Here is a 47,772-nt window from a genome sequence, read left to right as displayed (position 1 = left end):
GCCCGGTGTGCACAGGCTGCCCGGGCCGAACGAGATGGTGGTCTCCCCCGCCCTCGCCAGGCTGCTGAACGCCCCGGGCAGCGAACTGCTCAGGCAGCGGCTGCCCTACCGGATCATCGGCACCATCGGCCAGCAGGGCCTGAGCGCTCCCAGTGACCTCTCCTACTACGCGGGCACCAAGGCACTGTCCAGCACCCAGGACAGCTTCTACCGGATCAACCACTTCGGGATGAAGCGGGAGTCCAGTCCACTCGATCCGATCCTGATACTGCTGATCGTCATGGTCCTGGTGGTGCTGCTGATGCCGGTGATGGTGTTCATCGGCACCGCCGTACGGTTCGGCGGCGAGCGCCGGGACCGCAGGCTGGCCGCGCTGCGCCTGGTCGGCGCGGACGTGCCGATGGCACGGCGGATCGCGGCCGGTGAGGCGCTGTTCGGTTCACTGATCGGACTGGTCGTGGGGGCCGGGTTCTTCCTCGTGGTACGGCAGTTCATCGGCTCGTTCACCATGATGGGCATGGGCGTCTTCGCCTCGGACGTGACGCCGAGCGCCCCGCTGGTCGCGCTGATCGCGCTGGCGGTGCCAGCGGCGGCGGTCGCGGTGACGCTGTTCGCACTGCGCGGGGTGACCATCGAACCGCTGGGTGTGGTGCGCGCCGCGACACCGCGACCGCGGCGGCTGTGGTGGCGGCTGGTGCTGCCGGTGGTGGGGCTCGCCCTGCTGTTGCCGCTGATCGGCCGGGTCGGCATGAGCGGTTCGATCAACGAGTACCAGGTCGCCTCCGGTGTGGTGCTGCTGCTGGTGGGTCTGGCGCTGCTGCTGCCATGGCTGGTGGAGGCGGCGGTACGGCGGCTGCGCGGCGGGCCGCTGCCGTGGCAACTGGCCACCCGTAGGCTCCAGTTGAGCAGCGGCACGGCGGCCCGGATGGTCAGCGGGATCACCGTCGCGGTGGCCGGGGCGATCGCGTTGCAGACGCTGTTCGCCGGGGCCGAGCACTACTTCACCTCCCCCACCGGCCAGGACCCGGACCGGGCGCAGATCATGGCCCGGGTCCAGGTGCGCGACGGCGCGCAGGCCCAGCAGGTGGTCACCGCGTTCCGCGCCACGCGGGGGGTGCGGTCGGCGCTGGGCATCACGGAGGCGACGGCCGCGGGCGACAGCGCCAACGACCGCAGGGTTCCGGTCACCGTCGCCGACTGCACGACGCTGCGGGAGATCGCCCGGATCGACGGCTGCTCGCCGAACAGCGTGTTCGTGATCAAGGGGTCGGCCGACAACCCGTCCACCCCCTACGCCCTGCCCGGCAAGCGACTTGACCTCAACTCCCCCGAAGTCGACGCCCCTTCCGGCGCCCCGCGGCCGTGGACCATCCCGGCCGACGCCCGCATCGTGCAGCCGCGCGAGGACGCCGCGGGCATGACGCACTACGGCGTGCTGGCCGCCCCCGGCGCACTGAGCGTCAGCGAACTGACCGACCCGGTGGCCACCGTCGCCATGAAGCTGGACCCGAACGATCCGGACGCGGCGGACCGGGTGCGCAACACCGGCACCCGCCTTGACCCCTCGGACCCGACGATGACGCTGACCGCGACCATGCAGGACCGCACCTACGCCAGCATCCGGCGCGGCCTGCTGGTCGGCGCCACCGCGACGCTGCTGGTGATCGGGGCGAGCATGCTGGTCTCGACGCTGGAGCAACTGCGCGACCGCAAGCGGCTGTTGGCGGTGCTGGTGGCGTTCGGCACCCGGCGCGGCACGCTGGCGCTGTCGGTACTGTGGCAGGCCGCGGTGCCGGTGGCCATCGGCCTCGGGCTCGCTCTGGTGGGCGGGCTCGGGCTGGGCACGGTGCTGCTGAAGATGGTGAAGGCGCCGGTGCGCTTCGACTGGGCGGGCGTCGCGGGCATGACCGGCGCGGGTGCGGCGGTCGTGCTGCTGGTGACGGCGCTGAGCCTGCCCGCGTTGTGGCGCATGATGCGGCCGGAGGGGCTGCGCACGGAGTAACGTTACCGCCGGGCTTCCCCGACGATCCGGACCGGAAGCCCGCGCAGGGCACCGCGCAGCGCCGAGGCGAACTCCTCGAACTCCTCGGCGCGCGCGGTGCCGCCCCGCATGACGAGCGCGATCCGCCGCGCGGGGGCGGGCTCCCGGAAGTACCCGGTGGCCAGGTGCCCGCTGCGCCCGGTCTCCACCCGCACCGCGGTACGCGGCAGCAGCGTCACCCCCAGGCCGCCCGCCACCAGCTGCACCAGCGTGGACAGACCGGCCGCGCTGGTGGCCACCGGGACGCCCTCCGGTCGTCCCACCTCGCGGCAGATGTCCAGCGCCTGGTCCCGCAGGCAGTGCCCCTCCTCAAGGAGCAGCAGGTCGAGTTCGCGCAACACATCACGGGGGATGTCACCGCGCCCGGCGAGCGGATGCCCCTCCGGCGTGACCAGTACGAAGTCCTCGTCGAACAGCGGCAGTTCGGTGAACGACGGCACCCCGAGCGGCACGGCGAGCAGCAGCAGGTCCAGCCGCCCGGCGGCCAGTCCCTCGACCAGCGAGGCGGTCTGCTCCTCGTGGACCTGCAGGTCCAGGTCCGGATAGCGCTCGTGCACCAGCCGCAGCACGGTCGGCAGCAGATACGGTGCCACGGTCGGGATCACCCCGAACCGCAGCGTCCCGGTGAACGGCGCCCGGACCGCCTCGGCCTCCTCCATCAGCGCGCCGACCGCGTCCAGCACCGCTTGCGCCCGCACCGCCAGCCGCTCCCCGGCCGGGGTGAGCAGCACCTTGCGGGTGGTACGTTCCACCAACTGCACGCCGACCACTTCCTCCAGCGCGGCGACCGCACCGGACAGCGCGGGCTGGCTGCTCCCGATGGCAGCGGCGGCATCACGGAAGTGCAGATGCTCGGCAACCGCGGCGAACGCCCGCAACTGGGCGAGGGTCGGCTGACGCTGGCTATTGATAAGGGTCTCCGGTCGGGCTCAGGACGTGCGGCGGTTTCACTGATTAATGCACTCTATGCCGCTGTGTCCGGCTCCCGCGAAGCCGCAGGAGCCCGACCCCTCCTCCCAGAGGAGTTACCCACCACCGCCGACAGCGCCCAACTCGCCTACCGCATCACCGCCGACAGCCCCCGGCACCGCGCGCCGGGCAGCCTTGCCGCCCGGCCACAGCGCCTCGCACAGGCATTGGTTCGGCGGCTGCCGCCGGGGCGGCTAGAGAGGAGAAGACTGCCGCCAGAGCGGCAGTCCACACGGCCGTCTTACCTTGGGCGTCCTCCTGCATTGCGGTCATGCGAGGGCAAGAGGCGGTTTACCCACTACCGATTTGCGCCATCGCACTCAGGAGGCACCTTCACTCAGATAGCTCCCAATCAAGCACTCCCCTTAACCACCGCACGACGCGAACACCACTGGCGCCAACGGCTCGGCCGCTTCCCCCAAAGACCGGCCGTCAGCCATCACCTCGGGGCGGAGGCGCATCCGTAGGCTGCGGGACCTGGTTTGATCACTTGGTTTCCAAGGCGGCCCTGGGTGCGACGGGTGGTTGGCGGATCCACCTGAGGAAATGAGCGGCAGGCTCCCCCTTGTACGCGGTACGGTGCGCCGATGTCAGCGATCAAGAAGTTCCAAGTCACCTTTGACTGCGCAGAACCTGAACGCCTCGCTCGCTTCTGGTGCGAGGTGCTGGGGTACGTCATACCGCCGCCACCGGAGGGGTTCGCCACCTGGGACGATTTCAACCGCACTCTGCCTCCTGCGGAGCAGGGTTCATGGTTCGCCTGCAGTGATCCCTCAGGCGTGGGCCCGCGCCTGTACTTCCAACGCATCCCCGAAGGCAAGATCGTCAAGAACCGGGTGCATCTCGACGTCCGGGTCGGCACCGGGCTCGTGGGGGACGAGCGCCTCGCCACGCTCGAAGCCGAGTGCGCACGACTGGTCGCGCTCGGCGCCACCCACGTGCAAACGCTGTATGCCGATGAGGAAAACGAGTCGTGCATCCTCATGCTGGACATCGAGGGCAACGAGTTCGATCTCGACTGAGCATTCTCCGAGCCGGGGGATGCGGGGGAGCCGCCTCCCCGGGCCTCTCTGATCTCGTATGGGGCGGGGGTTACCCCGTGAGGGCGAGGTTGTGCAGCCGGGCGATACCGAGCATGGCGGTGTGAACGCCGTCGCCTTGCGGACGGCAGTCACGAAGGATCCTCCAAGCCTTCATCCGCGCGAAGACGCGCTCGACGCGGGTCCGGACCTTGCGGTGGGAAGTGTTGTGCTCCTCTTTCCAAGCGGGCAGTTCGGTCTGGCCGCGTTCACGGCAGTATGGAATGAGCAGGCCGGTGCCCCGATAGCCGCCGACCGCATGACCGTGGCCCGGCCGACGGCGGCCATCGCGCCGGAAAGTTCCCACGCCTTGCAATCATTGCGGTTGCCGGGCAGCGGCCGGCCGACAGCGACAACGAGTTGGGAGTGCCGACCCCGCCACTAGCGCCGACGGGTGCGGAAGCCGCCGGGGGTGTCGCCGGTCTCGCGGGTGAAGAACTTCCCGAAGTTGGCGGGTTCGGAGAATCCGAGCATCCGGCCGATCGCGGCGACGGGCAGGTCGGTGTGCACGAGCAGGCGCTGCGCCTCCAGCGCGGCGCGGGCGTCGATGAGTTCTTTGGCGGTGCGGCCGGTAGCGGCCTGGCAGGCCCGGGTCAGGGTGCGTGGTGAGTAGCCGAGTCGGGCGGCGTACTTCTGCACGGAGCGGGTGGCGGCGAAGGAGCGCTCCAGCTCGTACCGGAAGGCACGGAAGACCTCGCCGCCGACCATCGCCGAGGCGGCACGGTCCGGATGGGGCAGCCGGGCCAGGCGCAGCAGCACCGCGCCGAGGAGCTGGCGCAGCAGCGAGACGGTCAGGTCGGCGTCCGTCTTATCTCGGCGCTCCTCCAGGGTGTGGTACTCGGCCGCGATCTCGGCCAGGGCCCGGTCGAGAACCTGGTGGTCGCCCGGGGACAGCGTCCAACCGGCCGGGCCGAAGCCGTCGAGGAGGGACGCGAGCTGAGCCAGGCGCGGTGGGAAGGCGGCGGTGAACAGCACCAGCACGGCATCCAGTTCAGCCAGGCGGCCCTCAGCATCGACCGGGAACCGCTGGACCTGCCCGGGCCGCAGATGCAGCAGTCTGCCCGGTGCGCAGGGCTGGGGGACGAAATCGACCATCATGCTTGCCTCACCGCCTCGTACGAGGAGCAGTTGATGGAAGTCCGGTCGGCTCGCGGTGTGGGCGACCGCCCTTTTCATGCGGCGGCGCAGGACGTCGTACGTCAGGACCTCGATGCCCAGCCGCGGGCGGTCGGGATTGCGGTAGGCGATGTCGATGACGTCGCGTTGTCCAACTTTGACCATGGCGGGTCCCGACCCTACCTCGTCCCGGGAGCGCCTTGGCGGGGATCGTGGAGGCGTCGCCGCGTGCTGCCGGTCTGCGCCCCTGAACCCGGCGGCGCGCTCGTACATCCCTGCCCCGATGGGCACACACCAGGTAAGGACCCACCACTGTGAAGACTGCGATCACCGATCCCGCACTGCTGCCCGGCGCGTTCGAGGATGCCCTGAACGGCGGTGATGTCGAGGGCGTACTGGCCCTGTTCGCCCCTGGCGCCACCATGCGCACGCCGGCCGGCGAGGTCATCGCCGGTCACGAGGCGCTGCGCCGGGAGATCAGCGGGACCGTCGCCGCCCGTGGACGGCTCACCAACATCCCCCGGCACACCCTGGTCGGCGCCGAGGCCGCGCTGCTGGTCACCGACTGGACCCTGGAAGTCACCGGCCCCGATGGCGAGCGTGTCGCCCCGACCGGCACCACCGCCAACGTCGCGTGCCGGGGCGTTGACGGCTGCTGGCGGTTCGCCGTGCTCAATCCGCTCGGCACGGCCTGAGCGACGGCCCGAGCGCGAAATGCGCCGGGCTCCACCGGCCCGACGGTGGTCCGTCCCGCCCGGCAGCGGCCGGACGGACCACCGAGGCTCCGCGGCACCGCAGGGGTTGCCGGGTACCGCTGGCGTCACCACCGGGGTGGTGAAGCCCCGTGATGATTCACGGAACTGCGGTCAGAACCCCGTTTGTCGGCATGCCCCGGTCATGACTCGGGCGTCAACCGCCGATGTGAACCCCGCTCCCTCGTTCGTCCCAGCGCCAGACGGCATGCCCGTACCACTCCCCTTAGTCGCACACTCATGCCGCGCGCCGCCGAGGCGGTTAGCGGCGCGCAACTCGACAGCGAACGTATCCAGCAGGTAAGGAAGCAGACGAGGGGACGGGTGATCTGTGCACCGGGTCCAACGCCCCAGAGGTAGCAGAGCGTGAGCTTCCTCACGCATCGGCGCGGAATAGGCCCCGGCCAACGCACCCACCGCCTGCTTATCAATGCGACAGCCATTTGATCGCAGATCCCGATCAATCATCCAGCGAGTGGCAATTTTTCTGGATCAATGGCCCTGTGGCACCCTGGACAGAGTCCAACCCCTCATGATCGTGGAGGCATCTCAGATGCTCACCGTTGGTGACAAGTTCCCCGAGTACGACCTGACCGCCTGCGTCGACCTGGACGCCGACAAGGCGTTCGCCCAGATCAACCACAAGAGCTACGAGGGCAAGTGGCGTGTGGTCTTCTTCTGACAGAACACCACTGAGACACCTTCTTTCTTGCTAGCCTAGTTGACATGACGTCAACTGACTTGAGCTGCATAGACGTTGTTGCCCGAGCGTTAGCGCTAGAGCAGGGACGTACACCGGTCGGCATCTACGTCCGCCTGTCCGAGGACAAGGCGTTGCGCGCTGGCAACGAGGACCGCGAAGAGGGCGAGCAGGTAGCCGAACAGCGCCGCAGGCTCCACGAGGCAGCACCCCGCTTCGGATGCGTCGTCGTCCGCGAGTACAACGACAACAACACTCCCGCCTCAGACCCGTTCATCGTCCGCCGCGACTTTGAGCAGATGCTCAAGGACCTTGAGAGCGGCGAGATTCGCGGCTTCCTCTTCACACACTCAGACCGCGTGGCCCGGCTGGAGTACGACGCCGCACGCGTGAACCGCATCTTCGCGATGTTCCCCAGCTACGTCGGCCGCGCCCTGGACGGCGGCACCGATCTGAGCACCCAGGAAGGCCGCACCACGTTCATGGTGCAGGCCACCATGGGCGCCTACGAAGTCGCCAACACCAAGCGACGCGTCAGCGGCACGAACAAGGCCCGCGCCATGAGGGGCAAGAAGCACGGTGGCCCGCGTCCGTTCGGGTGGAACGACGACCGGGAGACCCTGCACGCCAAGGAGGCGGAAGACCTCCTGAAGGCGATACGAGCCATCCCCGGCGGCAAGTTGGTCGGCGAGGTCCGGAAGGAATGGATCGAAGCGGGCTACACCCCGAGGGCCAACAAGAAGTCCCGGGAGAGCGGGAACAACTGGACGCTTCAGCACTCCACGGTCGAGGCTCGTCTGGTCAACCCAAGGAACTGCGGGTACATGGTGTACATCCCGCAGCAGCTACACCGGGAGTCGTCACGCCTATGGCTCCCGGACCACGTCCTCTACAAGGACGGTAAGCCGGTCATCGGAGATTGGGAGCCCGCCTGCACTCCCGAGGAGTGGGCCGCGTGCGTTAGCGCCATCGAGGCACGTAAGGAAGCGAACCGAGAAGGGAATCCGGCCCACGACACGTCACCCGCCTATTTCCTTACTGGCATCGCGCGGTGCGGAGAGTGTTTCTTCCCGATGAGGGCCACCCTGTACACCAAGGGAACCGGGGCCTACGCCAAATACCGGTTCCGCTACCAGTGCAGGTCATCACTTGGCGGATGCGGCGGGGTATCGCGGGTAGGACCTCCCGTTGACGATCTCGTAGAGACCGCCTTCCTGGATGACCTACGAAAGCGGTTGAAGAAGGCTGAGGCAGCCAAGGCTGAGGTCATCGACACGGCCAAGAACGACGCCCGCCTGAAGGAAATCGACTGGGAAAAGAAGCAAGTCAAGAACCGACGTGACGCGAAGCGTATCTCTGTCATCGCGGCGATGGACATGATCGAAAGCCTCGAAAAAGAGGAAGCACGACTCGTCAAAGAGACCCGGCAGTTGCAGGCCGCCAAGGCCAAGACCGCCACTGATACGGATGAGGAAATCCTGAGGCGGTGGAAGGACTACACCACAAGCGAGAAGCGCGCCAGGCTGAGGCGATCCATTCGCGCCGTGCTCATCCATCAGGTTGGACGCGGAAAGCGATTCGATCCGGCCTTCATTGAGATCCTCTGGACCAAGGGCGAATAGGCGCTAACAACGCCTACAGAATGAATCCCCACTAGTTGTGCACCCCGCGCGTGCACGACGAGGCGGGCGTGCTGTGTGGTCCGGCAGTTGGCCGTCCGGGGTCATCCTCCATCCACCAGACGTTCTGTTCGGCAGCGAGCAAGCCAGACGAGTCCTCTGCGTCGAGCATGTCGTGAAGATGCAATACGCCGGAGACCGACTCATTCTGTTTTGAATCACACACGGAAGGGACAAAATGCCGACGCGATGCAACAACTCTCCACCTGAAAGCCGTGCGCCGCACGGCAAACATGCGACACACGGCTCAACTACTTGTTTCGATCAGTTTGCGTCGATCAGTCGGTAAAGTTTATCCACGAACTTCTGACAGACCAGGTGCACTCCACGCCACCCCAAGCGTTGGGAGCAGTGCCTTGCGAGAAGTACTTCCAGTACGACCACGAATCAGTCTCGTAGGCGCAGCTAGCGTAATTCTGGTAGTTACCGCTTACGGTGACGTACGGGTCGGTGCAGTGCCCGTCCGAGGATGTGTTCCCCCACCATGAGTAGCAGCCATTCGTGGTTCCGCTTGTGCTAGCAGATGCCATGGGTGCGACACCACCGATAGCAGCGGCTGCCAGGGCGCCGATCAAAGAGACCTTAGCCAGGCGCGAGCGCCCAACTCGCGAAATAGCCATACCGAAACCTCCTGGTTGACGTTTTCGGGGTGCACGCAGCCCGCACTCAGCCAGGCCCCCCGCGGTGATCAACTTTACGAGGCGGCCGGGTTGCCGGTCAATCAATCTTGAGACCCTGCACCATATGTCACTATTACTTTCAAATCAAACCACTAAAGCAACCTTTGTTATAGCCATTTAGGTCAAACTCCTCCCAAGCTAGATTTTTTGGACGGGCCTTGAGATTCACCTAACGCCTTGAATCTAGGAAGTAGGGCCACTATGCCCCAATTGCATAGGAGTCAACTCCGACGGCTGGCCAGAGTGCGCTCCGAGAGTGAAGGGCCAAAGTCGTGCGAACCGGCATACCTTGCTTCGAAGCGAGGCTGAGGGGCCCCGGAAGACGCCAGGGAGTGCAGCAACTGGTAGAAGAACGGGCTGTACCGGGTAGGCCTTAGCCAGCCCGGGAGCCCCTCGCGGGCTGACCTTCAGCAGTTGCAGGCAGTCGCCGAGGCCTGCGACAGCGGCGAGTTCGACGCGTTGGAGGACGAGTCGGCGGCGCAGGGCCAGACGTGGACGGCTGCTGCGCTGTGCGACTGGCTGGCCATCGAGCGCGGCGTGAGCGTCTCGGCGGCATGGCTGACCGAAGCGCTGCGCGAGGAGGGCTTCCGCTGGAACCGGGCCGGGACGCGCTGCGGCACAAGGCCGACTCGTCCTCCAGCAGGGTGACAAGGCCGAGTTGGAGGACCTACGGCTTTGCGGCTGAGCACGGACATCGATGTGTGAGCGATCTATACTTCCTCAACGGATTCGCGCCTACCATGCCCACCGGCTAAACCTGGTCGACCCGTCGGTGAACGGGCCGTAGTCCCGCGCGAGGACAACAAGGACCGCCGCGTCAACGTGCTCGCCGCGCTGGCGGTCGGACGGGATGCGGACCTGCTGAGGGAGAAGACCAGCAGCAAGATCGACGCCGGGATGCTGCTGGAATTCGTGTGCACCCCCTCGCTGGGCTGCCGCGCTGGCCGACCCACCGCCCGGCTGGCGCCGCACCCGCCCTGCACCGTCGGCGTGCGCCTGTTCTACCTGCCACGGGGCAGCCCCGAACTCAACGACATCAAACGCATCTAGCGGTCGGCACCATCGACGCCATCCGCGCAACCGTCGATCAGGCACTCACCACCCTCCAACGCGCACGCATCCAAGGTCCAGCAGCGAGCTTCGCCAAAGTCGCTTAGGGCTGTCCTGAGTGTGGCGGGCGAGTAGAGTTAGAGGTTGGTGGTGAAGGAATGGGCGTGTTGTGCACTTGTCCGCTCGTAGAGCACGCACCCATTACCGCCAGTCCAGTGAGCAGGCCGACTATTCCTGCCCCGTAGAGTGTCTTCTTACCGAAACGCTTACCGCTTGATACCACCAGCGTGTGTGTGATCTCCGGATGGGCCGTCAGATCGTGAGCTGTGTCGGTTGCGGAAGAATCAGTGTGTGGCCCGGCTACGGAAAGGCCGATCGGGGTAACGACAGGACCGGCGCCGGTAGACGGTGAACCCGTCTCAGCTGCGGCGATCTCCGCGGGGGGCCCCAACCGTTCGAGGACTGCACGCACGGTGTCTTCATCCCATGTAGCAGCTTCCTTCAAGGCCGCGCTGATGTGGTCCCGAATCTCCTCCCGAAGCTCGGCTCGCCGATGGCGAGTGAGGAACGCAGAGGCATTGTCGAGGCGGTGCAGATAGTCCTCGATGAGCTGGTTCGGCATGGAGGTCATAGGTGGTTCTCCTCGAGGTCCAGCAGGTGATCAACGGCAGTTCGGAACGATACCCAGTCGGCTGTGAACTGCCTCAACGCACGAGAGCCAGCTGTCGTCAACGTGTAGTAACGGCGGGGAGGCCCGGACTCAGATTCCCGCCAGAAGGAGTTCACCAGCCCCTTGTTGCGGAGCCGGGCCAGTAGCGGATAAATCGTTCCCTCGCTTGCCACGAGCCCCTGAGCATCACGAAGCTCTCTCACTAGCTCAAAACCATACTTTTCGCCGTCACGCAGAAGAGTCATGACGCAGAACTGCAGGACACCGCGCCGTAGTTGGGCAAGCTCGGACCGTCCACCGGAAGGATCCATGCGGCGCATGGTACCGCGTGGGAGCGAGGGACTGCGACAGCCCGCTCCCCGGAGCGTGCTTCGGCCAGCCGCCGGTGTTAATTGCTGCGGAATTAGGACATAACTGCCCTTAATTCCTAAATTCAAGGCGGATAGGCCCTCTAGGTGTGTCCCAAACACATGACCTTGAGCCAGTTTGACCCAACTCGCCCTGATGGTTGATAGTTTAGCAGCCTTATTTAAAAGTAATAGTGACATATGGTGCAGGGTCTCAAGATTGATTGACCGGCAACCCGGCCGCCTCGTAAAGTTGATCACCGCGGGGGGCCTGGCTGAGTGCGGGCTGCGTGCACCCCGAAAACGTCAACCAGGAGGTTTCGGTATGGCTATTTCGCGAGTTGGGCGCTCGCGCCTGGCTAAGGTCTCTTTGATCGGCGCCCTGGCAGCCGGTGCTATCGGTGGTGTCGCACCCATGGCATCTGCTAGTACCAGTCCCACCACGAATGGCTGCTACTCATGGTGGGGGAACACGTCTTCGGACGGGCACTGCACCGACCCGTACGTCACCGTAAGCGGTAACTACCAGAATTACGCAGATTGCTACGCTGAAACCAATTCATATTCTTCCTGGGGTTGGTTCGGTAGAGGTTCAACCGTCAACGCCTGGGGTACGGTGGAGTGCACTTGGTCCGTAAACAGTTCGTGGATCAACTTCTCCGGTTGATCAACGCATACTGATCGGATTGAGTAATTGAGCCGTGTGCCGCAGGTTGAGCGTTGCGGCACACGGCTTTTAGGTGAAGAGGTCGCACATGGACACGGTAGTTCGCGTTTCGGGCCTGACCCAAGGTTACGGAAAAAGCGCTGTCATTTCAGGCTTGGACCTTGATATCGGCCACGGCGTATTCGGTCTCCTTGGTCCGAACGGCGCAGGAAAGACGACCTTGCTACGCACCTTCGCGACGATCACGCCACCGCTTTCTGGGACTATTGAGATTGTCGGCCAAGAGGTCACGTCGGAGAGAGCCGCTCGCCTCGTTCGCCGCCAAATTGGATATCTGCCCCAGGATTTCGGCTACCATCCGGGGTTCTCTGTTTACGAATTCGTAAGGTATTGCGCGTGGCTGCGCGAGGTACCATCAGCGCGTGTTCATGAGGCCGCGGTTCGTGTGATCGATCAGGTCGGGCTCAGTGACCGTATGAAAGCGAAGATGAAGTCGCTGTCCGGCGGGATGGTGCGTCGCGCTGGGATAGCCGCCGCACTAGTTGGTTCACCACGACTTGTGTTGCTCGACGAGCCAACGGTCGGCCTCGACCCCGCCCAGCGCCTAGAATTCCGTAAACTGATCAGGTCGCTTAACAATACAGCCGTTGTACTCAGCACGCATCTTGTCGAAGATGTGGCGGCGATCTGCAGAGAAGTCGCAGTGATGAGCTCGGGAGAGTTCCTCTTCCAGGGGAGTCCGAGGGACCTTAGCGCACAGGCGCCGTCCGGCGACGGTGTGGGAGACACCCCCCTGGAGCGTGGGTACATGGCCGTATTGAACAGGCGAACGGTAGGCGAGCGATGAAGCTGTACTGGACGGAGCTTCGGCGATCACCTCTCCGCTGGTGGTTTCCGTTGCTCTTGGTGCTGGACCTCGTAGCGCTCTTCGGACGTAACCTCTGGTGGATTGGTGAATGGCCACAGACTAGTGCGCAGGCACAGATCCCGGCCTTTTACTTCGCATCTCTTCTGGCTGCAGCGGCGGCTTGGGCGGCTGGACGGACAAGCCGCAATAATCTCGATGAGCAACTCGCCGTCGCAGCACGCCCCGGATGGCAGATCGAGCTCGCTCAGTTGTCGGCGACACTCACCTACGGGCTTGTGGTCTATGGTGTGGGTGTTGCGGTGGCAGCAAGCGTCAGTTTGCCGACCGCAGGGCCTGGCTTCCTGTGGCCTACTTATATCTTTCTCGGCGTCGCTTTGTTGGTGATATTCGCAAGTGCGGGACACCTTGTGGGCCGACGGTCACGCTCCCAATTCGCTGGGCCTGTACTCTGTGGCCTCGGCAGCTTGGTCATCATTTCTTGGTTCGGCGCGCCGACCGCGCTCGGCCTTTTCGCTATCTCCGCAGCTCCATTCGAGCAAGTCTCATTGCTTGTTTTGGTGGATCACTGTGTTCTGGCCTTTCTCCTTACGGTAGCTGCCTGTCTGGTTACGAGGCCCCCTTCCAGTAGCGTTGGCCATACATGGGCGGGGAAAAGGCGGCGACAGCTCAGAGTTATTTCATTGGGCGCTCTCGTCGTTTCCGTTATTGCAGGGATGGTTACAGCTGGGCCTTTGCAGGTGCCGCGCTCCTCACCACGCCAACCCGCCTGCACGTCTGGTGGAAGTCCAAAGGTATGCGTATGGCCTGAGGACCATAAGTACTTGCCACAAGCGCAGGAGATGCAAGATCGCATGCGAAGGCTTCCGGCTGGGATGTTCACCATACCTACAGTGTTCTATGAGCGCGGTTTGCGGGGCATGCGCGACTCCTACGATGACTTCTACATAATGGATGGCTCCATGTGGGATCCATCTGTGACGATTGCTGGTTCGATCATGGCAGCGTCACGCCCCAAAGGCTGCCCGCTGCCTATCGGACCACGCATCACAGACCAGTTCAAACAGGCGGAGGCAGAGCTCAACGTCTGGCTTGCGATGCGGATCTTCGGCGGAGGCGTGCCGGCTGGGATGCATGGAGGCCCACCGAATGTAGACCTCAATGCGGTCGCCCGAGTGGTCACGCAACCGGAGGGCGCACAGGTCGAGTGGGCGCAGCAACGAATCGAGACGATTCACCATGCCTTCTGCGGATGACAAGCGAGTGACCGGGCGTTGGTTTGCCCTTGCCAGTTATGCTCGCTCACACAACCTCCTAGGCTTGGCGGTCGGTCTTCTGTTCCTGACCGGGTGCGATGCGGCGTTTGGATCGCAGCTCCTTTCCTTTCCGTTCGAACACGGCGGACAGACAACCGGCGTCCCTATGCGACGAGAGCTGCCCATCGCATTCGCCTCACTTGCCGCCGGTAGCCTGCACAGCAAAATGAGGCAGTTGGAGCTGGCAGGGGCCACCACTCTCCGTTCTTATGAGTCACGCCATCTCATGGCTGTCTACACAGCTACTACTGTACTTGTGGGCGGGACCGAGCTAATCGTGAATGGAGCAGAATCTTCGGTTCTGCTCATCCGCGCTCTTTTGATCTGGCTCGGCCTGGCTGTGCTCTCGGGACGGATCTTTGGGCGATCACTGTCCTGGATTCTGCCGGTAGCCACCATTTTCCCACTCACCTACTTGGGTCAGGACGAGACGGGCAGGGACCGTTGGTGGGATTGGACTGGTCAATCGGCGTTCAGTGTCTTGTGCTGGTCACTCGCGATCTGTAGCACGATTGTCGGCCTTGCGGCTTTCTACCTAACCCCTTGGCACATACAGTGGGTCCGGCGCATCCGACTCTCGACGACCCAACTACCGGCTACATAAGGTGTTCGTGCCGACGGCCTCTATAGCTGCGGACATGTCCTGTAGGTCAATCAGTTTGCACCCACAGAGAAAGCTTGCGAAGCCGATCACTCTAGGGTCGGCCACATGACACTCTCGATGCGAGAACGAGAGCGGATTCTGGCCGAACCCCATATCGGGGCATTGTCGGTCGTCGAAGGTCCAGACCACGCACCTACACGCCGGGCGGCGAACTGTGGGAACGTACCGGCACGGATTCTCGGAAGGTGCGAGCGATTCGGTCTGCAGGGCGTTTCGGCCTGATGGCGCAGCGGACCGAGCCAGCATTGCGCTATGAGTTGTGGAGGGGTTGGGAGCCTTCTAACCTATCGGTCGCCAACCGGACGCACTCAGCGTGCGCCTCTTCTCGGAGGGCCGCAACGGTCGGGGTATGGCCGCTCTCGTGTTTCTGGAGCTTCAGGCCGGGGCCAGTGGAGTGGCCGTCGAGGCCCTAGACCCCCCGCGGTGGTTATGGTCGCCGCCGCCGCGTCTGACCCCGATTTGCCCGAGGGCCCTTTGCCGAGGACGCTGTGCGAGAGGGAGACTGATCCTCTCGTGCACTGGCACTACCGCCCGATGGGTCCTGATGGTCCTTGGTACCCGCCGGAGCTGGAGGCGGTGCGCTGCCGGGAGTACGAGGCTGTGCTGCGGAGGCAGTGGCCGAGCAGATGTTGCGGAGCTCAGTTCCCCCCAACGGGTCCCCCGCTTAACGCCGATGAGGGACCCGCCTTATTCAACTCTCTTCAGACCGAACAGCTTCAACATCTCTGCGCACCATTCCTCGCTACGCTCCGGCGCCTTGGCTAGCTCACGTCTTAACCATTCTTCCTTCGTCATGGGCTTGCGCCGCTTTGTCGCCCGGTCAGGCATCAACGACACCCCCAACGGGGAACCGTTTCATCTGCTCCAGGGCGATCTCTCGATTCCGGGCGAGATCCTGGGCGATTCCGGCAGCGATGAGGGCGGCGCCGGGGGTGTGGCCGGAGTCGGCGTAGCGCCACCGGGACTCGGTGACCGTGCCCGGGTCGTCGGCCAAGTCGGGGCCGCGTTCATATTCGGCGCGTTGAGCGCGCAGGGCTGAGTAAGTGGTCGAGTAGCAGCGGGACTTGGTGAGAATGTGGCTGCGGTATCCCAGGGTGTGAACCCAGGCGCGCAGCCTGAGCGGCGCGAGTTCGGGCAAGCCGCCGAGGCGCCAGCAGGTGCGCATCAGGGTGCGGACGTGCGGAGACACCGGCGCGTGCTCGATCTCCGCGGGGTCGGTGATTCGGTGGTCGGTGCCGACCCCGGTGTCGTCGGCGCCCTTGGTGATGTACTTCGCGACGTACGCGGCTACGGCATCATCTGCCTGGCCCTCACCGGCCCCGAAGGCTCGTAGCCGTCGGATGTCGAGCTGGGTGCCCCAGGTGAGTGCGTGTTCACCGAGTGCCGCGCTGTAGGGAGCGCGGAGGTTGACCGCCGCAGCCGCGGTGCGGACGGTGTCGGTGAGCAGGTCCGCGGTTGCCCAGGTCAGGGGCGGCTCATCAGCGCCGCCGTTGCCGTCCAGGCGCACGACCACGTGGAGGTGGACCGCGGCGCGGCGTTGGTACTCGGCAATCTTGGCGTACGAGACCCGCAGGGCGCGGCGTAGTTCGGTGCGGGTGTAACCGAGACGTGCGGCCAGGTGGTTGTACAGGTTGTCGGTGAACGCCTTCCACAACCGTCCCGCGTACGCGTGCCACAGGATGTGTGCCGGGTAGTCGTAGCAAGTGGGACACAGCGGTTGGCCGACCTGCGGGTCGGTGTCCGCGTGGACCAGGCCGCAGCCGACCGGGCGCCCGTGTTCACAGTGGCCGCCGCCGCGGCGAGGCTGGCAGCGCTCCCCGCCTGTGGCTCGGTGCACGGCGCCGAAGGACGGGGCGGTGAGGGTGAGGAACAATCGGGGCCGCTCGCGCACCGTGGCCGGGACGGTCTTGCCGCCGACGAGTCCGGCACGCACCAGGTGGTAGGTGTCGCCCGCGTGGAGGCGGGAGCAGGCCGGGCACACGGTGGCACGGCGGTTGCGGCAGCGGACGAGAAGACGCTCACCGGGTTCACCGGCTGTGTCGTAGTGGCGGAGCACTTCGCCGGTCGCCGCATCGCGGGTGGTAGTGGAGCCGGTCAGGTGGATCGGGTGGGCGCATCCGCCAGTGGCGCGGATCTGTTCCAGCCAGCGGTGGAACAGGGGGCCTTGGGCGCGGGTGAGGATGTCGCGGTCGATGTCGGAGAGCTGACGCAGGCGCGCCGCGCGGTCGAGGGCGGCGCGCCGGTCAGCCGACGCTGTGTGGGTTCCGCCGGACGCGGTAATGGTGGGGACCTCCCAGGGTGGGCCGCCGAAGCGGCACGGATAGATGGGGCAGATGGGTGTGCGTCCACGGCGATCACTCCTTGTCAGGGGGTTGGTCGAAGGTCAGCGGACGGTTCCTTGGCCCCGGCAGCAACGGCAGCGCCGCCGGTGGCCCGTACGGGTGGTACGGCTACGTTCGCCTTTGCAGACGGGGCAGATCACGCGATGCATGGGCACAGTGGGGATGCCTCCCGAAGGGGATGGTGGTCAGTGGTGGAGGAAGCCGCCGAGCAGCCAGTTGATGACTCCGACCACGGCCCAGCCCATCGGGGTCAGCGCCACGTAGAAGCCGAAGATGCCGATGCACAGCGCTTCCCAGAACTTCACGTCCTTGGAGCGGACCAGCAGGAGCGTGACGATCCCGAAGATCACCGCAATCGGCATGGTGGTGTTCAGGGACGAGGTGTTCACTCCGCGCCCTCCTCACCGTCGATCGCTTCCAGCGCACGCGGCAGGCCTGGCAGGTGCGGGGTCATGCCCGCGTAGCGCGCCGCTGCTTGCTGGGCGTCGGCAACGGTGGTCAGGTGCGACCGGCCGCGCACCCAACCGCCTTCATCGGAGGCAGTGACCGCGACACCCTGTTCGTCAGGGGTGATCGACTGGGCGACGATCGCGGCGTCCTTGTTGATGTCGCCGAGCGTCATCTCCGCCGTGCCGGGGTCGTTGACCCGATGGCAGACCCGCCCGCCAAGCTGGGCGCGGAGCGCGGTGATGCCGGGGCCAAGGTCAGAGCCGACGCGTTGCCCGGCGATGACCAGGTGCAGGCCGAGCGCCGCACCGAGCTGGGCAATGCGCAGCAGGTAGGTGGAGCACTGCTCGGCTTCCGCTTTCTCCTCCTTGCTGCCGGAGGTCAAGAACAGTTCGGCGATCTCATCCACGATCAGCACGACCGGGATGGGCCGCTGTTCTTCCGGCACGTCCCAGATGGAGCGTGCACCGGCGAACCGGCAGGTTCGCATGCGGTCTTGCATGTCGACCACCAGCGCCGACAGCACGGCCAATGCTTCACGGCGGTTGGTCGCCAGAGCGGATAGGCGCGGGGCGAAGATGCCCAGTTCCATGCCGCCTTTGCAGTCGATGCCGATCAACGCCACGGGTTGTGGAGCGAGTTCGGTGATCAGCCGGGCCAGCAGGGTGGACTTGCCGGATCGAGTCGCGCCGACGATCAGCCAGTGTGCCACGCGCCTGAAGTCCATCACCCAGGCCCGGCCGTTCTCCAACAGCCCGACCAGCGCCGCCAGCAGCGAGAGCGGAGACGATCCCGGAGCAGCCCCGGGTGCCGCCAGCGGATCGGCAGCGGTGGCGACCAGGTGGACGACGCCGCGTTCCGGCGAGGTAACCCGCACCGCGAACATCCGCCACGCGTGCGCCAACGCGTCGGCCGCCACTAAGAACGGCACCGGCGTTTGCCCCGGATGGAGCTGCACGACGACCGATAGGCCGTTGGGCATCGGGCGCGGGAACGAGATGCGGGGAGCGATCGGCCGTAGCGCCTCACCCTTGACCGCCAGGCCGCCGAGCACGGCCCGGGTCGGCTTGTGCGTCACAGAGAGGTCGTTGAGCTGGGCCACCTTCCGCCACGACGCCAACACCCGCACCACAGCGACCGGGTAGCCGGTCAGGTACCAGTACCAGGCCGGACGCCGCTCGCGGACGATCCGCCCGAGACGCCACCGCCAGGCAAGCACGATCAGGACCAGTACGAGAGCGATGGGTCCCATCAGGCACCACCGCCCTTACCTGCATGGGAAGTCGCCGGGGCGGCGGCGTCCGGGACGGGGGTGATGGCCGCCGCACGGAAGCTGATCCCGTGCCGGTCGCCCATCGCCCAGGAGAACGCCTCCAGTCCGGTCACCTTCACTCGCGCGCCCTCTTCGACGCCGACCGGCTCACCGGTGACCGCGACTTCGATGATCGAGGCCCGGCGCCCGTCCTGCCGCACCGACAGCCCGACTGTGTAGACGGTTTTGCCGTCGCGGTCTTTCTTGACCTCCTTCGTTTCCTGATTCGTGATCTTCGGTTCCGGCGGAACGACGCACCGCAGTGCGCCGAGCCGGGATGTGTCCACAGGTATGGACTGCATGAGTTGTAGGCCTCCTTGGCCATCAGGGACGCAGCATCACCGAGAGATACTGTCGTCACTCGTCCTTACGAGTTGCGACTATGGACCCTTGAACCCGCGAAGCGCAAGTACTTATGCTGACGAGTGACGAGACACGTCGAGACAACGCACGTCCCACATGCGACGTGCGACGAGCGGAAGGCCGAACCCATGCCCGGCATCGAACGCCCCGGACCGCTGTACAAGCAGGTAGCAGCCGCCATCCGAGACGCCATCACCTCCGGCGAGTTCCCGCCCGGATCACCGCTCCCCTCAGAGACCCAGCTCATCAAGCGCTACCAGGTCAGCCGCCCCACCGTCCGCAACGCCATCGCGGCACTGCGCGCCGAGGGTCTGATTGATGTCGTCCACGGCAAGGCCAGCTACGTTCGCCGCCGTCCCGCCCCTGCGTTGACCATCGAGCGCACCGTCACGCGCAAGGCAGGCACCTACACCACCGGCCAGACCGACTGGCAGGAGAACGAGGCTCCGAGCGTCTCCCGCGCCACCAGCACTGAAACCACCGGCCCCGCCCTGGGCCTGGACGAGGGGGAAGACCTCTTCGCGATTGACCGGCTGCACACCGATCCCGCGACCGGCACACGCATCCTTCACCGGACGCTACTCCCGCTCGCCGTCGCCGCCGACCACAACGAGCTGGCCGAGAACCCCGCGGCGGCGCCCGAACAGATCTACGCCCTCCTGGCCACCGCCGGACACAAGCTCACCTGGACGGAGACCGTCCGCGCGCGCATGCCCCTCCCCGACGAGCGCGCCACCCTCGAACTCCCCGACGCCACCCCAATCATCGAGACCACCCGCATCACTCACGGCAACGACGACCAGCCGCTCCTCCTGGAGGAACTGCGCGCCGCCGCCGACCGCGCCCAACTCGCCTACCGCATCACCGCCGACAGCCCCCGCACACTGCGCGCCGTCCGCTCCTGAAGCGGCGAGCTGTCGAAACCTGTCTTCACTTACTCAAGGGCGCGCCCACGGGCGCGCCGGGCGGCCCTGCCGCCCCGGCCGGGCATGCGGCGTGACCGCCGGTCCCGTCCGGTCGGCCAGCCGCCCGGCACCAGCGCCTTGAGAACCGATCACCACGACACACGCCACCGGAGCCGGGCCACGTGCGATAGCGGCTGAACCACTCGGCAGCCGCGAGGTCAGGGCGCCGTGGCCGAGGGGGCGGCCCGTGCCCCACGTGGAAGCGCGGGCGTTCTCTGAGCCGCCAACTCGCCACGAGGGCAAGCAGCGTTGGCGCCAACGGTCGCGGTCACTTCCCGTAGAGACCGGTAGAGTGGCTGATCCCGATGGTCGGTTGCTCGCGCATACGCGCGCCTGATCAGTCGTCGCACCCACCGTCGTGGCTCACTTTCGATGGTTGAGGTGTCACGGGTCAGCACAGAGCATCATTCCGCCATCAGCCGCGAGCACGCCCGTCCGGGCTAGGTTCAACCGGTTGGTGTGATCGAGGACCACACGCCGAACCACTGCTCGGCGCCGTATTCCTCGAACCGCTCCACCTCGGCGAACCCCAGCTTCGCCGCGAGGCGCATGGAACGGTCGTTGGCAGCCTGGGTGCAGAGCACCACCGGCTCGCCGGGAAGCACGTCGGCGAACCAGTCGAGTGCCGCCGCGCACGCCTCGGCGGCGTACCCGCATCCCCACACCTCCGACAGGAACATGTAGCCGAGCTCGGCCTCCCCGGCATCCGGACGGACGTGCCCCGGACGCTCCGCGCCGCGCCGATCGAGCGTGATCGCGCCGATCATCGCTCCGTCGAGATCGACCACGAAAACGCCAGTGCGCCGCCCGGGCACCTCGGGTACCGCGCGTTCGAGCTCATCACGCGGTCGAGGGCCACCGAGGTACGTGCGCACCTCCTGCGATGCGAACAACTCGATGAACGCCGCACGGTCGCGGGCTTCGGACTCGCGGAGCACGAGCCGCTCAGTCCTGATCGGGGCAGGGGGCCAAGCGACGGGTCCGAGTCCAGCCATGGCGGGCAACCTATCGCACACCCGTGACAATGATCCGAAACAGAAGGCTCAGCCCGAAGTGGCTGAGGCTGTCGGCTTCGACTCGCGCCAGGTCGCACTGCAGCCCACTCACGACGCCGCACGCCCCTCCCCCTCCCCAGCCATGGCACGGATCGCTTCCGTCAACTGCAAGGCGACCGCGACCGGCAGCCGCAACCGCACCACGCCCGAGCCGTCCGCAGCCGCGTGCGCCTGGGCCTTAACGCCGTCCACCGCCAGGCCCAACGACCCCAGCGCCTTCCGCAAAGCCGCCGCCGCTTCCGTCGCCGAGCGCCAACCCGCGACGTAGTCAACGCCAGGTGCCCAGAGCACCTCGTCAACCTCGAACCCGTCACCCTCGAAGCCTGGCCCATCCGCGCGACACATGCGCCCAGATCCCTTCCGCGTGATTCAGATCAACTCCACTGCCGAACAGGTGCGTTGGCCAACGGGCACGACGAACGCCCCGGTACCATCAGCACCGGGGTCCGCTCGCGGATCTCCGCCGGACCACCCCGGAAGCTGCCAGGCCGATAGGGGTGGTCCGGTCACGCTCTTCGGTTATGGCTGACGCCGCAGAAGGTCACCAGAAGGGATCGGGAGGCCCCGCGCCGACGCGTTGCCGCCTGTCGCAGGCCGACTCATCCGCGCAGCTGATCACGGTCCACGAGCCGTCCTCATCGCGCACACGACTGATCGAGAGCTCATCCCCCGTCGCAGGGACATGGCACAGATGGCACATCCACAACGGTGCCCCGTCCTCCGGCTCACAGACGATCGGCACCCACGCGCACAGCCGCTCCCATTCGTCCGGCCGCAGCGCCCGCGCGTAGCACGCGAGGACATCCGCGCACACGAGCCGCGTCGCGGCCTCCGGAACATCCACTTCGTCCTCGTCCACCATGCGGTAGTGGCGCTCAGCCCGCAGCGCCGACGCGGCAACGAGACCCCCGCACAGTTCGCAACCGGTCAGCAGGCAACCACTGTGCAGCGCAGAGCTGGCCATCACAGCACCTCCTGCATCGACGCCCGGAAGTACCCGGTGACCGTGCCACGGAACAACGTGTGACCAGTCCGCCCCGCGTGCTGAAGGCACCACATCTGCGGCCCGTCCCAGTCATCCGCCCCGTCGGACACCTCGCCGCATTCGGCGCACTCGGCGCCATGGATCGGCGGACCGCTGGCCGTCTCCGTGGACAGTACCCACTGAGCGAAGCGCACCCGCGACTTGACCGCGCCCTGACCTGAGACGCTCACCGTGTGCCCCTACCGTCGCGATCAACGTCCAACCGCTCGTCGGCGCGGACCCGCATCGGGCCTCCGGCCTTGAAGACCAAGATCACGGAGCCATCGGAGGAGGCTCGGTCCGTGCGGACCGCCTTCACCTCGCGCGATTCACCGCGAACGCTCACACGGTCCCCGCGCCGCACCCGCTGCGCTTCCTTCTTCGCCATCTGTGACCATCCTTGTGTTCGTCAAGTTCGATCAGCCGTCAAGCCAGATAAGGGCGACCCCTGCTAGCAGGAGGGGAACCCCGCTCGTCAGGGGTCGCCTACCGCCCCGGAGTCGGAGCGGTCACCGAAGCCGTCATCCCGACCGCAACCCACGGTGGGCCGGGCTGCCTATGACTGCTTCGGAGTCTGCGGCGGCACTCAAGTACCGGCGTCGCCGCTCAGGTTGAAGCGACAGAAGACGCTCTTGCCGCCCAGTTCACGCGGCGCCCACCACGTGGCATCAGCGAGGTTCTGGACGATGACCAGCCCGCGCCCGCTGTTGGGGAGCAGGACGTCCGGTGAAGCTCCCGACAAGGAGAGTTCGAGGGGATCTCCCACGGGGAGCATCGGGGGTGTGGAGTCCTCGTCGGTGACCTCCACGAAAAGCCACTGTGGCCAGAGACGGAAGCCGACGCCAACGCGGCGTTCGCCATCGTCCCCCGGCCGCCAGCCGTCCGGAGTCGCGTGGTGCACGGCGTTGCCCACGAGTTCAGAGACGCACAGCGCGACATCGTCCATCAAGTGCGACAGCTGCCAGTCACGTAGGGTTTCCACGGCCATGCGCCGCGCGACGCGCCCGGTCTCAGGATCGTCAGCCATGAGCGTGATCCCACGGAAGCGTTCGGCCGTCGCCACGCCGCCGTGTTCCCCGGTCACGAGCAGCGCCGTACGCGTGGGCAGTTCCCGCGTTCGCGATCCCATCGCAGTCTCCTCTGCTCACTGGCGGATTGGCGTTCCGCCGTCGTGTGCGAACAGTCAACGGCGGACGCGCGACGAGCGGCAGTGTTCATGAGGGGGTCCACGTGCACACCGGGGTTCATGGGGTGGGTCTGCGGGGGGTTCATGCGTGAACCCCCCTGAGCCACAACGTCTGTGTCACCATGGTTACTTGGCGTCATCCTGGAGATGGCAGGGGAGCATGAGCAGGGAACCCAACCGCAAGTTGGCCGCCCTCATGGCCGAAGCAGGAGCCACGAACAAGGGGCTGGCGAAGCGCGTGCGCGAAGTCGCGCAGCGGCACGGGGTGCACGTCGGCACCACGCATGTGTCCGTGCAGCGCTGGTTAGACGGCAGCGGCATCCAGCCGGAGACAGCGTCATTCCTGGCGGAAGCGCTGTCTGAGAAGCTTCGGCGCAAGGTCACGGCGGCAGCGCTCGGGTTCCCGGGGATCACGGCTGCCGCGCCCAGCACCGGCACGACCTACGCCACGTCCCTCACCGAGGCGTTAGGCATCCTGGACGGACTCACCCAGCACAGGCCCGAGGATGGCATTTCAGCGGAACCACTCATCCCCCAAGGGGAGATGGACTCCGCCGTACTTTCGTGGTTCCTGGCCCGTCCGGATGGGCTGGTCCTGGACAAGCCCGGCGCGCGCCGCGTTGGGATGCGTGACGTGTCCGCCATCAGGGCAGCCGGAGAGGCGTTCATGCGCCTGGACTTCCAGTTCGGTGGCGGCCATGGCCACAAGGCCTTGCGGGTGTACTTCCGCGAGGAGGTTCTACCTCTGCTGAACGCCAGCTTCAGCGCCAAGGTCGGGGCCGCCCTGTATAACGCCGCGACTGAAATCGCTCAACTCCTCGCGTGGACCGCGTACGACACCGGAGATCACGCATTGGCGAACCGGTACATGCTGTCAACGCTGCGCCTTACCCAAGTCACCGGCGACCGGATGATGGGGGCGCGCATTCTGACCAACATGAGCCATCAGGCCAACTACTTGAGACAAGCATCCCGCGCCGTACGACTGGCCCGCGCGTCTGTCGAAGGAGGGAACGGCCACGCCACCCCGCGCGCCATGGCCCTGTTCTCCTGCCACGAGGCCCGCGCGCTGTCCACCGCCCGCGATCACAAGGGCGCGGCCCACGCGATGAACGAAGCAGAGAAGTTCTTCGAGCGCGCCGAGGGCGGCGACGATCCCGACTGGCTGTCGTACATGGACGAAGCCGAACTAGTCGGCGAGTTCTGCCACTGCTTCCGGGACCTCAAGCTGGGCCGGGAAGCCGTTCACTTCGCAGAACGCGCTGTTACCCTCACCGACCCCAAATACGCCCGCACCTTGGGGTTCTGCCGCATGGTCCTCGCGCAGAGCCAGCTGCTCAACGGCGAGTTGGAGGCAGCGGCACGCACCGCTAGCCAGGCCGTCGACGGCGGAGACGCACTCCAGTCCGCGCGCTTTCAGCGCTACGTGGCGGACTTCCAGCGGGAGATCTCCGGCCACACGGGTAATCCCGCCGTCGAGCAGTTCAACGAGCAGGTACGCAAAGCTATGGCCCGGCTGGACGACGAGTAGGCATCATCCTGGGTGCCAGTGCCGCGGTGCGTCGTCATCGCGCAGTGAGGCGATGCGGCGCGCGTACTCCTCCGCCGCCTCGGGACTCTCGGCAACGTTCTGCATCAGCCAGGTGGTCATCTGGAATTCCTGGATCCCCCGCAGCGTGGGGAACCCCGCCCACTCCCGCAGATCACGGCCATACGCCGCCACGAACTCCGCGTACTGTTCAGGAGTCTGCCAGCCCAGGCTGTCATGCTCCGTGGCGGTGACCATGAGGTCCCATTCCGGGTAGTCGTAGCAGAAGCCCTCGAAGTCGATCAGGATCACTTGACCGCAGGCGTCCACCATGAGGTTCTGCACGTGTGCGTCACCGTGAACGGGACCCTTCATCGACTCGAAGCGCAACTCCGCCAGCCGGTCCCGCAGTTCATGGCCACGCTTCCGAAGGAACTGACGGTCATCCTCGCTTATGCCAGTCACAGCGTCGATACGGAGAGCGGTCCGCCCGAACGGGCTGTACGAAGGAAGCTTCAATCCCGCTGGAAGTTCCAACGAGTGGAGATCACGCAGGATGGCGCCCAGTTCCCCGTAAGTAGCCTTCCGGTCACCTTCCTCGATCAGGTGCCAGAAGGTCACCGGGCGTCCGTCGATGATGAGCGGCTGTTCGATGTCGTCCACGACCCGCGCCGCCGGAAGCCCCTCGCGCGCGAGCCACCGCGAGACGTGCACCTCGTTGCGGACCGAGGGCAGATAGTCAGTGGAGCGCGCGATCCGCACGACCACGGGATGGGACGCCAGCCTGAAGATCGCGTTTTCCCCGAAGCGGAGCAGTCTGGCCGCATCGCTATTGAGCGCCGTTCGTCGGCATGCCTCCGTCATCACACGTGCGGCAACCGCCGATGTGAACCCCGCTCCCTCGTTCGTCCCAGCGCCAGACGGCATGCCCGTACCACTCCCCTTAGTCGCACACTCATGCCGCGCGCCGCCGAGGCAGTCAGCGGCGCGCAACTCGACAACGACCGTACCCAGCAGGTAGGCAAGCAGACGAGGGGACGGGTGATCTGTGCACCGGGACCAGCGCCCAGGGGGTAGCAGAGCGTGAGCTTCCTCACGCATAGGCGCGGAATAGGCCCGGGTCAACGCACCCACCGCCTGCTTATCAATGCGACAGCCATTTGATCGTAGATCCCAATCAATCATCCAGCGAGTAGCAATTTTTCTGGATCAATGGCCCTGTGGCACCCTGGCTGAGTCCAACCCCTCATGATCGTGGAGGCATCTCAGATGCTCACCGTTGGTGACAAGTTCCCCGCCTGGAAGCTCCTGGGCGTCGAAGGCCCGTCCGATGACAAGCTGGAGATCAAGGAGTACAGCTCCGACGACTACAAGGGTTGGTCGGTGGTCTTCTTCTGGCCCAAGGACTTCACCTTCGTGTGCCCGACCGAGATCGCCGCGTTCGGCAAGCTGAACGACGAGTTCGCGGACCGTGACGCGCAGATCCTCGGGGTCTCCGGTGACTCCGAGTTCGTCCACCACGCCTGGCGCAAGGACCACAAGGACCTGCGCGACCTGCCGTTCCCGATGCTGGCCGACTCCAAGCACGAGCTGATGCGGGCGTGCGGTGTCGAGGGCGAGGACGGCTTCGCGCAGCGCGCGGTGTTCATCGTGGACCCGAACAACGAGATCCAGTTCACCATGGTGACCGCCGGTTCCGTCGGCCGTAACCCCAAGGAGGTCCTGCGGGTCCTCGACGCGCTGCAGACCGACGAGCTGTGCCCGTGCAACTGGAGCAAGGGCGACGAGACCCTGGACCCGGTCAAGCTGCTGGCCGGTGAGTGACCATGGCACTCGATGAGCTGAAGGCCCAGCTCCCGGAGTACGCCAAGGACCTGAAGCTGAACCTCGGTTCGGTGATCGGCAACAACGACGCGCTGACCCAGCAGCAGCTGTGGGGCACCGTGCTCGCCTGCGCGATCGCCTCGCGCAGCCCGATCGTGCTGCGTGAGTTGGAGCCGGAGGCCAAGGCCAACCTCAGCCCCGAGGCGTACACCGCGGCCAAGGCCGCGGCGGCGATCATGGCGATGAACAACGTCTACTACCGGACCCGGCACCTGCTGTCGGACCCGGAGTACGGCAACCTGCGCGCGGGGCTGCGGATGAACGTCATCGGCAACCCGGGTGTGGAGAAGACCGACTTCGAGCTGTGGTCGCTCGCGGTTTCCGCGATCAACGGCTGCGGCATGTGCCTGGACTCGCACGAGCAGGTGTTGCGGAAGGCGGGTGTGGACCGCGAGACGGTCCAGGAGGCGTTCAAGATCGCCGCCGTCGTTCAGGCGGTCGGCACCACTCTTGACGCCGAGGCGACACTCGCCTGACCGAGCTCCCCTGAGCGGGGTCCGGGACCTTTTCGGTCCCGGACCCCGTTCTGCTTTGTCCGAAGGCGAGTTGGCCCGAAGGCGAGTTGGCCCGAAGGCGAGTTGACCCGAAGAGGAGTTGGCCCGAAGAGGAGTTGGCCCGGCTAGGAGTCCTCCGGGACATCCTTGCGGACCGGCGCCACCTCCACCGCCGTGGACCCGTGCGGACCCGGGGCCGCCAGCAGAGCCGCCTCCTGGGCGTGCGCGCGCAGGTAGCCGACCACCGTGTTGGTCACCGCCACCAGCGGTACCGCCACCACCGCGCCGCCGATTCCGGCGATGAGCGAACCCGCGGCCACCGACAGCACCACGCCCAGTGGATGCACTCGTACCGCCCGGCCGAGGATGAACGGCTGGAGGATGTGCCCCTCTATCTGCTGTACGGCGAGCACCACCACCAGCACCATCAGCATGGTGAACGGCCCCTGGGTCACCAGCGCCACGATCATCGCCAGCGCGCCCGATGCCACCGCGCCCACCAGCGGGATGAACGCCCCCAGGAAGATCACCACGGCCAGCGGCACCGCCATCGGCACGCCGAGGAAGTAGAGGCCGACTCCGATGCAGACCGCGTCGATGAAGGCCACTATCACCGTGCCGCGCACATACAGCGTCAGCGTCCGCCAGGCGCGCGGACCGGCGCCCGCGAGGCCCTCCCGGGCGTCCCGCGGAAAGAGCTTGAGCACCCACTGCCACACGTTCCGCCCGTCGTAGAGCAGGAACAAGGTGGAGAACATCGCCAGGAAGATGCCGGTGAACACCTCGATCACCACGGTGACCCCCTGCAGGCCCGCGGAGGTGATCTGTTCCGCGTTGGTGCCGATGGCGTGCTGGAGGTTCTTGGCGATCTGGTTGATCTGCGTCTCGGTGACGTGGAACGGGGAGTTGAGCAGCCACTTCTTCAACTGGCCGATGCCGTCCTGGAGTTGCTGGGACAGCATGTCGGTGTTCTCCATGACCTGCCAGGCCACGAACCAGCCCACCAGGCCGATGATCACGAACCCGCCGATGAAGGTGACCGCGGTGGCCAGACCGCGCGGCAGTCCGGCGCGCTTGAGCATGGCGACGGTCGGCTGGAGCAGCGCGGTGGTCAGCAGTGAGCCGACGAAGGCGAGCACCACGAGTTCCACCGCGCTGATGACGCGCATCAGTACGTAGAGCGCGCCCGCCAGGACCAGGAAGCGCCAGCCGACCTCGGCGGCCACCCGGACGCCCCACGGCACGGCGTGCACCGGGTCGCGCGGCGCGGAGACGGCGGGCGCGTAGGAGGGGGGCGGTGGTACGTATTCGGCGCGCGGCTCCGCTCGCTCGGTGCCCGGCGGCGGTGCGCCGTCTTCACCGGGCACCGCGGGGAGGTCCTCCTCGCGTTCCACAGCCGCGCGGCGCTCTTGGAGACGGTCGGCGAATGTGGCCAGATTCGTGGCGAAGCCCGCTCCCCATCGGCGCATCTGCGACATTGCCTTCCCCATCCCCAGTACCCGAACCCGTGAGAAGGACGACGTTACCCGGATGGCGGGTTGCCTCGGCTCGGGGGGCGGGGCCGCATAGCGGAAGGGGCCCGGGGGCAAAGCCCCCAGACCCCCGAGCGGTTCCGCGACAGGCGGCCTAGTACCAGCTGTTGGCCTGCCAGAAGTCCCACGCACCACACGGGCTGCCGTAGCGGCTGTCCATGTAGCTCAGGCCCCACTTGATCTGGGTGGCCGGGTTGGTGCGCCAGTCGGCACCGGCCGAGGCCATCTTGGAGCCGGGCAGCGCCTGCACGAGGCCGTAGGCGCCCGAGGAGGCGTTGGTGGCCTGGTAGTTCCAGCCGCTCTCGTTGTTCACGATGTGCGAGAAGCACTGGAACTGCGAGGCGTCGCCGATGATCTGCTGTGCCATCGCCTGGATGCCCGCGATGGAGTAGTCACCGCTGCTCAGCGTCGACAGCGAGCTGCGCGAGTCGTCGCGGCTGGCGGCCTGCTGCGCGTCGTGCTGCTCCTTGGCCTTGGCCGCGGCGGCGTCGGCCGCCTGCTTCTTCTTGGCGGCGTCGGCGGCGGCCTGCTTGCGGGCGGCCTCGGCGGCCTGCTGCTTGGCGGCGGCGTCGGCGGCGGCCTGCTGCGTCTGGGCCTGCTCGGTGAGCGAGGCGGCCTGGACGGTGGCCTGCTGACCGGCGTCGATGTTGTCCAGCGCCGTGGTGTCGGCGACGGGCTGCATGGCGGCGGCAGTCGGCTCGCTGCCGGAGGCCACGCCGACGACCGCACCCACGGTGGTGACCGCGGTGGCTGACGCTACGGCGATTCCCCGGACGGAGATCCGGCTCACTCGGTTTCCTTCCAGCATCGCCCGCGTGGTGACCGCGCGGACGCAATCGTGCCCCTGACGCTGGCCTCCCCTTGGTTCGGACCTTTCGGTCCGACTGGTCACGGGAGGCACTGGCCCGGTGCGATCCCCGGTACTTGGGGTCCGCGTGGTGCTGGGCGGCTTACGGCGCAACGCTGTTCAGTTCTGGGGTTCCACACCACTGGGGGTGTAGGTGTGCCGTAAGCGGGGCCTGACAGCCTCACACCCTGCCCGACGGCGACGCATCAAGGCAATTCCCAGTTGCGTGGCAAACGTCACACCAGGTTTGGACCTGCGGGTTTGCGGAAATCTCGGCGCGTCGCACCCTGACACGACTAGGCTGCTGCGCCCACGTTTGGGCGCAGCAGCCTCAGAAGTAGTGCTCTGTCCCGGCGACTTCGGGAGCAACTCCCCCGAACTCCCCGTCAGATGTGGACATCCTCCAGCATCTCGGTGACCAGTGCGGCAATCGGGGAGCGTTCGGAACGATTCAGGGTCACATGGGCGAAGAGCGGATGCCCCTTCAACTTCTCGACAACCGCGACCACTCCGTCGTACCGCCCGACTCGTAGATTGTCCCGTTGTGCCACATCATGGGTGAGAACAACCCGTGATCCTGCGCCAATACGGGACAGAACGGTCAACAGAACGTTGCGTTCGAGTGATTGGGCCTCGTCCACGATGACGAACGCGTCATGCAGCGAACGGCCTCGGATATGGGTGAGCGGCAGCACCTCCAACATGCCGCGCTCCACCACCTCGTCGATCACGTCCGCCGAGGTGACCGCGCCCAGCGTGTCGAAGACCGCCTGCGCCCAGGGGCTCATCTTCTCCGACTCGCTGCCCGGCAGATAGCCCAGCTCCTGGCCGCCGACCGCGTACAGCGGGCGGAACACCATCACCTTGCGGTGCTGCCGCCGCTCCAGTACCGCCTCAAGCCCCGCGCACAGCGCCAGCGCCGACTTGCCGGTGCCCGCCCGGCCGCCCAGCGAGACGATGCCCACCTCCGGGTCGAGCAGCAGATCGAGGGCGATGCGCTGCTCGGCGCTGCGGCCGTGCAGCCCGAACGCCTCCCGGTCGCCGCGCACCAGCCGTACCCGCCCGTCCGCGGTGACCCGGCCGAGCGCCTTGCCGCGCTCCGACTGGAGCACCAGACCGGTGTGCACCGGCAGTTCGGCCGCCAGCGGGAGCGCGACCGGCTCGTCGGCGAACAGCGCGTCGATGTCGTCCGCGGCCACCTGGAGCTCCGCCATCCCGGTCCAGCCGGAGGTGATGGCCAGTTCCGCCCGGTACTCCTCCGCCAACAGACCCACCGACGACGCCTTCACCCGCAGCGGAAGGTCCTTGGAGACGACGGTGACGTCGTACCCCTCGGCCTGCAGGTTGCGGGCGACCGCCAGGATGCGCGAGTCGTTGTCACCGAGCCGGCCGCCCGCTGTCTGGGGGAGCATGCCGGGCGGCAGTATGGCGGGGTCCGAGTGGTTGAGCTCGACCCTGAGAGTCCCGCCGAGGTCGCCGATCGGAATGGGGGCGTCCAGTCGCCCGTGCCGGATCCGGTACTCATCGAGCAGCCGCAGCGCCTGGCGGGCGAAGTAGCCGAGCTCGGGGTGGTGGCGCTTGGCCTCCAACTCGGTCACCACGACGACCGGGAGCACCACTTCGTGCTCGTCGAACCGTGTGATGGCGTTGGGGTCAGCCAGTAGCACGCTGGTGTCGAGGACATAGGTGCGCCGGTCGTGCTCCCGGCGGTTCTTGCTGGTCACCACGGGTGGACGAACCCCCTCGGGAAGGGTTGGGTGCGACGGCGCCGCAGACATCACGTGCGTCGCGCGGTACTGGGCCGGGAACGGCCACGGGGGCCGGACCGCGACCCTCCGTCATGACGCGGCCATCGCCGTCGGCTGACAGCACGTCCGTGCGCAAGGGGCCTCCCGGGCGGGCGGCACCCTGCCACCCGCTTGTCCCGACGCCCGTGGCTCGGGCGTCGGCCTGTTGGGGGTATTCCCTCGAAGCTGGCCCCCTATACGCCTGCGGCCGGGGGGTTTACGGAATGCGGCGCCGTGTCTTTTGGGGGAATGTGGCGCTTGTCGCCGCATACACCCCCTGGGCAACGGTCAGTTGCCGTACCGCCGGTGGCGCGCCGCGTAGTCACGCAACGCGCGCAGGAAGTCCACCTTGCGGAACGCGGGCCAGAAGACCTCACAGAAGTAGTACTCCGAATGGGCGCTCTGCCAGAGCATGAATCCGGACAACCGCTGTTCGCCGGAGGTACGCAGGATCAGGTCGGGGTCGGGCTGGCCGCGGGTGTAGAGGTGCTCGGCGATGTGCTCCACGTCGAGGATCTCCGCGAGGTCCTCGATGGAGGTGCCGCGCCCGGCGTGTTCGAGCAGCAGCGACCGGACCGCGTCGGCGATCTCCTGCCGTCCGCCGTAGCCGACGGCGACGTTGACCAGCAGCCCGTTCACCCCGTCGGTGGCCTGCTCGGCCTCCTTCAGCACGCCCTGCATCCGGGCGGGCAGCAGGTCGAGCTGTCCGACGTGGTGCACCCGCCATCGGCCGGTGGAGGCCAGGTCGGTCACCGCGCCCTCGATGATGCCGAGCAGCGGGTTGAGTTCCACGGCCGGGCGGTTGAGGTTGTCGGTGGACAGCAGCCACAGGGTGACCACCTCGACACCGGTCTCCTCGCACCAGCCGAGCAGTTCGGCGATCTTGTCGGCGCCCGCCTGGTGGCCCTGCTCCGTGGTGCTGCCGGCGGCGCGTGCCCAACGCCGATTGCCGTCCAGGATGACGCCGATGTGCTTCGGCACCTGCCGCTGGTCCAGGTGGGACTCCACCCGGTGTGCGTAGAGGCCGTAGACCAGGTCCCGCAGCCGCAGGTCGCGCAGTCTCATTTACAGCCCCTCGAACCCTCGAACCCCTAACGACGCCCCGTCCGGCCACCATACTGCGGGGAGCCGGGCGACTACGACTCGGGTGCGCACGGCGACCGGCAGCCACCAGCGGGCCCGGCGCCCGCCGTACCGCGGTGCGCGCGAGGTACGCCGTCCGGTCACGCCGCCGTGATAGGGAGAGGCGCATGAACGTACGCTCCCCCTACCGCGCCGCCGACGAGCGCTACGCGTCGATGGAGTACCGCCGCACGGGCCACAGCGGGCTGAAGCTGCCCGCCGTCTCCCTGGGCCTGTGGCACAACTTCGGCGACGACCGCACCCTGGACTCGCAGCGCGCGATCCTGCGCCGCGCCTTCGACCTGGGCGTCACCCACTTCGACCTGGCCAACAACTACGGCCCGCCGTACGGCGCCGCCGAGTCCAACTTCGGCAAGCTGCTGGACCAGGATTTCCGCCCATACCGTGACGAGATGGTCATTTCCACCAAGGCCGGGTACGACATGTGGCCGGGGCCGTACGGCGAATGGGGTTCGCGCAAGTACCTGTTGGCCAGCCTCGACCAGTCGCTGCGGCGGATGGGTCTGGAGTACGTCGACATCTTCTACTCGCACCGGTTCGACCCGGACACCCCGCTGGAGGAGACCATGGGCGCCCTGGCGTCCGCGGTCCACCAGGGCAAGGCGCTGTACGTCGGCGTCTCCTCCTACAGCGCGGCGCGCACCGTGGACGCGGCGCTGCTGCTGCGCGAGATGGGGGTGCCCGCGCTGATCCACCAGCCGTCGTACTCGATGATCAACCGGTGGATAGAGGACGACGGGCTGCTGGACGCCCTGGAGGCGGAGGGCATGGGCTGCATCGCCTTCGCCCCGCTGGCGCAGGGCCTGCTCACCGACCGCTATCTGCGGGGCGTTCCGGAGGGCTCGCGGGCCAGCCAGGGCAAGTCGCTGGATCCGAAGCTGCTCACCGACGAGGTGGTGGAGCGGCTGCGCGGGCTGAACGAGATCGCCCGGCGGCGCGGCCAGTCGCTGGCCCAACTCGCGCTCACCTGGGTGCTGCGCGACCAGCGGATGACCTCCGCGCTGGTCGGGGCGTCCAGTGTGGCGCAGTTGGAGGCCAACGTCGCGGCGGTCGGCGCGGCCGCGCTCACCGACGAGGAGTTGGCCGAGATCGACTCGCTAGCCAAGGTCACGGGAGAGGTCAACATCTGGGCGCGCAGCAGCGAGGGTTGAGCCTCCGGCCGGGGTCGGGGGCCGGGGTCTGCGGTCCGGGGTCCGGGGTCTGCGGTCCGGGGTCCGGGTCGCGGTCGGTTCGGCACCACCGGACCCCGCCGTGGGGTTGCTCGCCGTCGCGCGGGCAAGCCCCCACACCTCCCCGCGGCGCGGGCGCTCAGCCCGCGCCGAGCAGCACTCCCAACAGCGCGCCGAGCAGCATGAAGGGGCCGAACGCGATCGCCGTTCGGCGGTCGGCGCGCCGGGCGGTGAGGAGAACGAGGCCCGTCACCCCGCCGAGCGCGAAGCCCAGGAACGTGCCGACGAACAGCACCGGCCACCCGTACCAGCCGAGCGCCAGCCCTATCGTGGGCGCCAGCTTCACATCCCCCAGGCCCATTCCACCGGGGTTGGCCAGCACCAGGACGAAGTAGCCCGCGCCCAGTACGAGAGCGCCGAGCAGCGCCCGCGGCCAGGACCCGGTGTGCCCGGGAAACAGCGCCGCCGCGCCCAGAAGCAGGGCCGTCCCGGCGGCGGCCGGAACCGTCAGCACGTCCGGCAGCCGCCGTACCGCTACGTCCACCCGGGCCAGCAGTACGCACAGCGGTACCAGCAGCAGCCAGACCGCCAACTCCGGCCGGGCGCCCACCCGTTGGGCGAGCGCGGCGCATATCGCGGCGGCCAGTACGGCGGGGCGGCCGTCGCGTACCGTCGCGGGCGGCCCGATCCAGCCGCGCCACCCCGGCCGCTCACCGGGCCGCCACTGCTGGCCCGGCTCCACCGCGAGCCGGTGCGCGGCGCGCGGCACGGCGGCACCGGACGCCAGACCCCACAGGGCGGCGGCAGCGACGAGTAACGCGTGCATCAGGCCTTGAGGAGGTTGCCCTTGCCGATGGTGCCGATCTGGATGCTGTTGGCGATCCGGTTCATCGTGTCGAGGGTGAGGTCGGAGGTGGTTCCGCTGATCCGGACCTGCACCGGCTTGCCCTGGGCGTTGCGCGCGGTGATGTCCAGGACGCGCAGCCTGGGGCTGTCCAGGCTCGGACGGTAGATGTAGCTGACCTGGGCGGCGGGCTTGCCGCCGAGCTTGAAGTCGGCGCTGTTCTTGACCTTGACGCCCTTGGGCCGCTCCTGCTTGGCGCCGGACAGCACCTGGACCTCGCCGACCGGTTCACCGTCCTGCTTCCACACCGCGGAGGCCAGCACGCCGTTGGGCAGAGCGTTGGCGGGGAGCGCCTTCCAGTCCTTGGGGACGGCGAAGGCGATGCCCTGCGCGTTGACGTACGTCCAGCCGTCCGGCGCGCCACGGCCGACACCGCAGCCAACCGCTGCCGACCCGAGCAGCAGCACGGCACCCACGGCACCGAGGGCTCTGCCCCACCGCTTGGTTGTGCCGACCGAGCTGTTCACACTCACCCTCACACAGGCTTCCGGGGCGCGGTACGACGATTCGCGCAGATCTCCACCGTTACCGTCCTTACGTTACCCGCGGGGACCCGCGATCCTCGGGTGCGGACGGGCGCCGCGGCTGCCGGAACACCGTCCCGGTGGGCATTCCCACCGCGCCCGGTGCGCCAACGTTTCCGCTGCTAGCGCCCGGCGCGCACCGGATGACGGCGGCGGCGACCGCGGTGATCCACTGTCGCGTACCGCCGTGTCCGAATCGCAACGAGTGGATGAAGCGCTGACGACGCGTGGGCGATCCGGCCTGTGACGGGCGCCACAGTGTGGGCACAGAAAACGGGCCGATCCGCGGGGTGGGTTGCGGATCGGCCCGAGGGGGGGACTTTCACTGTAGCGCGCTCCGGCCCACTTGGCGGCCCTCCGACACCGGATTAGGGGGATGGCTGGTTCTGACGGGGTCAGAAGGGGGTCGAAGCGGGGGGATGACGGACCGGACGCGGATTGACGCGGGGAGGATCGTGATGGGACGACGGTGGCGCGACGGGACCGGCACCCTGCGGGTGTGCGGCGCGGACGGCGGGCCGGTCCGGCTGGAGATCGCGGCTTCGTACCGTGCCCGCACCCGCGGTCTGCTGGGCCGGGACGGCATCGAGGGGGCGCTGCTGCTGACCCCGGCGAGCGGGGTGCACACCTTCCGGATGCGCTTTCCGATCGACGTCGCCTATCTCGACCGGCGGCTGCGGGTGCTGGCGGTGCGCACCATGGCGCCGGGGCGGCTCGGGCTGCCGCGGCCGCGCTCCTGGCACGTGCTGGAGGCGGCGGCCGGGGCGATGGCGGGATGGGGCGTGCGGCCCGGCGTGGTGCTGGAGGTCGAGGGCTGACGGTCAGCCCTGTGCCTTGGGGAAGGTGATCTCCACCCGGCGGTTCTTGCGGCGGCCGTCCTCGGTGGAGTTGTCGGCGATGGGGAAGTCCTCGGCGTAGCCGCGTACGTCGAACTGGATGCCGCCGTCGGCCGTGAGGTCCTGGGCGAGCAACGTGTAGACGGCTTCGGCGCGTTGCTTGGACAGTTCGACGCCGTGCTCGTGCGAGCCGAGGTTGTCGGTGAAGCCGAAGACCTGCACCGTCCTGGCGTTCTGCCGGTTGATCTCGTCCGCGATGGCCTGGACGCGGGAGCGGGCGTCCGGGCTGAGCACGGAGCTGTCCTTGTCGAACAGCACCTCGGACTGGAGGGAGAACGTCACGTCGGCGGGCGTGTCGGAGCGCCGCTCGTCGCCGTTGGAGTCCTCCACCACGGTCTTGATGTCCAGCACCTTGGGCGCCGCGAGGGTGGCGCCCGGCATCAGCTTCAGCCCCGGTGCGTGCGGGTCCACCCGAACGGGCGGCGCGGACGAGGTGGACGGCAGCGGTTCGGGGGACGGGGAGTCGGCGCGGGCGGCGCCGCTGACGGCGGTGAGCAGCAGGGCCGCGGCGGTGGCGGTGACGAGGTGCTTCATCCTGGCCGTCCTCACTGCGAGATCACGATCGACGCGGTGGGGAGGGTCGGCAGGTCGAAGTCCACCTGTGTGGTGGTCGCGGGCGGCGCCGGGAACTGCGCGAAGACCGGCATGGTCGCGCCGGGCTGGATGATGTCCAGGCCGGTGGAGCACAGACAGCGGCCCTCGGTGTCGCGCAGTACGTAGTAGCGCTTCTTGCCGAGGGTGTCGACCAGGGTGGCCCCGGCCAACGAGCCGCCGTTCTTCTGGAGTTCCTCCTCGTCGCCGCGCCAGGAACCGGCCTGGCTGAAGGGCTGGCTGCCGGTGTTCTTCACGGTGCCGGTGACGGTGACGAAGCCACCGGCCTCCCGCTTGGCCGAGTTGATGGTCAGCACGATGCCGTCCGGCCCCTTGATGGTGGCGAGCACCTGGCTGGGGTCGGCCGGTGCGGCGGGGGCGCCGCTGGCCGTGCTGGCCGGGGCCGTTGACGAACTGGCCGACGCGGTCCGGGACTTGGCGCCCCCGCTGCCGCACCCGGCCAGGGCGAGGCCCAGCGCGGCGGCGAGCACCACCGCCGTCGCACGAGAGCCGGTGCGCTTGGTCTGCCCAGTCCTCATATGCCGTTCCTTCGGTCGTCCGGTGTGTGGTGTCAGCGGGTCAGTCGGACGGAGAACAGTTCCGCCGCGGACGGGAAGAGCGTGAGGTTCGCCGGGTCGACGACCCAGTTCCGCCCGTCACACAGCAGCGTGCCCGGCGAGGGTGTGCCGCTGGGCGAGGGCGACGGGGTGGGGCTGGCCGAAGGAGTGGGCGACGCGGACGGCTGGGCGCCCCGCCACTGGCACAGCGGCTCGATGGCTGCGGTCGCGCTGGCGTGTGCCGTGCGGCGCTCGGTGCCGGGCACCACCGAGGTGCCGACGGTGTAGTCGGTCTCGACGGAGGCGGCGTAGCCGTTCAGCCCGTCGTCGGTGGTCACCGGGTGGCAGTCGGTGGTGTGGGCCTTGTTGGCGGCGGCGAAGGAACCGGCGCGCTGGCAGGGGTCGTCCGTCGGGTCCGGCAACTGCCCGCCGAGCAGGGCGCCGAGGCCGTCCAGCCGCCCGGAGCGGAAGGCGTCGAGCAGCGCGTCGCGCAGTTGGGCGCGGGTGTCCTGGGCGGCGGCGAGCGCCGCGGCGTCGGCGGCGGTCTGCGCGCCGTTCCTGGTGGCCGCGGCCTGGCCGACGGCGAAGTACGCGAAGGCGAGCAGGAGCAGGGCGCCGATCACCGTGAGGTAGACGGGCAGCGCCTGCCCCCGGTCGCGTCGGGCGTCGGCCGGGCCGGGCCGCATTCCTACTTGGTGACCTTGGCGATCTCCGAGGTGATCGCGTTGTAGATGGTCTGGCCGATGTTGGTGCCCAGGATCGCGGCGACGATCAGCACCACCACGCCGATGATCCCCAGGTACTCCACCGAAGTCTGCCCCTGGTCCGCGCGGGACCTGAGCGCGGCGACCGCGGTGTCCTTCCAGCCGCTGACCCGGATCCGGGTGGCGGTGGCCGCCTTGAGCGCGAGGTTCTTCGGCACGTTGACCCCTTCCAGCGACGGGTGAGACGCGCGCACGGTACGCGGCGTCACCGGGCCCGGCCAAGGGTCCACGGGCCCAATCACGGGCCCAGCCAACGGACTTCACGCCGTACCGGTCAGCCATGACGCACCGGTCCCCGTACGGTCCCGAGCCATACGGCGATGGCCTGGCTGCGGTTGGCGGCGTGCAGCTTGGCGAAGATCCGGTTGATGTGGTTCTTCACCGTCTTCTCGCTGATGAAGCAGGCCGCGGCGATCTGGTGGTTGGTCATGCCACCGGTGATCAACTCCATGACCTCTTCCTCCCGTTGGCTGAGCCCGTACCGGGCCCGGTCCACTCCGGCGCTCACCGACTGTGCCACATCCGATTGCACTTGCAAAGGGGCGTGTTGCGATTGCAAAGATCGCCCCGGGGTGCGCGCCCGGGTGTGCGCCATGAGCGCGCTCGCCGCCGACGTGGTCAGACACGCCCGCCCCTCGGTGATGTCCCGTACCGCGCCCACCAGTTGGTCGGCGGTGAACTCACCGTGCACCAGATAGCCGCCCGCCCCGCCGCGCACCGCCGCCCGCACCACCTCGTCCTCCCGGCTGTATGTCAGCATCAGCACCGGCGCGATCGGCACCAGACACGGCAGCGCCGCCAGACCGTCCAGCACCGGCATGCGTACGTCGAGCAGCACCACGTCCGGCCGGTGTTCGGCCGCCGCGGCACATGCCTGGCGGCCGTCCGCCGCCTCGGCCACCACCTCGATGCCGTCCTGTGCCGTGAGCAGCGCCGCCAACCCCGCCCGCACCACGGGGTTGTCGTCGGCGATCAGCACCCGCACCGCGTTCATGGCGCCCCCCTGGGCTCGTCCGGTACCGGAACCGGCAGTTCCAGCCGCACCTCGGTGCCGCCCTGGGTCCGGCCGGTGCCGATGCGCAGCCGCGCGCCGATCGCGGCGGCCCGCTCGACCATGCCCACCACCCCGAAGTGCCCGTTGGCTCGCAGGGTTTCCAGCGTGGTGCCGGGCGGCAGACCGCGGCCGTCGTCGGTCACGCTGATCCGCAGCAGCGACCGGTCCACGACGCCGACGGCCACCTCGGCGCGGCTGGCACCCGAGTGCCGGTGGATGTTCTCCAGCGCCTCGGCGACGACCCCGAGCAGTTGGCGGGCGACCGGGCGCGGTACGGCCGGGATCGGCGCGCCGCCCAACCTCCGCAAGCTGACAGGGCGTTGGGTGCGGGCGCGGAAGGCGTCGAGTTGCGCCGCCAGGTCGTCGGCCAGCGGTGCGTCCAACTGCTCCGGGGTGCGGCGCAGTTCGCCCAGCAGCTCCCGGGATTCGGCGGCGGCCCGGCGGGCGGCTCTGGCGATCAGCTCGGCCTGTTCGCGCACCGCGGCCGGGGCCAGCCGGTCGGCGCGGGCGGCGAGCGCCTCGGCGGCCATGGTGACGCCGCGCAGCGTCTTCGCCACCGAGTCGTGCATCTCCCGGGCCAGCCGGGCCCGTTCGGCGACCGCGGCCTCGGTGACCGCGAGCCGGTAGCGGGTCTCAGTCAGCGCCCTGGTCGCCGCACCGAAGCCGAGCACCAGCCGCCGCAGACTCACCCCGACCACGCCGAAGATCACGCAGAACCCGGACAGCAGCAGCGACCCCGCGACGGTGGCGTGCTCGCGTACGTCGACCGAGGACGCCCCGGCCACCACCAGCACCTGGATGGTGGTGAACAGCGCCGAGCCGCGCCACCCGTACACCAGCCCCGCCAGCAGCGGCGTGCTGACCGTCACATACGCCAGCGGGCTGTGCGTCGTGCCGACCGTCAGCAGCACCGCGGCGAACACGGTGTCCACCGCCAGCAGCGCGGGATGCCGCAGCAGCAGCGGGCCGAACCGCTCCCAGTCGCGGAACAGTACGTACGCCCCCATGAACGTGATGACCACCGCGGATCCGGCGATCCAGGCGGTGGGCCCGGGCGCCACCCGGAGCAGGGCGATCGGCGAGGCGAGGGCCAGCATGGCCAGCCGGAAGCCGAAGACCTGGCGGCACAGCGCCTGCAGGGCGGAGATCTGCAAGGTGAGCGCCGGGTTGCCGGTAGCCGACGACACCCGGGTCCTCGGGGGAGCCAGCCGTAACCCGCCGAAGGCCCGCACCGCTTCGCCCGATCCGCTCATTTGCCCAGCACCTGTCCGAAGCTCACGTTGTTGCCCAGGAACAGCACCGCCAGCAGCAGGATCATCGTCGCCGGGACCATGAACGTGGTGATCACCACCGTTGACTTCGGCACCGCGCGGGCCGCCCGGCGGCGGGCGTTCTGCGCGTCGGTGCGACGCATGTCCTTGGCGATCTGGATCAGCGTGTCGGCGATCGGCGCGCCCAGCTCCTCGCCCTGCTGCAGGGCGGTGGTGAACTGGGCGACCTCTTCCGAGTCGTTGCGCCTGCGCAGCTCGTCGAACGCCTGCCGTCGGCTGACGCCCATGTCCATCTGGCGCAGGGTGATCCGGATCTCGTCGGCCCACGGCCCCCGGTAGTTGTCGGCCACCCGCTCCAGCGCCTGGCGGAAGCCGAGTCCGGCGCTGACCACCACCGCGAGGACGTCGAGGAAGTCCGGCAGGGTGCGCTCGATCTCGTCCTTGCGCTGCCGGATCGCCAGCCAGATGCCGATGTCCGTCCACCACACGCCGAACGCGAACAGCACCAGGGTGAGGATCCACTCCCCTTTGAGCAGCAGCACCAACCCGCCGCCGAAACCCAGCAGTCCGTAGACCGCGCGGCGGGCCGCGTAACGGTCGACGGTCAGCCCGCCGGGATTACCGGCGAGGTCGAGCCTGCGGCGCAGCCGGGCCACCCGTAGCGGTCCCATCAGCCGCAGCACCGTCGGTGCGTGGCGCATGCCGAGCCGGTCGATCACCGAGCCGACCGCGGTGGTACGGCTCGCGCCCACCTCGAGGGCCAGCGCGAGGTCGTCCGGGAGCCGGGCCGAGCGGCGGTAGAGCGCGATGCCGTACCCGGCGCCCACGACGGCGAGTGCGCTCAGCGCGGCCAGCAGCAGGGCCACCCCAGGGCTAGACATCGATCTTCGCCATCCTCCGGATCAGCAGGAATCCGACCCCGTACAGCGCGATGGCCACGATCACCGCCAACTGCCCGAGCCAGGTGCCGGTCATGGCGTCCAGCGAGCCGGGCGCCATCCGGTTCATCAGCAGCAATGTGCCCAGGCCGATCGCCGGTACGGCGTAGGAGGTGATGGTGACCTGGCTGAGCGTGGTGCGGACCTCGCGCCGGGTCTCCTTGCGCTCCTCCAACGTCGTGGTCAGATTGCGCAGTGACTCCACCAGGGTGCCGCCCGCGCGGCTGGAAAGCACCAGTGTGGTGACGAGTACCGCCAACTCCCGTGACGGCAGCCGCTCCTTGAGGTCGCCCAGCGCGTCCTCCAGCGGGTGACCGACGGCCAGCGCGTCGGCCACCCGGGTCAGCTCCTCGCCCGCCGGGGAGTCCAACTCGTCGGCGGCCATGCCGATGGCGGTGCGCAGCGCCAGCCCCGCCTGGGAACCGTTGGCCAACAACCGTGACAACTCGGGGAGTTGCCCGATGAAGCGCTCGATCCGCTTCTGCCGCCGCCAGGCGAGGAAGGCGTACGCGGACCACACCGCGACCGCCCCGGCGATCGGCCCGAAGAACGGCGCGAGGACCGCGGCCGCCAGCAGCCACAGCCCCGCTACGGCGACGGCCAGGCAGAGACCGAACTCCCCCGGGCTGATGCCCAGTCCGGTGGCGGCGAGCCGCCGCTCCAGCCACCGCCCGAGGCGGGTGCGCCGCACGGCTGTGTCAAGCGCCGCGAACCGCACCCGCCGGGAGACGGTGATGGGCTCCTCGCCGGTCAGCCGCTCGATGACCGCCTGGCGCGCGGCCCGGCCGGCCGCCCACGCGTGCACCCCCCACACGGCCAGCACGCAGGCGGCCAGGGCACCTGCGAGCCCCACCCAAAGGGGGGCCTGGGGAGCGGAGCCCCCCAGAGAAAGAACCCTCACCCCTGCACCCTCCTCACCGTCAGGTGGTCCTCGGTCGCGGCAACGCCGAACGCGGGCGGTACCGCCTCACCGGCGAGGTGGAGACGGTCGGCCACCCGCCGTGGCAGCGGGAAGTGGCGGAAGCGGCCGCGGACCACACGGTCCGCGGCCATGGGCTCGGCCTGGAAGCGGCAGACCGTCGCGAGCTGGTACGCCTCGCGCGAGCGGGACCCCAGCATGGCGACCTCGGTGACCCGCCGGGCCCCGTCGGGGCTGCGGGTGAGCTGGACGATCACATCCACCGCGCTGTTGATCTGGTCCCGCAAGGCCTCGAACGGAACCTTCACCTCGCTCATCGACGCCAGCGTCTGCAACCGCATCAGCGCGTCCTCCGCCGAGTTGGCGTGCACCGTGGCCAGCGACCCGTCGTGCCCGGTGGACATCGCCTGGAGCATGTCCAGCGTCTCCCCGCCCCGCACCTCACCGACGATGATCCGGTCGGGGCGCATCCGCAGCGAGTTGCGCACCAGATCGCGGATGGTGATCTGCCCCTTGCCCTCCACGTTCGGCGGGCGGCTCTCCAACCGGATCACATGCTCCTGTTGGAGCTGGAGCTCGGCCGCGTCCTCCACGGTGATGATCCGCTCCCCGCCGGGGATCAGCCCGGACAGCGCGTTGAGCAGCGTCGTCTTGCCGGACCCGGTGGCGCCGGAGACGATCACGTTGAACCTGGCCCGGATCAGCCCGGACAGCAGCAGCACCATCTGCTCGTCGAGCGAGCCGAGTTCGAGCAGTTCGCCCAGTGTGTAGCTGCGCGGGAAGCGCCGGATGGTCAGGGTGGGCCCGGTCAACGACAGCGGCGGAATGATGACGTTGACCCGCTCGCCGGACGGCAGCCGGGCGTCCACCATCGGATTCGACTCGTCCACCCGCCGGTTGACGGCCGAGACTATGCGCTCGATGGTCTGCATCAACTGCTCGGTACTGGCGAACCGCGCGCCCACCAGCTCGACCCGCCCGTTCCGCTCCACATACACCTGGTCCGGACCGTTGACCATGATCTCGGTGATGGAGGCGTCCTCCAGCAGCGGCTCCAGCACGCCCAGGCCCAGCGCCTCGTCCACCACCCGGCGGATCAGCGAGGTCCGCTCCCGGGTGGAGAGCACCGGCCCCTCACGGCTGATGATGTGCCCCAGCACCCGCTCCAGCCGGGCCCGCCGCTCGGCCATCGCCAGCGCCGACATCTCCGCGAGGTCGATCTCCTCCAGCAGCTTCGCCCGGTAGACGGCGATGAGTTGGGCTTCCTGGTGCCGTCCGCCGCTCTCCTCGGGCGCGGCGATACGGGCCCGCAGACTGCTCATGGCGCACCGTCCCTGGGCATGGTGGCGCTGCGCGTCACCGGACCGAAAAGGCTGACCCCGGGGAACACCGAGGGGATCGCGATGGTGGCGGTGGCCTGGACCGCGTCGCCGCCGTCCGAGACGGCCACGTGCGTGCCGCCGCCGCGCAGCCAGCCGCTGACCGCCGCCGTGCCCGCGGCCGGATCGTCGGTACGCGCGGCGGTCCTGGCGGCCGTTCCGGCCTGCGTGCCCACGTACGCGACCAGCCCCAGCTGCACGCCCGCCAGTGCGACCAGCAGCAGGATCGGCAGGAAGCCGAGGAACTCGATGGACGCCGAGCCGCGGTCCGCCCCGCGCCGCCTCACGACCGCCGCTCCCGCCCCGCGCCGCCTCACGACCGCCGCTCCCGCCCCGCCCCCGCCTCACCGGTCACGGTGAGCGCCGGTACGTCGAGGAATCCGGGAACCAGCATCGGGACGTGCAGCGCGACCCGTGCGGTCACCACGTCCGCGCCGGTGGCCACCGAGGCCGCGGCGCCGTCCGACCAGGCTCCCGGCAGGTCCCGTTGGGCGGCCGCCTGCGGGTCGGAGCCGACGGCCGCGGCGCGGGCGGCCTCGTCGGCGGCGTTACCGGCGAGCGTGTAGGTGTAGCCGACCAGCACGAACTGCCAGACGAGCAGCAGCACGAGCAGGATCAGCGGGGTGATGCCGAGCAGTTCCACGCTGACCTGTCCCCGGTCGGACGACCGCGGTGCCTGGATCCTCACGTTCAACTCCCGCCGCCGGTAGCCGCGTTGTCCGTGCCCCTGCCGAGGGCGCGGCGCTCCGCGCGTCGGCCGAGCCGGTGCGCGGTGCGCTCGGGCGCCGTCGGGCCGCCGTGGCCCTGGCCGCCCGCGATGCCCAGCTCGGCGGCGAGTGACCACAGCGCCTGCTTGACGGTGCTGCGACTGTCGAGTTCGTGCATACGGCCGGAGTCCACCACCGCCTGCAACTCCTTGAACGCGGCCGGGACCGTGGACCTTGCGGCCCTGGTGCCGGTGATCCGCTCGATCAGCGCGGGCTGGATCTCGGTGTGCCGGGAGTAGCGGTTGACCACCACGCAGGTGTCCTGCGGCTTGCGCACCTGGAGCCGGTCCCACAGCCGCACCGTGCGCTTGGTGGCCCGCACCGCGACCACATCGGGGGTGGTGACCAGCAGCGCGGTGTCAGCCATCTCCACGGCCACCGCGCTGGCGCCGCTCAACTGGCTGCCGCAGTCGATCAGTACGACGTCGAACCGGGCGCGCAGGGCGGTGACGACCTGCCGGGCGGCCCGGTCGGTGACCGCCTCGCCCTGTTCGCCCTCGGCGGGGCTGAGCAGCAGGGCGATCCCGCTGCCGTGGGTGAACATCGCGTCGGCGAGCACTCGTGCCGAGACGTCGTTGATCTCGGCGAGGTCGGCGATCGAACGGCGGAACCGTACGTCGAGGTAGGAGGCGACGTCCCCGGTCTGCAGGTCCATGTCGGCCAGCGCCACCGACTTTCCCGAAGCCCGTGCGGCCAGCGCCAGTTGGACGGCGGTGACGGTGGCGCCCACCCCGCCCTTCGCCCCGGACACGGTGACGACCGTGCCACCGGCGTACGTCTCCTCCGCCGCGCCCAGGTGGCGGCGCACCCCGGTCGCCCAGGCGGCCGCGGACTGTATCCGCGGCGCCAACTCCTCGTAGGACAGCGGAAGCCCGATCACCCCGCGCGCCCCCGCGTCCATGGCCGCCGAGTACAGCGCCGGGCCGTGGTCGGCGCACAGCAGCACCACGCCGACGGTGGGGAAGCGCAGTGCGACCTCCCGTACGAGCTCCAGTGCCGGAAGCGGCCCTACGCGGTCGTGGACCAGCACCACCTCGGGCAGTTCGTCGGCGCCGGAGGCGGCCAGGGTGCCCAGCAGCGCGGTGGAGTCCGCCACCGGAACCGCCGGTTCGGCGCCGGGTAGTTGGCTGAGCAGCGTGCTGGTGGCCCGGGCGGTGTCCGGGTCGCCGATCGCGGGCAGGATGCGCAGGTTCATGCCGCCCTCACTTGTCGCCTTCGAGGGTGTACGTCCGGTCGGCGGACGGGATGGAGGTGTCGCTTCCGGGGGCGATGAGGGCCAGCCGGACGTGGGTGGCGAAGGCCTCGGCGTAGGCGACACGCTGGGCGTCCTCGGTGTCCAGGGCGAAGGTGATCGGCACCGCCTGGGTGGTGCGGCGGCCGTCGGGCTGGTCGCTGGTCTTGCTGATCGGGGTCTGGCTGCCGATCTTCAGCACTCGGGCTCCGGCGACGATAATCCGCGACTCGTTGCGCTGGTTGTTCCCGTTGCCGGGGAAGGTGGCGAAGATGTTGACGGTGTTCCCGGGGTGGATCTCGCCCGACACCCCGGTCTCGGCGTCCACCATGATGGCGATCTCCTGTTCACCGGGCTTGAGTTGCGGCTGGCCGGAGATCATGTCCCGTTGCAGCAGCGAGCCCTTGGCCAGATCGGTGGCGGCGACCTTGCCGGTGACGGCGTTCAGGTCGGTGACCGCGGTCGGCGGCAGCCAGCGCTGCGGTATCGAGACCTTGTCGAACTGGTCGGCGGTCAGCGTCGAGTACGCGGACACGTCCTGCTTGAGCTCGTACGCGGAGACCTCCGGACCGACCTTGGAATCCACATCGTTGACGAGCGACAGCACCCCGAAGAACGCCGCGAAGGCGCACAGGCCGGACAGCACGAGCAGGATGACGCCGCGCCGCTGACGTGAGTTCATCGACAGGACCAATCTCGTTGGGAGGGTACGGGCGAAGGCGGCTTCAACCGGTGCGCCTGTGGTCGGCCGGGGGCGCGGCCTCGCAGAACGCACAGCGGTCACCGACGAGTTCGAGGCCGCACCAGCGGCAGGGTTCACGGTGCGCGGAGGACACCAGTTGGTACAGGACGCCGACATCGGCGATGTAGGCGGCGAACTCGGTGAGTTTGCCGGTGCCCCACCAGCGGACGGACTGCCCGGGCAGCGGCACCTCGCACACGTACTGGCAGTTCCACTCCTGGCCGAGTCGGCCACGCACCCAGTCGTCGCCGAACCCGTGTGTGCCGAAGGCGAGATGGGTGGCGTAGTTGGGTCCGGGCAGCCGCAGTTCGTCGGTCAGTGGTTCCAGCCGCGCCTCGGGAGTGGCCAGCGCGGCGAACCGGGCGCCGGGCACCCAGGACTTCAGATGGGAGCCGAGGCCCACCTCGACCCGGTCGAGCCGGGCGACGCTGCCGAGTACCGCACCGGCGTAGAGGTAGTGGGCGAGCAACCGTGCGGCGGACGCGATCACCCCGGGGCCCAGGTCGTACTGGGATATCTGCCGTAACTGGTGGACCAGCAGCGCCAACGCCAGCGGCGGCAGGTCGATCTCGACCAGCGCCATCCGGTCGCTCTCCAGTAGCGAACGTAACGAGTGCAGCCGGATTCGGTGCTCCGCGGGCAGTGCCGCGGGCACCACGACGACCAGGTGCCCGACCGCCTCCAGCGCGGCCCAGGTCTCGGTGAGCGCCTGTTCCAGCGGCTGTTGGCCGGGCGCGGGCAGCACGATCGCCGACGGGGTGTGCTGGGCGAGGACAGGCAGCAGCATGTCCTCGCTGGTGACGCCGATGACGGTCGACATGGCCCGCGGACCCCCAGCCACTGCGGTCTCCACCTCTCAACGTGCGCAGCCTATCCAGGATTTACGGGATGAGCAGGGCCTTGTGCTACCCAACCGCAACGCTCAGCAACCCTGAGGACTGCCGTCGTTCCTCTTGACACCCCGCACTGGTCTGGACCACGTTGGTCTGTACCAACCCCCACTTCAACCTCCCGACGCGCGGGCGTCGCCCCCAGGAGGCCTCAATGTCAGGTTCCCGCCACAGACTTCCCGGTCCGGACCCGGACCACCGCCGCCGAAACCGGCGCACCCTCCCCCTGCTCACCGCGGCCGCCCTGACCGCCGCCGGACTCGGGCTGGGCGCCACCATCTCCACCGCGCACGCCGCGGACGCCAACCTCGCCGCCAACCCCGGCTTCGAGTCCGGTCTGACCGGGTGGACCTGCACCGGCAACAGCGGCGCCACGGTCAACGCTCCTGTACACAGCGGCAGTTCCGCGTTGAAGGCGACCCCGACCGCGTCCGACGACGCCCAGTGCTCGCAGGTCGTCAGCGTGCGGCCGAACTCCACCTACACGCTGAGCGCCTGGGTACAGGGCAGTTACGTCTACCTCGGCGCTACCGGCACCGGCGGTACCGACCCGTCCACCTGGACCCCGTCGGCCTCCTCGTACACCCAGCTCAGCACCAGCTTCACCACCGGTGCGAACACCACGTCGGTCACCGTCTACCTGCACGGCTGGTACGGGCAGCCCGCGTACTA

At 68.3% G+C, this 47,772-nt stretch carries 49 protein-coding genes and 2 pseudogenes; 16 read left to right on the top strand and 35 right to left on the bottom strand.

What is annotated here, in order from left to right; genetic code table 11:
- Positions 1-2,002, top strand: a 2,002-nt coding sequence (locus tag NON19_RS29565; RefSeq protein ID WP_255932219.1) for an FtsX-like permease family protein, incomplete at its 5' end; no start/stop codon positions are given.
- Positions 2,003-2,004: 2 nt separating this feature from the next.
- Here the strand turns inward: NON19_RS29565 and NON19_RS29560 are convergent.
- Positions 2,005-2,919 carry a hydrogen peroxide-inducible genes activator gene (locus tag NON19_RS29560; RefSeq protein ID WP_255932218.1) on the bottom strand — a complete coding sequence of 305 codons (915 nt, stop codon included), beginning with the start codon at positions 2,917-2,919 and terminating at the stop codon, positions 2,005-2,007.
- Positions 2,920-3,597: 678 nt separating this feature from the next.
- Between NON19_RS29560 and NON19_RS29555 the strand changes: the two genes are divergently transcribed.
- Complete coding sequence (locus NON19_RS29555; protein ID WP_255932217.1) at positions 3,598-4,032, top strand: VOC family protein; 435 nt, start codon at positions 3,598-3,600, stop codon at positions 4,030-4,032.
- Positions 4,033-4,102: 70 nt separating this feature from the next.
- Here the strand turns inward: NON19_RS29555 and NON19_RS29550 are convergent.
- Together NON19_RS29550 and NON19_RS29545 are read right to left on the bottom strand one after the other, a co-directional pair.
- Positions 4,103-4,455, bottom strand: a pseudogene (locus NON19_RS29550) (transposase); the annotation flags it as partial.
- A 15-nt stretch (positions 4,456-4,470) separates the two neighbouring features.
- The gene (locus NON19_RS29545; RefSeq protein WP_255932216.1) at positions 4,471-5,370 is read right to left on the bottom strand and encodes a helix-turn-helix domain-containing protein; all 900 of its coding nucleotides are present in this window, start codon (positions 5,368-5,370) and stop codon (positions 4,471-4,473) included.
- Between the two features lie 149 nt (positions 5,371-5,519).
- Between NON19_RS29545 and NON19_RS29540 the strand changes: the two genes are divergently transcribed.
- The 5 genes and pseudogenes from NON19_RS29540 to NON19_RS29520 all read left to right on the top strand — a co-directional run bounded on the left by NON19_RS29540 (position 5,520) and on the right by NON19_RS29520 (position 10,066).
- Positions 5,520-5,900, top strand: a complete 381-nt coding sequence (locus NON19_RS29540; protein ID WP_255932215.1) for a YybH family protein — start codon at positions 5,520-5,522, stop codon at positions 5,898-5,900.
- Between the two features lie 610 nt (positions 5,901-6,510).
- Positions 6,511-6,633 (top strand): annotated as a pseudogene (locus tag NON19_RS29535) (peroxiredoxin); the annotation flags it as partial.
- Positions 6,634-6,683: 50 nt separating this feature from the next.
- Positions 6,684-8,279: a recombinase family protein gene (locus NON19_RS29530; protein ID WP_255932214.1), complete on the top strand. Its 1,596-nt coding sequence runs from the start codon at positions 6,684-6,686 to the stop codon at positions 8,277-8,279.
- Positions 8,280-9,430: 1,151 nt separating this feature from the next.
- Complete coding sequence (locus tag NON19_RS29525) at positions 9,431-9,664, top strand: winged helix-turn-helix domain-containing protein (RefSeq protein WP_255932213.1); 234 nt, start codon at positions 9,431-9,433, stop codon at positions 9,662-9,664.
- A 174-nt stretch (positions 9,665-9,838) separates the two neighbouring features.
- Positions 9,839-10,066, top strand: a complete 228-nt coding sequence (locus NON19_RS29520) for a hypothetical protein (protein ID WP_255932212.1) — start codon at positions 9,839-9,841, stop codon at positions 10,064-10,066.
- A gap of 103 nt (positions 10,067-10,169) precedes the next feature.
- On the opposite strand, the gene NON19_RS33845 is transcribed toward NON19_RS29520, so the two are convergent.
- Together NON19_RS33845 and NON19_RS29515 are read right to left on the bottom strand one after the other, a co-directional pair.
- The gene (locus NON19_RS33845) at positions 10,170-10,688 is read right to left on the bottom strand and encodes an HAAS signaling domain-containing protein (protein ID WP_372514340.1); all 519 of its coding nucleotides are present in this window, start codon (positions 10,686-10,688) and stop codon (positions 10,170-10,172) included.
- Positions 10,689-10,693: 5 nt separating this feature from the next.
- A complete protein-coding gene (locus NON19_RS29515) occupies positions 10,694-10,981 on the bottom strand; it encodes a PadR family transcriptional regulator (protein ID WP_308213758.1) in 288 nt (95 codons plus the stop codon).
- An 857-nt stretch (positions 10,982-11,838) separates the two neighbouring features.
- Between NON19_RS29515 and NON19_RS29510 the strand changes: the two genes are divergently transcribed.
- Both NON19_RS29510 and NON19_RS29505 read left to right on the top strand, forming a co-directional pair.
- Positions 11,839-12,597, top strand: coding sequence for an ATP-binding cassette domain-containing protein (locus NON19_RS29510; protein ID WP_255932210.1), 759 nt, complete (start codon positions 11,839-11,841; stop codon positions 12,595-12,597).
- A gap of 911 nt (positions 12,598-13,508) precedes the next feature.
- Positions 13,509-13,871, top strand: coding sequence for a hypothetical protein (locus NON19_RS29505; RefSeq protein ID WP_255932208.1), 363 nt, complete (start codon positions 13,509-13,511; stop codon positions 13,869-13,871).
- 1,544 nt (positions 13,872-15,415) lie between these two features.
- On the opposite strand, the gene NON19_RS29500 is transcribed toward NON19_RS29505, so the two are convergent.
- The 4 genes from NON19_RS29500 to NON19_RS29485 all read right to left on the bottom strand — a co-directional run bounded on the left by NON19_RS29500 (position 15,416) and on the right by NON19_RS29485 (position 18,998).
- Positions 15,416-16,807, bottom strand: coding sequence for a replication initiator (locus NON19_RS29500; RefSeq protein WP_255932221.1), 1,392 nt, complete (start codon positions 16,805-16,807; stop codon positions 15,416-15,418).
- A 315-nt stretch (positions 16,808-17,122) separates the two neighbouring features.
- The gene (locus tag NON19_RS29495; RefSeq protein ID WP_255932207.1) at positions 17,123-17,326 is read right to left on the bottom strand and encodes a hypothetical protein; all 204 of its coding nucleotides are present in this window, start codon (positions 17,324-17,326) and stop codon (positions 17,123-17,125) included.
- Positions 17,323-18,636, bottom strand: coding sequence for an FtsK/SpoIIIE domain-containing protein (locus NON19_RS29490; protein WP_255932206.1), 1,314 nt, complete (start codon positions 18,634-18,636; stop codon positions 17,323-17,325). The genes NON19_RS29495 and NON19_RS29490 overlap by 4 nt, the downstream gene beginning before the upstream one ends.
- Positions 18,636-18,998: an SCO3933 family regulatory protein gene (locus tag NON19_RS29485; protein ID WP_255932205.1), complete on the bottom strand. Its 363-nt coding sequence runs from the start codon at positions 18,996-18,998 to the stop codon at positions 18,636-18,638. The genes NON19_RS29490 and NON19_RS29485 overlap by 1 nt, the downstream gene beginning before the upstream one ends.
- Positions 18,999-19,187: 189 nt before the next feature.
- On the opposite strand from NON19_RS29485, the gene NON19_RS29480 reads away from it, so the two are divergent.
- Complete coding sequence (locus tag NON19_RS29480) at positions 19,188-19,964, top strand: GntR family transcriptional regulator (protein WP_255932204.1); 777 nt, start codon at positions 19,188-19,190, stop codon at positions 19,962-19,964.
- A 506-nt stretch (positions 19,965-20,470) separates the two neighbouring features.
- On the opposite strand, the gene NON19_RS29475 is transcribed toward NON19_RS29480, so the two are convergent.
- The 5 genes from NON19_RS29475 to NON19_RS29455 all read right to left on the bottom strand — a co-directional run bounded on the left by NON19_RS29475 (position 20,471) and on the right by NON19_RS29455 (position 23,187).
- Positions 20,471-21,019, bottom strand: coding sequence for a GNAT family N-acetyltransferase (locus NON19_RS29475; protein WP_255932202.1), 549 nt, complete (start codon positions 21,017-21,019; stop codon positions 20,471-20,473).
- Between the two features lie 108 nt (positions 21,020-21,127).
- A complete protein-coding gene (locus tag NON19_RS29470; RefSeq protein ID WP_255932201.1) occupies positions 21,128-21,424 on the bottom strand; it encodes a hypothetical protein in 297 nt (98 codons plus the stop codon).
- Positions 21,425-21,620: 196 nt separating this feature from the next.
- On the bottom strand, positions 21,621-22,043 hold the full coding sequence (locus NON19_RS29465; protein ID WP_255932200.1) for a hypothetical protein: 423 nt from the start codon (positions 22,041-22,043) through the stop codon (positions 21,621-21,623).
- Positions 22,043-22,294 carry a DUF7848 domain-containing protein gene (locus NON19_RS29460; RefSeq protein WP_255932199.1) on the bottom strand — a complete coding sequence of 84 codons (252 nt, stop codon included), beginning with the start codon at positions 22,292-22,294 and terminating at the stop codon, positions 22,043-22,045. Before NON19_RS29460 ends, NON19_RS29465 begins: the two co-directional genes overlap by 1 nt.
- A 395-nt stretch (positions 22,295-22,689) precedes the next feature.
- The gene (locus tag NON19_RS29455) at positions 22,690-23,187 is read right to left on the bottom strand and encodes an ATP-binding protein (protein ID WP_255932198.1); all 498 of its coding nucleotides are present in this window, start codon (positions 23,185-23,187) and stop codon (positions 22,690-22,692) included.
- A gap of 262 nt (positions 23,188-23,449) precedes the next feature.
- Here NON19_RS29455 and NON19_RS29450 point away from each other — a divergent pair, with 262 nt between their 5' ends.
- Entirely contained in the window at positions 23,450-24,820 is a 1,371-nt protein-coding gene (locus NON19_RS29450) for an NsdA family TPR-like regulatory protein (protein WP_255932197.1), read from the top strand.
- A 3-nt stretch (positions 24,821-24,823) separates the two neighbouring features.
- Here the strand turns inward: NON19_RS29450 and NON19_RS29445 are convergent, their stop codons facing one another.
- Positions 24,824-25,744: a phosphotransferase enzyme family protein gene (locus NON19_RS29445; RefSeq protein ID WP_255932220.1), complete on the bottom strand. Its 921-nt coding sequence runs from the start codon at positions 25,742-25,744 to the stop codon at positions 24,824-24,826.
- Between the two features lie 342 nt (positions 25,745-26,086).
- Here NON19_RS29445 and NON19_RS29440 point away from each other — a divergent pair, with 342 nt between their 5' ends.
- A complete protein-coding gene (locus NON19_RS29440) occupies positions 26,087-26,641 on the top strand; it encodes a peroxiredoxin (protein ID WP_255932196.1) in 555 nt (184 codons plus the stop codon).
- A gap of 2 nt (positions 26,642-26,643) precedes the next feature.
- A complete protein-coding gene (locus NON19_RS29435) occupies positions 26,644-27,177 on the top strand; it encodes an alkyl hydroperoxide reductase (protein ID WP_255932195.1) in 534 nt (177 codons plus the stop codon).
- 143 nt (positions 27,178-27,320) lie between these two features.
- Here NON19_RS29435 and NON19_RS29430 read toward each other — a convergent pair whose 3' ends face one another.
- From NON19_RS29430 to NON19_RS29415, 4 genes are all read right to left on the bottom strand, one after another.
- On the bottom strand, positions 27,321-28,664 hold the full coding sequence (locus NON19_RS29430; RefSeq protein WP_372514337.1) for an AI-2E family transporter: 1,344 nt from the start codon (positions 28,662-28,664) through the stop codon (positions 27,321-27,323).
- Positions 28,665-28,821: 157 nt separating this feature from the next.
- Entirely contained in the window at positions 28,822-29,517 is a 696-nt protein-coding gene (locus NON19_RS29425; protein ID WP_452672745.1) for an aggregation-promoting factor C-terminal-like domain-containing protein, read from the bottom strand.
- A 443-nt stretch (positions 29,518-29,960) separates the two neighbouring features.
- Complete coding sequence (gene phoH2 / locus NON19_RS29420) at positions 29,961-31,301, bottom strand: RNA 5'-3' helicase PhoH2 (RefSeq protein WP_255932192.1); 1,341 nt, start codon at positions 31,299-31,301, stop codon at positions 29,961-29,963.
- A 348-nt stretch (positions 31,302-31,649) separates the two neighbouring features.
- A complete protein-coding gene (locus tag NON19_RS29415; protein ID WP_303654487.1) occupies positions 31,650-32,411 on the bottom strand; it encodes an isoprenyl transferase in 762 nt (253 codons plus the stop codon).
- Positions 32,412-32,611: 200 nt separating this feature from the next.
- On the opposite strand from NON19_RS29415, the gene mgrA reads away from it, so the two are divergent.
- A complete protein-coding gene (gene mgrA / locus NON19_RS29410) occupies positions 32,612-33,655 on the top strand; it encodes an L-glyceraldehyde 3-phosphate reductase (RefSeq protein WP_255932190.1) in 1,044 nt (347 codons plus the stop codon).
- A 157-nt stretch (positions 33,656-33,812) separates the two neighbouring features.
- Here the strand turns inward: mgrA and NON19_RS29405 are convergent, their stop codons facing one another.
- Positions 33,813-34,499, bottom strand: a complete 687-nt coding sequence (locus tag NON19_RS29405; protein ID WP_255932189.1) for a prepilin peptidase — start codon at positions 34,497-34,499, stop codon at positions 33,813-33,815.
- A complete protein-coding gene (locus tag NON19_RS29400; protein ID WP_255932188.1) occupies positions 34,499-35,050 on the bottom strand; it encodes a hypothetical protein in 552 nt (183 codons plus the stop codon). Before NON19_RS29400 ends, NON19_RS29405 begins: the two co-directional genes overlap by 1 nt.
- Before the next feature lie 509 nt (positions 35,051-35,559).
- Here NON19_RS29400 and NON19_RS29395 point away from each other — a divergent pair.
- A complete protein-coding gene (locus NON19_RS29395; protein ID WP_255932187.1) occupies positions 35,560-35,919 on the top strand; it encodes a DUF192 domain-containing protein in 360 nt (119 codons plus the stop codon).
- A 3-nt stretch (positions 35,920-35,922) separates the two neighbouring features.
- On the opposite strand, the gene NON19_RS29390 is transcribed toward NON19_RS29395, so the two are convergent.
- The 14 genes from NON19_RS29390 to NON19_RS29325 all read right to left on the bottom strand — a co-directional run bounded on the left by NON19_RS29390 (position 35,923) and on the right by NON19_RS29325 (position 47,030).
- Positions 35,923-36,531 (bottom strand): OmpA family protein, encoded by a 609-nt coding sequence (locus tag NON19_RS29390; protein WP_255932186.1) that lies wholly within the window; start codon positions 36,529-36,531, stop codon positions 35,923-35,925.
- Positions 36,532-36,542: 11 nt separating this feature from the next.
- Positions 36,543-37,127 (bottom strand): hypothetical protein, encoded by a 585-nt coding sequence (locus NON19_RS29385; RefSeq protein ID WP_255932185.1) that lies wholly within the window; start codon positions 37,125-37,127, stop codon positions 36,543-36,545.
- A 32-nt stretch (positions 37,128-37,159) separates the two neighbouring features.
- Positions 37,160-37,831 (bottom strand): pilus assembly protein TadG-related protein, encoded by a 672-nt coding sequence (locus tag NON19_RS29380; protein WP_255932184.1) that lies wholly within the window; start codon positions 37,829-37,831, stop codon positions 37,160-37,162.
- A gap of 2 nt (positions 37,832-37,833) precedes the next feature.
- Complete coding sequence (locus NON19_RS29375) at positions 37,834-38,067, bottom strand: hypothetical protein (RefSeq protein ID WP_255932183.1); 234 nt, start codon at positions 38,065-38,067, stop codon at positions 37,834-37,836.
- Between the two features lie 116 nt (positions 38,068-38,183).
- Complete coding sequence (locus NON19_RS29370) at positions 38,184-38,903, bottom strand: response regulator transcription factor (RefSeq protein WP_255932182.1); 720 nt, start codon at positions 38,901-38,903, stop codon at positions 38,184-38,186.
- Positions 38,900-40,216 (bottom strand): sensor histidine kinase, encoded by a 1,317-nt coding sequence (locus NON19_RS29365; RefSeq protein WP_255932181.1) that lies wholly within the window; start codon positions 40,214-40,216, stop codon positions 38,900-38,902. Before NON19_RS29365 ends, NON19_RS29370 begins: the two co-directional genes overlap by 4 nt.
- A complete protein-coding gene (locus NON19_RS29360; protein ID WP_255932180.1) occupies positions 40,213-41,115 on the bottom strand; it encodes a DUF5936 domain-containing protein in 903 nt (300 codons plus the stop codon). Before NON19_RS29360 ends, NON19_RS29365 begins: the two co-directional genes overlap by 4 nt.
- Positions 41,108-42,025: a type II secretion system F family protein gene (locus tag NON19_RS29355; RefSeq protein WP_255932179.1), complete on the bottom strand. Its 918-nt coding sequence runs from the start codon at positions 42,023-42,025 to the stop codon at positions 41,108-41,110. The genes NON19_RS29360 and NON19_RS29355 overlap by 8 nt, the downstream gene beginning before the upstream one ends.
- A 44-nt stretch (positions 42,026-42,069) precedes the next feature.
- On the bottom strand, positions 42,070-43,413 hold the full coding sequence (locus NON19_RS29350; RefSeq protein WP_255932178.1) for a TadA family conjugal transfer-associated ATPase: 1,344 nt from the start codon (positions 43,411-43,413) through the stop codon (positions 42,070-42,072).
- The gene (locus NON19_RS29345; RefSeq protein ID WP_308213757.1) at positions 43,410-43,757 is read right to left on the bottom strand and encodes a TadE/TadG family type IV pilus assembly protein; all 348 of its coding nucleotides are present in this window, start codon (positions 43,755-43,757) and stop codon (positions 43,410-43,412) included. Before NON19_RS29345 ends, NON19_RS29350 begins: the two co-directional genes overlap by 4 nt.
- Positions 43,758-43,783: 26 nt before the next feature.
- The gene (locus NON19_RS29340; protein WP_255932176.1) at positions 43,784-44,158 is read right to left on the bottom strand and encodes a TadE/TadG family type IV pilus assembly protein; all 375 of its coding nucleotides are present in this window, start codon (positions 44,156-44,158) and stop codon (positions 43,784-43,786) included.
- Between the two features lie 2 nt (positions 44,159-44,160).
- Positions 44,161-45,432, bottom strand: coding sequence for a CpaE/TadZ family protein (locus NON19_RS29335; protein WP_255932175.1), 1,272 nt, complete (start codon positions 45,430-45,432; stop codon positions 44,161-44,163).
- A gap of 7 nt (positions 45,433-45,439) precedes the next feature.
- Entirely contained in the window at positions 45,440-46,150 is a 711-nt protein-coding gene (gene cpaB / locus NON19_RS29330; RefSeq protein ID WP_255932174.1) for a Flp pilus assembly protein CpaB, read from the bottom strand.
- A 43-nt stretch (positions 46,151-46,193) separates the two neighbouring features.
- Positions 46,194-47,030, bottom strand: a complete 837-nt coding sequence (locus NON19_RS29325) for a hypothetical protein (protein ID WP_255932173.1) — start codon at positions 47,028-47,030, stop codon at positions 46,194-46,196.
- 224 nt (positions 47,031-47,254) lie between these two features.
- Here NON19_RS29325 and NON19_RS29320 point away from each other — a divergent pair.
- The coding region (locus tag NON19_RS29320; RefSeq protein ID WP_255932172.1) for a carbohydrate binding domain-containing protein at positions 47,255-47,772 on the top strand (518 nt) is incomplete at its 3' end.

The sequence above is a fragment of the Streptantibioticus rubrisoli genome, assembly GCF_024436055.1.
Lineage (GTDB): Bacteria > Actinomycetota > Actinomycetes > Streptomycetales > Streptomycetaceae > Streptantibioticus_A > Streptantibioticus_A rubrisoli.
This window is presented reverse-complemented; position numbering and strand designations above follow the sequence as displayed.

What these genes read in the sequence shown, in the direction of transcription:
- NON19_RS29555 (WP_255932217.1), top strand. Translation starts at nt 3,598, where the DNA reads ATGTCAGCGATCAAGAAGTTCCAAGTCACCTTTGACTGCGCAGAACCT.
- NON19_RS29545 (WP_255932216.1), bottom strand. Translation starts at nt 5,370, where the DNA reads ATGGTCAAAGTTGGACAACGCGACGTCATCGACATCGCCTACCGCAAT.
- NON19_RS29530 (WP_255932214.1), top strand. Translation starts at nt 6,684, where the DNA reads ATGACGTCAACTGACTTGAGCTGCATAGACGTTGTTGCCCGAGCGTTA.
- NON19_RS33845 (WP_372514340.1), bottom strand. Translation starts at nt 10,688, where the DNA reads ATGCCGAACCAGCTCATCGAGGACTATCTGCACCGCCTCGACAATGCC.
- NON19_RS29515 (WP_308213758.1), bottom strand. Translation starts at nt 10,981, where the DNA reads ATGACTCTTCTGCGTGACGGCGAAAAGTATGGTTTTGAGCTAGTGAGA.
- NON19_RS29510 (WP_255932210.1), top strand. Translation starts at nt 11,839, where the DNA reads ATGGACACGGTAGTTCGCGTTTCGGGCCTGACCCAAGGTTACGGAAAA.
- NON19_RS29490 (WP_255932206.1), bottom strand. Translation starts at nt 18,636, where the DNA reads ATGGGACCCATCGCTCTCGTACTGGTCCTGATCGTGCTTGCCTGGCGG.
- NON19_RS29485 (WP_255932205.1), bottom strand. Translation starts at nt 18,998, where the DNA reads ATGCAGTCCATACCTGTGGACACATCCCGGCTCGGCGCACTGCGGTGC.
- NON19_RS29480 (WP_255932204.1), top strand. Translation starts at nt 19,188, where the DNA reads ATGCCCGGCATCGAACGCCCCGGACCGCTGTACAAGCAGGTAGCAGCC.
- NON19_RS29475 (WP_255932202.1), bottom strand. Translation starts at nt 21,019, where the DNA reads ATGGCTGGACTCGGACCCGTCGCTTGGCCCCCTGCCCCGATCAGGACT.
- NON19_RS29470 (WP_255932201.1), bottom strand. Translation starts at nt 21,424, where the DNA reads ATGTGTCGCGCGGATGGGCCAGGCTTCGAGGGTGACGGGTTCGAGGTT.
- NON19_RS29465 (WP_255932200.1), bottom strand. Translation starts at nt 22,043, where the DNA reads ATGGCCAGCTCTGCGCTGCACAGTGGTTGCCTGCTGACCGGTTGCGAA.
- NON19_RS29450 (WP_255932197.1), top strand. Translation starts at nt 23,450, where the DNA reads ATGAGCAGGGAACCCAACCGCAAGTTGGCCGCCCTCATGGCCGAAGCA.
- NON19_RS29445 (WP_255932220.1), bottom strand. Translation starts at nt 25,744, where the DNA reads ATGCCGTCTGGCGCTGGGACGAACGAGGGAGCGGGGTTCACATCGGCG.
- NON19_RS29440 (WP_255932196.1), top strand. Translation starts at nt 26,087, where the DNA reads ATGCTCACCGTTGGTGACAAGTTCCCCGCCTGGAAGCTCCTGGGCGTC.
- NON19_RS29435 (WP_255932195.1), top strand. Translation starts at nt 26,644, where the DNA reads ATGGCACTCGATGAGCTGAAGGCCCAGCTCCCGGAGTACGCCAAGGAC.
- NON19_RS29430 (WP_372514337.1), bottom strand. Translation starts at nt 28,664, where the DNA reads ATGCGCCGATGGGGAGCGGGCTTCGCCACGAATCTGGCCACATTCGCC.
- mgrA (WP_255932190.1), top strand. Translation starts at nt 32,612, where the DNA reads ATGAACGTACGCTCCCCCTACCGCGCCGCCGACGAGCGCTACGCGTCG.
- NON19_RS29405 (WP_255932189.1), bottom strand. Translation starts at nt 34,499, where the DNA reads ATGCACGCGTTACTCGTCGCTGCCGCCGCCCTGTGGGGTCTGGCGTCC.
- NON19_RS29395 (WP_255932187.1), top strand. Translation starts at nt 35,560, where the DNA reads ATGGGACGACGGTGGCGCGACGGGACCGGCACCCTGCGGGTGTGCGGC.
- NON19_RS29390 (WP_255932186.1), bottom strand. Translation starts at nt 36,531, where the DNA reads ATGAAGCACCTCGTCACCGCCACCGCCGCGGCCCTGCTGCTCACCGCC.
- NON19_RS29385 (WP_255932185.1), bottom strand. Translation starts at nt 37,127, where the DNA reads ATGAGGACTGGGCAGACCAAGCGCACCGGCTCTCGTGCGACGGCGGTG.
- NON19_RS29380 (WP_255932184.1), bottom strand. Translation starts at nt 37,831, where the DNA reads ATGCGGCCCGGCCCGGCCGACGCCCGACGCGACCGGGGGCAGGCGCTG.
- NON19_RS29370 (WP_255932182.1), bottom strand. Translation starts at nt 38,903, where the DNA reads ATGAACGCGGTGCGGGTGCTGATCGCCGACGACAACCCCGTGGTGCGG.
- NON19_RS29365 (WP_255932181.1), bottom strand. Translation starts at nt 40,216, where the DNA reads ATGAGCGGATCGGGCGAAGCGGTGCGGGCCTTCGGCGGGTTACGGCTG.
- NON19_RS29360 (WP_255932180.1), bottom strand. Translation starts at nt 41,115, where the DNA reads ATGTCTAGCCCTGGGGTGGCCCTGCTGCTGGCCGCGCTGAGCGCACTC.
- NON19_RS29350 (WP_255932178.1), bottom strand. Translation starts at nt 43,413, where the DNA reads ATGAGCAGTCTGCGGGCCCGTATCGCCGCGCCCGAGGAGAGCGGCGGA.
- NON19_RS29335 (WP_255932175.1), bottom strand. Translation starts at nt 45,432, where the DNA reads ATGAACCTGCGCATCCTGCCCGCGATCGGCGACCCGGACACCGCCCGG.
- cpaB (WP_255932174.1), bottom strand. Translation starts at nt 46,150, where the DNA reads ATGAACTCACGTCAGCGGCGCGGCGTCATCCTGCTCGTGCTGTCCGGC.
- NON19_RS29325 (WP_255932173.1), bottom strand. Translation starts at nt 47,030, where the DNA reads ATGTCGACCGTCATCGGCGTCACCAGCGAGGACATGCTGCTGCCTGTC.